The following is a 57,671-nucleotide window of genomic DNA, read 5'->3' as shown; positions in this document are numbered from 1 at the left end:
GCACTCGACGTCTCACTCGGCTAGGCGGACTCCGATGGAACCCGAGCGTCCGGCCGAACCCCAGCGTCCGGCCCAGAGTCCGACAGGGGCAGTCGAGCCCGGCAAGGGGCGGGGCGAGCCGCGGGGCGAGCTGTGGGGCTGGGTGGCGATGACCGCGCTCGGCTGCGCGCTCGTGCTGCTCGCCGCCGGCCGCGCCTGGGTGAGCATCCCGCAGAGCGGCGCGGACGCGGGGCCGCCCACGGGCGGCGGCCTCGCCCCCGTGCTGACGCCTCTCGCCCTGGCCGGCCTGGCGGGGGTGGTGGCCGTGCTGGCCACCAAGGGGGCCGGGCGCCGCATCGTCGGCGGCCTGCTCGCCCTGTGCGGGGCCGGCGCGGCGGCGGGCACGTGGACGGCGCTGAGCGGCGCCACCGTGGCCGACGCGCTGCGCGATCGCAACGTCCTGCACGGCGCCACCGACCTGCCGTGGGAGATCGTCCCCGTGTGGCCCGCCGTCGCGGCCACGGGAGCGCTCCTCGTGCTCGCCGGCGGGGTGCTCGCGATCCTGCGCGGCGGCAGGTGGGCGGGCATGTCGGGACGCTACGAGCGGGAGGCCGGCAAGCCCCGGGTGGAGGCCGGCGACGACAAGGCGCTCTGGGACGCGCTCGACAGGGGAGACGACCCGACCGATTCGCGCTGAGATCCGGGTGATGACGAAATCTCTACTGTTCTGAACCTCTGTCTCCTTGGCAAACCTTTTCTCAATAAGCTGCCGTTGCAACACGCCACGAACACTTGAGGAGCCAAGCGCATGAGCTACGGGGACCAGGGCGGTAGCGGCGGCTACGGCGCGCAGCCGCCCGGTGGAGGATACGGTCAGCAGCCGCCCAGTGGCGGCGGTTACGGCTATGGTCAGCAGCCGCAGAGCGGGGGCGGCGGCTACGGGCAGGACCCGGCGAACGGCGGCTACGGTCAGCAGCCCCCGAGCGGCGGCGGCTACGGTCAGCAGCCCCCCAGCGGCGGCGGCTACGGTTACGGCCAGCAGCCCCCCAGCTCGGGCGCGTACGGCCAGCAGCCGCCGAGCGGCGGTTACGATCAGCCGGGCTACGGTCAGCCCGGTTACGGTCAGCCCGGTTACGGCCAGCCGGGTTACGGTCAGCCGGGCTACGGCCAGTACGGCATGCCCCAGGCTCCCCGGTCGACCAACGGCATGGCGGTGGCCTCGCTCGTCCTGGGCATCATCGGCCTGATCTTCTGCGGCATCACCAGCATCCCCGGTGTGATCCTCGGGCACATCGCGCTCAACCGGATCAAGCGCACGGGTGAGGAAGGCTCGGGGATGGCCGTCGGCGGCCTCGTGACCTCGTACATCACCGTCGTGCTCTGGGTGCTGGGCTGGCTGATCTTCGGCGGCATGCTGCTCTCCCTCATCGGGCTGAGCGCGGCGGCCTCCTCTTCGTACGACTACTGACCGGTCGGTAACCTGCCCTCTACGTAGCCGGACCGTGACGACCCGCTTGCGGTCCGATTACGAATTGTCCGCAAAATGGACGTTAGTCCTCGTAGAAGATGGTTTCTCGCTAGGCTGCCGCGCGCAACTCACCTCAAAAATGACGACATGAGGGGTCATTAGTATGAGTTACGGAAACCAGGGCGACGGTGGCTACGGCTCCCAGCCGCCCGGTGGCGGCTATGGTCAGCAGCCCCCTAGCGGGGGTGGCGGTTACGGCCAGCAGCCCCCGAGTGGCGGCGGCGGTTACGGCCAGCAGCCCCCGAGCGGTGGCGGCGGTTACGGTCAGCAGCCGCCCAGCGGTGGCGGCTATGGCCAGCAGCCCCCGAGCGGTGGCGGTTACGGTGGCGGCTACGGTCAGCAGCCCCCGAGCGGTGGCGGCTACGGCGGCCCCGGCGGTTACGGCGGCGCCCCGGGCGGCGGCGGCAACCCGCCCGACAACCAGCTTGTCCCGGCCATCCTCACCACCCTGTTCTGCTGCCTCCCGCTGGGCATCGTCGCGATCGTGAAGTCGTCGCAGGTGAACTCCAAGTGGCAGGTCGGCGACTTCCAGGGCGCGATGCAGGCGGCCGAGGAAGCCAAGACGTGGTGGAAGCGCAGCCTGATCTTCGGCGGCATCGCGATCGTCCTGCTCATCATCTTCTACGTCGTGGTGTTCATCCTGCTCGCCGCCAGCGTGCCGTCCACCACGTACTAGGCCGCGGAGCACGGGGACCGGCACGTACGGGAAGGCGGATACTAGGAGCATGAGCATCGCAACCACCGGGCGGCGCGGCACTGACCGCCTCAAAGGCCTGCTCGGGCCGCTCGGTGTTGCGGCCGGCGCGGGGGCCGCGTTCGCCTTCGTCGGCATGGTCGACCCCAACCAGCCGGGGCACTATCCGACGTGCCCGTTCCTGTGGATCACGGGCCTCTACTGCCCGGGTTGCGGCACGCTGCGCACGATGCACGCGCTGGCCCACCTCGACCCGGTCGCGGCGCTGGGGCTCAACCCGCTCGCCATGGCGATGATCCCGTTCCTGCTGTTCTGGTGGGGCAGGTGGGTCCTGCGCGCCTGGCAGGGCAGGCCGAGACGCACGACGCTGGCGCATCCGGCGTGGCTCTGGGGGTTCATCGCGATCGTCATGGTCTACTGGGTCGTCCGTAATCTGCCTTTCGGAGCGTTCCTCGCTCCCTGAGGCAGTTTTACTCGGGGCCTGTGGTGAGGTGACCTCAGTGGGGCCGATACCATCGCAGGACAGGCAGAGAGCGGACGCGAAGCGAACTCTCCGCCGCCCCCACTGTCGACCGGAGGGACCCCAGCGCGTGAGTGAGCGGACGGAAGGGCCGAGTGTCCTCGACGACATCCTCGACGGGGTGCGCGCTGACCTCGCCACACGTCAGCAGGCCGTCTCCATGGACGAGCTCAAGCAGCGAGCCGAGCGGGCCCACGCGCCCAGGGACGCCATGGCCGCACTCGGGGGCGACAGGATCTCGGTGATCGCCGAGGTCAAGCGGTCCAGCCCGTCCAAGGGCGCGCTCGCCGCGATCGCCGACCCGGCCGCGCTGGCCGCCGACTACGAAGCCGGCGGCGCGCACGTCATCAGCGTGCTGACCGAGCAGCGCAAGTTCGGGGGCAGCCTCGACGACCTGGCGGCGGTTCGCGCCCGGGTCGACATCCCCATCCTGCGCAAAGACTTCATCCTCACCTCCTACCAGCTCTGGGAGGCCCGGGCCTACGGCGCCGACCTGGCGCTGCTCATGGTCGTCTGCCTGGAGCAGGAGGCGCTGGTGTCGCTGATCGAGCGGGCCGCGTCCATCGGGCTCACCCCGCTGGTCGAGGTGCACACCGAAGAGGAGCTCGAGCGGGCGGTCGCCGCCGGCGCGCGGGTCATCGGGATCAACGCCCGCAATCTGAAGACACTCGAGGTCGACCGCGACGTCTTCGCGAAGCTGGCGCCGAAGATCCCCGATAATGTGATCAAGATTGCCGAGTCGGGCGTGCGCGGCCCGCACGACCTGCTCGCCTACGCCAGGGGCGGCGCCGACGCCGTTCTGGTGGGGGAGAGCCTGGTCACCGGCAAGGACCCGCGCAAGGCAGTGGAGGCGTTGGTGACCGCCGGCGCCCATCCATCGACGCGCCCCGACCACTCAGCAGAGGGATAGCAGTGGCATACGAAGGCTCCATCCTGACCGCCGCCGACCTGGCCGGCAACGGCGCGCGCGGCGACGACCCCGACGTGCACGGCAAGTTCGGCATCTTCGGCGGCCGCTACGTGCCGGAGGCGCTCATCCCGGCGCTCGACGAGGTCGCCGCGGTCTACGAGAAGGCCAAGAACGACGCGGAGTTCCTGCGCGAGTTCGACCACCTGCTGCGCACCTACGCCGGCCGGCCCACCACGCTGACCGACGTGTCGCGCTTCAGCGAGCAGGCCGGCGGCGCGCGGATCGTGCTCAAGCGGGAAGACCTCACCCACACCGGCGCGCACAAGATCAATAATGTGCTCGGCCAGGCCCTGCTGACCAAGCGGCTGGGCAAGAAGCGGGTGATCGCCGAGACCGGCGCGGGCCAGCACGGCGTGGCCACGGCCACCGCGGCCGCCCTGCTCGGCCTGGAGTGCGTCATCTACATGGGCGCGGTCGACTGCGAGCGCCAGGCGCTCAACGTGGCCAGGATGAAGCTGCTCGGCGCCACCGTGGTGCCGGTGACCAACGGCTCGCAGACGCTGAAGGACGCCATCAACGAGGCGTTCCGCGACTGGGTGACCAATGTCGACACCACCCACTACCTGTTCGGCACGGTGGCCGGGCCGGCCCCGTTCCCCGAGATCGTGCGCGACTTCGCGCGCATCATCGGCGTCGAGGCCCGCCGCCAGATGCTGGAGCTGACCGGCGAGCTGCCCGACGCGATCTGCGCGGCGGTCGGCGGCGGCAGCAACGCCATCGGCATCTTCCACGCCTTCCTCGGCGACGAGGCCGTGCGGCTGCACGGCTACGAGGCCGCCGGGCACGGGCTCGCCAGCGGCGAGCACGCGCTGACGCTCACCGCGGGCTCGGTCGGCGTGCTGCACGGCTCGCGCACCTACGTGCTGCAGGACGACGAGGGCCAGACCATCGAGTCCCACTCGATCTCCGCCGGGCTCGACTACCCGGGCGTCGGCCCCGAGCACGCCTGGCTGAAGGACACCGGCCGCGCCACCTACCACGGGGTGACCGACGACGAGGCGATGGCCGCGTTCTCGCTGCTGGCCAGGACCGAGGGCATCATCCCCGCCATCGAGTCCTCCCACGCCCTCGCCGGCGCGCTGGAGCTGGGCCGTGAGCTCGGCCCCGAGGCGACCATCCTGGTCAACCTCTCCGGCCGCGGCGACAAGGACATGGGCACGGCCATGAAGTACTTCAACCTCTGAGACCTTCCTGGGACGACGACTGGGATCTTGGTGTTTCTGCGGGGCTGAAAGAGCGTCGGCGGCCTGCGCCGGGCCGCTCGCCGCGCGGCCCGCGCACCGCCTGCGCCCCCGTCGGCGCGGGGGATTCTGGGCGGGCGCGAGGCAGGGCATCATGGTGAGACTCGACCTTCGAAACGGATAGACATGACGACTCTTCAGACGGTTTTCGCCAAGGCGAAGGCGGACAACCGGGCCGCGCTCGTCGGCTACCTGCCCGCGGGCTTCCCCTCCAAGGGCGGCGACGTCGCCGCCGCCGCGGCCCTGGTGGCGGCCGGCTGCGACGTCATCGAGATCGGCCTCCCCTACTCCGACCCGCTCATGGACGGGCCGACGATCCAGGACGCGGTGCACAGGTCGCTGGTCAACGGCACCCGCATCGCCGACGTGATGCGCACGGTCGAGGGGGTCGCCGCGACCGGGGCCGCCACGCTCGTCATGACGTACTGGAACCCGATCGACAAGTACGGCGCCGAGCGTTTCGCCCGTGACCTGGCCAACGCGGGCGGCGTCGGCACGATCACGCCCGACCTGACCCCCGAGGAGTCGGAGCCGTGGCGCGCGGCCTCCGCGGACGCGGGCATCGACACGGTGTTCCTGGTCGCGCCGAGCTCGACGCCGGAGCGCATCAAGGCCGTCGTCGACTGCTGCACGGGCTTCGTGTACGCGGCCTCGCTGATGGGCGTCACGGGTGCCAGGGAGAGCGTCAACGTGGCGGCCGAGGGCCTGGTCGAGCGGACGCGGGCGCACACGGACCTGCCGGTGTGCGTGGGCCTGGGCGTCGGCACGGGCGCGCAGGCGGCCGAGGTCGCGTCCTACGCCGACGGGGTGATCGTGGGGTCGGCGTTCATCCGGCGCATCCTCGACGCCCCCGACGAGGCCGCGGGCCAGGCGTCGATCTCGGTGCTCGCCAAGGACATGGCGCGGGGCGTACGCCGCTGATCGGCGGTGCAAGGGCATGACACTGGGCGTACGCCGCTGATCGGCGGCGCGTCGCACGTGAAGCGCGGTTTCCTCTCGGGGGCCGCGCTTTACCGTTTATGTCAGACGATGTGACGAAATTTCGGGACAAGTGCAAATGTCTGGCGCGTAAGTCCATGGCGTGCGGTCCGGCGCGGGGTGATGATCGGGGCTCCCGAGCGGTGTGACGCATGACCCCTGGAAGGACACCTTATGCGTCCGAGTCCCGTTACCCTCGCAGCTCTCGCACTCGTGCTCACGTCGTTGTCGCCGATGACCGCCCAGGCGCACGCCGACCCCGCACCCGTACCCACACCCACGCCTGTCCCGGCGCCGACGTACGAGCTGCCCTCCCCGGAGCCGTCGCCGACCGGCACGCCGCCGCCCAGCCCCACCGCGCAGAACGTGCCGCCGAGCCCCGCCGGCGTGGCGGACCCGATCACGATCGCCTCCCCGGCGCTCACCGTGGCGCTGGACCCGGCGTTCCCCCGCATCCTGCGCTACACCGACAAGGCCACCGGCGCCTGGCTCGACGGGAGCGCCTCCGTGCCCGCCGTGGTGCTCAACGGGCAGCCGCACGCCGCGAGCGTGGCCCTGACCGGGAACGACGGCGCCACCGCCCGCTACCGGCTGACGTTCGGCGACCTGCCCGGCGTCGCGCTGACGGCGAGCGTGGGGGTGAAGGGGCGGGTGACGACGTTCAGGATCGACGCGGTGGCCGACACCGAGGCGTTCCGGGTCGGCACGATCGACCTGCCGGGACACGACCTGGTCTCGGTGTCGAGCGCGCAGCAGGGCGCGGCCACCGCCTTCACCAGGCTCGACCCGAACTCCACCCGTACCGCCGATGTCTTCGCCCCCGTCACGGCCGCCACCGCGCCGGACGCGGCCCCGGCCGGCGCGACGTACGCGATCGTCAACACCGCGCTCCTGGCCGCCGCCGTCGAGTCGAACTCGACCTACGACCGGCCCTCCGGCGTGACGGACCGGGACGCGGCCAGGCTCTGGCACCAGGCCAGGAAGGACGCGGACGGCACCGTGCGGGTGGGCGTGTGGAGCGGCCAGTGGACCCACCGCGCCGAGGGCGCGCCGTTCACCGAGGAGCCGCCCTGGGCGAAGGTCGTGCTGACGCCCGACGCCAACGGCGACGGCGCCCTGGACTGGCAGGACGGCGCGATCGCGTTCAGGAGCATCGGGGTCAAGGCGCTCGGCGCCGAGCGGACGAAGGACCGCGTGGTCGCGCACATCCCGTTCAACTTCTCCAGCCAGGCCACGCATCCGTTCCTGCGCACGCTGGACGACGTCAAGCGGATCTCCCTGGCCACCGACGGGCTCGGCCAGCTCGCGCTGCTCAAGGGCTACCAGTCGGAGGGGCACGACGCGGCGCATCCCGACTACGGCGGCAACTACAACCGCCGCGCGGGCGGCCTGAAGGACCTCAACACGCTGCTCAAGGCCGGCAAGAGCTGGAACGCCACGTTCGGGGTGCACGTCAACGCCACCGAGTCCTACCCCGAGGCGAAGAGCTTCGACGAGCAGCTCGTGAACAAGGACGCCAAGGGCTGGAACTGGCTCGACCAGGCCTACCTCATCGACCAGCGCGGCGACCTGACCAGGGGCAGCCTCGCCGGCCGCTTCGCGCGACTGCGTCAGGAGGCCGACAGGAACCTCGCGGTGCTGTACGTGGACGTGTTCAGGCCGTACGGCTGGGTCGCCGACCGCACGCTGGCCGAGCTGCGCGCCCAGGGCTGGCAGGTGACCACGGAATGGTCGGACAAGCTGGAGCGCTCGTCGCTGTGGGCGCACTGGGCCAACGACCTCAACTACGGCGGCGTCACCAACAAGGGGCTGAACTCGCAGATCATCCGCTTCATCCGCAACGACGAGAAGGACGTCTGGAACGCCCATCCCATCCTCGGCAACGCGCGGATCGTCGAGTTCGAGGGCTGGACGGCGGAGAACGACTTCACCGCGTTCTACCGCAACATCTGGGAGCACAACCTGCCGGCCAAGTTCCTGCAGCACTACAAGATCATGGACTGGAACGCCGACGAGATCGTCTTCTCCGGCGGCGTGCGCGGGACGTACCGGGACGGCAGGCGGGAGCTGTTCGCCGGCGGGCGCAAGGTGCTCGACGGGGGCACGTACCTGCTGCCGTGGCAGGGCCGGTACTACCACGTCAACCCGGCGGGCGGCGAGACCACGTGGGACGCCGACCGGCCGATGACCGTCTACAAGCTGACCGACCAGGGCCGCGTGCGGACCGGCGTCGTCACCCCGTCCGGCGGGAAGATCACCCTGAACGCCGAGGCGGGCGTGCCGTACGTGCTCTACCCGGGCCGGGCGCCCGAGCCGGCCGATCCGGGCTGGGGGCAGGGGAGCGGCGTGCGCGACCCGGGCTTCAACGACGACCGGCTCGCCGGGTGGCGCGTCACCGGGCCGGTCGGCGTCGAGCGCAACGACCTCGGGCAGCGCGTCGCGCGGCTCGGCGGCGGCGCGCAGGCGCGGCTGGAGCAGCGGCTGAGCGGGCTGCGGCCGGGCCGCACGTACACCGCCTCCGCCTTCGTCGAGGTCGAGCCGGGCAGGACGCGCGCGACCACGATCGAGGCGGCGGGCGTCACGGCGACCACGATTGCGGCGGGCGCCGCCACCACGGTGAGCCGCTCGACCGCCAGGAACTACATCGCCTCCGACGAGAAGCACGACACCTTCTTCCAGCGGGTCAAGGTGACGTTCACCGCGCCCGCCGGCGGCGTCACGCTGCGGATCACGGCCGCCCAGGCGGACGGGGACGTGCGGGTGGACGACGTGCGGGTGTTCGAGCGGGAGCCGGTGGGCGGGAAGGAGACGTTCGAGTCCGTGGAGCCGGGCTGGGGGCCGTTCGTGAAGGGGGACGCGGGCGGGTCGTTCGACGCGCGCACGCACCTGTCGGAGCGGCACGAGCCGTACACGCAGGCCGGCTGGAACGGCAAGACGATCGACGACGTGCTCAGCGGCGACTGGTCGCTGAAGGCGCACGAGGAGCGGGAGGGGCTCATCTACCGGACGCTGCCCTGGACCGCGGCCTTCGAGCCGGGGCACGCCTACGAGGTGTCGTTCGCCTATCAGAACGCGCTGGCGGACACCTACCAGTGGGTCACCGGCTATGACAAGGGCGGCGCGAGCGTGGAGACCCGGCGCACGCCCATCCCCGAGCGGCGCGCCACGGACGTCTTCACCGAGCGGGTGGTCGCCGGCTGCGGTGACGTGTGGGTCGGGCTGCGCTCGCTCAGGCCCGAGCTGGCGGGCGCGGACTTCGTCCTGGACGACTTCTCGGTCACCGACCTGGGCGCGACGCCGGAGGCGCAGGCGTGCGGGTCGCTGGCGGTCGTGCCCGCCTCCGGCGCGTTCGAGCAGGGGGCGGCCAACGAGGTGAGCACGACGTTCACGAACCTGGAGGACGTGGCGGCCGAGGACGTGCGGGTGACGCTGGACGTACCGGAGGGGTGGGCCGTCGCCGGCGACGGGACCGGAACCGTCGCGCCGGGCGCGAAGCTGACCACCGCCTGGCAGGTCACCCCGCCCGCAGACGCCCCCTACGACACCTACGAGCTCAAGGCCACGGCCGCCTACACCGCCGGCGCGACGCGGACCCTGACGGCCACGGCGAGCGTGCGGACGCTGCCGCCGCCGCCCGCGGCCGACGCCTACGCCGGCGACGTGGAGTGGGTCAGCGCGGACAACGGCTGGGGGCCGGTCGAGCGCGACCGTTCCAACGGCGACACCGGACCGGCCGACGGCGGGCCGATCGTGGTCGGCGGGCAGACGTTCGACAAGGGGCTCGGCATGCACGCGCCCGCGAAAGTGCGTTTCTTCCTGGGTGGGAGGTGTACGCGATTCACAGCCGTGGTCGGGGTTGACGACGTCCAGGCGACGCGGGGCTCGGTGCAGTTCAGCGTGGTCGCGGACGGCGTGGAGAAGGTCCGCAGCCCGGTGCTCCGGGCCGCGGACCCCGCGTACGAGCTGGACGCCGACCTGACCGGAGCCCGCTTCGTGGACCTCGTCGCGGGGGACGGGGGAGACGGCAACGGCAACGACCACGCGGACTGGGGCGCGGCCCGCTTCACGTGCGGCTGAGCCCGGCTTATCCCAGATCGGGCGCGGTGCGCACCTCCAGCGCCGCGCCCACGCGGTCGAGCTCCAGCACGACGATCTCGTTCGCTCCGGCGCGCAGCAGGGGCCAGGGAAGGTAGAGGGTCCGCTGCGGGCCCCGGTCCCAGTAGCGGCCCAGGCAGAAGCCGTTCACCCACACGTAGCCCTTGCCCCAGCCGGGCAGCGCCAGGTAGGCGTCGGCGGGCTCGGCCACCTCCAGCCCGAACCTGAAGAACGCCTGCGGCCCGGCCGCCGGCTCGTCCGTGAACGGCACCTTCGACACGTCGTCCAGCGGGATCGCCCGCGCGCTCACCCCGTTCAGGTACTGCAGGCGGTGCAGCACCCCGCCGATCAGGCCCTTGCGCTCGCCGAGCCGGGGGCCGTAGTTCGGCCGTCCCATCGACTCCACCAGCACCTCGACGGTGGCAGGCCCGGCGACGAGCACCTCCGGCGGCTCCACGGAGCGCTCGAAGACCCCGGCGGGCTCGCCGTCCACGAACACGTGCGCCCGGTCGCGCAGCTCCGGCAGGGTCAGCCGGTACGGCTCACGCGGCCCGGGAACGCTCATCCGGTACAGGACCAGGCCGTGCTCCAGCCCGAGGTCCTCGAAGGCGGGCGGGTGCGGGGAGTGCGTCTCCGGGAGGGCGATCGCGTCCAGGGCGTCGCGCAGCCGTACGGACCCGGATGGCTGGAGGGTCGCGGCCGGCAGCGTGCCGGGCAGCGGCGGCACCTCGGGCGGCGGGCCGGCATAGCGGGACAGCACCTCCCTGAACCGCCAGAACTTCTCCGTCGGCGCCCCGCGCTCGTCGATCGGCGCGTCGTAGTCGTAGGAGGTCACGGTCGCCCGGTAAGGGCCGTCCGCCAGGTCCCCGGACAGGTTGGCGCCCGCGGAGCAGCCGAAGTTGGTGCCGCCGTGCGCCATGTACAGGTTGACCGAGGCGCCCGCCGCCAGCAGCCGCTCCAGCGTGCCGGCCGCGTCCTCCGCGTCCCTGAGCACGCGCTCCTGGCCCCAGTGGTCGAACCAGCCGCACCAGAACTCCATGCAGAACAGCGGCCCGCCCGGCCGGTGCGCCCGCAGCGTCTCGAAAGCGCGCTCGGGATCGGAGCCGAAGTTCACCGTGGCCAGCACGCCGGGCAGGGTGCCGCCCGTCAGATACCAGTCGGCCGGGCCGTCCGAGGTGCACAACGGCACCTCGACGCCCCTGGCCCGCAGCCCGTCCGCGAGGTGGCGCAGGTAGGCCTGGTCGGTGCCGTAGGAGCCGTACTCGTTCTCCACCTGCACCATGATCACGTTGCCGTCCCTGGTGACCTGCCGCTCGGCGATCTGCGGGATGAGTCGGTCGAACCAGCGGTCCACGTGGGCCAGGTATTCGGGGTCGCTGGTCCTGATCCGGCCGCTCAGCCAGGCGGGCAGGCCGCCGTTGTCCCATTCCGCGCAGATGTACGGGCCCGGCCGGACGATGGCCAGCAGCCCCTCCTGGGCCGCGGCGTCCAGGAAGCCGCCCAGCTCCGGCATCCGGTGGAAGCCGCCCTGCCGGGGCTCGTGCAGGTTCCACGGCACGTACGTCTCCACCGTGTTGAGCCCCATCGCCCGCAGCATCCGCAGCCGGTGCCGCCATTGCTCGGGGCGTACCCGGAAATAGTGCAGCGCACCGGACAGCACCCGGAACTCTGCGCCGTCGAGCAGGAACGCTCCACCGTCGATCGAGAAAACGCGCATGACCTTCCTCCGATAGGATTTCGCGCCCAGCAGCCTCGCCGAGACCCCAGGCCGGCGGCCATGGACAAACCCGGGCGCCTGTTGGACTCCCAGGGAAGGGGGCCCATGTCGTTCCGCCAGTGGATGCACTACCTCACGCCGGGCCCCGCCCACCGCGGGCTCGGCCTGGTCTGCCTGGGCGTCGGGCACCAGGAGGGCAGGCTGCCCACGGTCGGGCCGCGCACCATGCAGAACCACGTCGCCGTCGTCGTCACCGAGGGCGCCGGGTGGTTCTCGCACGCCGGAGGGCCGCGCGCCCAGGTGGTGGCCCCGGCCGTGCTGTGGCTCCTGCCGGGCGTCGAGCACCACTACGCGCCGCACGATCCGGGCTGGAGCGAGTGGTTCGTCGACTTCACCGGCCCGGCCGCCGTCGCCTACCAGGAGCTCGGCTTCGTGGACGCGGCCGATCCCGTCACGCCGCTCACCACCGCGGAGCCGGCCGTCCACGCCATCGGGCGCATCGCCCAGGCGTGCCGGAGGGGGAGCCCGTACCTGGAGGTGGAGACGTCGGCCACCGTCCACGAGGTGCTGGTCGCGCTCAGGCGCAGCCGCGCCGACGAGGATCCGCACGGCGATCCCGTGCTCGCCGGGCTGGCCAGGGACGCCTGCCTGCCGCTGTCGGTCGCCGAGCACGCCGCGCGGCTCGGGATGCCGCTGGACGCGCTGCGGCAGGCCGTGCGCAGGCTCGCCGGGTGCAGCCCGAAGGACTACGTGCTGGCGATCAGGCTCAACCGGGCCAAGGATCTGCTCGCCACCACCGACCTGCCGGTCGCCGCCGTGGCCAGACGGGTGGGTTACGAGGATCCGGCCTACTTCACCCGGTTGTTCACGAGACGAGCGGGATTGCCGCCCAGCGAGTTCCGCGCACAGCAGTATCGCGGCATTCCCGCTGGTCCGTGAGCCTTAGCCCATGCTTATGCCCGGCGTGGTCAGATGAGATCCCGGTACTGTGCCATTCACCGGGCGCATGCACTGGCTCCCTTCACCGGGCCATGCGCTGCACCCTTTCCCGGCATGGAAACAGAGGAGATGACCCTTGATCGCGTCACAATCGTCACTTAGGGCGAGTACGACGATACCCTGGGTGACGACCGTCGCCCGGCTGGTTCTGGGCGTGGTGCTGATCGCGGCGGGCGCGCTCAAGATCGGCAACCTGTCCGACTCCGTCGTGGCGGTCAAGGCGTACCAGCTGCTGCCCGAGTCGATCGCCGTCATGGTGGGCTACATCCTGCCGATGCTGGAGATCGTGGTCGGCGTGCTGCTGGTCGTCGGTCTGCTGACCAGGGTGGCCGCGGTGATCGCCGGGCTGCTCATGTTCGCCTTCGTCTTCGGCATCGCCTGGGCCTGGGCGAACGGGCTGCGGATCGACTGCGGCTGCTTCGGCGGCGGCGGCCGGCTGGGGGAGGGCCAGGAGCCGACATACCTGCTCGACATCCTGCGCGACTTCGGCCTGGTGCTGCTCGGCGCCTGGACGGCGCGCTTCCCGCCGGGCCGGTTCGCGCTCGACGGGGCCCTCGGCCTGGGGGACGACACAACGGATGTTGAGGGGGACGACTGATGAGCAAGGCCCAGCGCACCAAGACGGCGTCGAAGTCGGCGCGCGAGAAGATCAGGGAACAGCAGGCCCAGGCCAGGGCGCGCGACAAGCGCAAGCGCCTGGTGACGTACGTGACCGCGGGCACGGTCGCCGTCGCCGCGCTCGGCCTCGGTGTCTGGTACGGCATCAGCAACTCGCGCTCGGAGGAGGCCATGGGCGACCTCGCACCGGTCACCGTGCAGGCCGACGGCACGGCCGTGATGGCCAAGGCGGGCGTCACCAAGCCGGTGGTCGACATCTACGAGGACTTCCAGTGCCCGGCCTGCAAGGAGCTCGAACGGGTCAGCGGCCAGACGTTCAAGAACCTCGCCGCCGAGGGCCTCGCCAAGATCGTCTACCATCCGATCACGATCTTCTCGCAGGAGCCGACCAAGTCCAACTCCGTGCGCGCGGGCAGCGCCGCCCGGTGCGTCGCGGACGGCAAGCAGTGGCTCACCTTCCACGACCTGCTCTTCAAGAACCAGCCGTCGGAGACCGTGGAGGGCTTCAAGACGGACCAGCTCATCCAGCTCGGCAAGGAGGCCGGGGTGACCGCACCGGGCTTCGAGCAGTGCGTGACCTCGGGAAAGAACACCGAGGCGCAGCTCTCGTACAGCAAGAAGATCAGCGACGCGCAGAAGCTCACCCATACGCCGACGGTGAAGTTGAACGGGACAGAAATCGACAATTCCCAGCTCTTCAGCCCGCGGCAACTTCGCGATGCGATTACGAAGGCGGCTAAGTAGGCTCGGTTCCGCTACCCTCACCTGACATGCCCCTTGCCTCGATTCCCAGCCCTTCCCAAGGGGTCTGGTATCTCGGATTCGTACCGATCCGGGCTTATGCGCTATGCATCGTGCTCGGCGTCATCGTCGCCGTCTGGCTGAGCGAGCGGCGCTGGCGCGCTCGTGGTGGCGAAGCGGGGACGATCGTCGACATCGCGGTCCCCGCCGTCATCTTCGGGCTGATCGGCGGCCGCCTCTACCACGTCATCACCGACTGGCAGACCTACTTCGGCAGCCGTGCGATCAAGGAGCCCTACCAGGCGCTGTTCATCTGGGAGGGCGGCCTCGGCATCTGGGGCGCGATCGCGCTCGGCGGCGTCGGCGTGTGGTGGTCCGTGCGCAGGCGCGGCATCTCCATGAGCGCCGTCGCCGACACGGTCGCGCCCGGCATCGCCTTCGCCCAGGCCATCGGCCGCTGGGGCAACTGGTTCAACCAGGAGCTCTACGGCGGGCCGACCACGCTGCCGTGGGGCCTGGAGATCGACGTCGACCACGGCGGCGAGCCCGGCGTCCTCTACCACCCGACCTTCCTGTACGAGTCGATCTGGGACCTGGCGCTGGGCTTCGTGCTCCTGTTCGCGGGGCGGCGCTTCGCGCTGCACTACGGGCGGCTGTTCGCGCTCTACGTCGCCGGCTACACGCTGGGCCGCTTCTGGATCGAAGGGCTGCGCATCGACCCCGTGGGCGGGGTGGATCACGCGGTGACGCTCCTCGGGCTGCGGATCAACCAGTGGACGTCGATCGTGCTCTTCCTGGGCGCCCTGGTCTATCTGTACGTGACCAGGAACAAGGACTCGGTGGAGATCGTGGTGCCGCCGACTGCCACCTACGCGGGGCCGTCGGAGTCCGGCGATTCCGAGACGGCTTCGAGCGAGGGCGACACCTCAGCCTCAGCCTCGGACCCCGACTCGGCCCCATCGGACCCATCGGACCCGGATTCTGCCTCGGACCCGGCAGCCGGCTCGGGAGCGGCGGAAGCGGCCTCGAAGAGCGGTGACGCGGCTTCTGAGGGCGGTGACGGGGCCAAGGAGACGTCGGCCGCTGCCGCCGAGACCTCCGCCGCGGACGCCGAGGCGTCCGCGGCGGCCGATGAGGATGCCGAAGCCGAGGCTCCAGGCGACGGGAAGCCTGCGGCGGTCTCGTCCGCCGCAGCGGAGACCCCTGTCGCTGAGGCCCCTGTGGCCAAGGCATCCGCAGCGGAGACCTCTGCCGCCGAGACTCCTGCCGCTGAGGACGACGGCACCCCGGCGGAGAGCGCCCGGGCAGCCGGCGACCAGCCGTCGGAGGACGTCCGCGCGTCGGACGACCCTGCGGAAAGCGCCCCTGCGGAGGACGACCGTGTGGACGCCGATCGTGCGGAGGGCGACGTGCCCGATCCTGATGCCGTGAAGAAGGAGAAGAACTCGCGATGAGCGGTCGCGCGGAGATCCACCACCAGCATCGCGACGTCACCGGAGGCTGGTTGCGGCCATCGGTGTTCGGCGCGATGGACGGCCTGGTGTCGAACTTCGCGCTCATCGCCGGTGTCGCGGGCGGCACCGCCAACACGAGGGTGATCGCCCTCGGCGGTGTCGCCGGGCTCGCCGCCGGAGCCCTGTCCATGGCGGGCGGCGAATACGTCTCAGTGGCCAGCCAGCGAGAGCTGGCCCAGGCCGAGATCGCCGTCGAAAAGCGTGAGCTGGCCCGCTATCCCGAGGACGAGCAGGCGGAGCTCGCGCAGACCTTCGTCGACAAGGGCGTGGCGCCGGAGCTGGCCGCCGAGGTGGCCAGGCAGATTTCGCAGAACCCCGACCAGGCGCTGGAGGTCCACGCCCAGAACGAACTGGGCGTCGCACCCGGTGAGCTGCCGTCGCCGTTGGTGGCCGCGGTGTCGTCGTTCCTGTCGTTCAGCGTGGGGGCGGTTCTGCCGCTCCTGCCGTACCTGTTCGGGGCCGGAGGGCTGGCCGTGTCGGCGGTGGTGTCCTGCGTGGCGCTGTTCGCGGCGGGCGCGGTGGTGTCGGCCGTCACGGCGCGCAGCTGGTGGTATTCCGGGCTGAGGCAGCTCGTGGTCGGGGCGGTGGCGGCCGCGGTCACGTTCGCGCTCGGCAACCTCATCGGGGCGGCGGGGCTGTGATGGCCCGCAGAAGAGGCCCCGCAGGCTCGAAGGGCGGCAGGCCGGGCTCGGACGGCCTTCCCGGCTCGTCCGGTGGCGGTCGCCCCTCGCCCGGTGCGGACGGCACGACCCCGGCGGGTGGCCGCCACTCGTCCTCGACCCCGGACGGCACCGTCCCGGGCCGCCACACCCCCTCGGGCACCGACCCACGCGGCGGCCGGCCCCCAGCAGACGGTTGGACGGCATCCGGCACCGACGGCGGCGGCTGGTCCGCCTCCGCCACCGACAGCACCGGCTGGGCGACATCGGGCACGCACGGCGGCGGCCACACCGCACCGGGCGCATATGGCGACGGCCAGCTCACAGGCACACACGGCGCCGGCCGCAGTGCGCCGGGCCCGGGAACGGACAGCGCCGGTTGGACAGCGTCCGGCGCTCACGGCGACGGCCGGGGCACAGGTGCGCACGGCAGTGGCCGCACTGCGCCGGGCCCGGGTACGGATGGCGCCGGTTGGGCTTCTGACCCTCTTGGCGACGGCCGAGCTGCAGGTGCGCATGGTGGTGGCCGGCTTGCGCCGGGTACGGATGGTGCTGGTTGGGCTTCTGGCGCTCATGGTGATGGCAGGGCGGCAGGTACACATGGCGGTGGCCGTACGGTGTCCGGCACGGACGACGGTGGCTGGGCCGTGTCGGGTTCGCACGGTGGCGGGCAGACCGCGTCGGGCACAGATGGCGTTGGTTGGGCCGCGTCCGGCTCCCATGGTGGTGGTCGGCCGGCGTCAGGCGCACACGGTGGTGGCCGGGCCGCGCGGGGCGATGGCCGGGCGGCGCCGGGGCTGGACAGTGCCGGTTGGGCGGCGTCCGGCGCGCATGGTGGTGGCCGGATGGTGTCGGGCACGGATGACGGCGGCTGGGCCGTATCAGGTCCGAGTCACGACGGCGGGCAGGCAGCGGGACAGGACGGTGGCAGGTCGGCGGCCGACGGAGGCGGTCGGTCCGCCTCGAAGTCCCATGGCGGCCGGGCGGCGGCGCGGGCACGCGGCCGGAGCCGGTCCGCGGACCACGCCGACAGCCGCTCCGCAGAGGCGGCCAGCGACGCGGAGTTCTGGGATGAGGGCGGCGGTAGCTGGGCCACGGAATCGGGCGGCGGTCGCCGGGCAGCAGGCACGGATGCGCAAGGCCGGGCGGCAGCGGACGGCGGCCGAGTAGCCGAGGCGCAGGGCCGGACTGCGGGTGGCGAGGCGCAGGGGCGGGCCGTGGGCCGCCGGGCCGCGGGTCCGGAGGAGCAGGGACGGGCTGCGGACGGTGGCCGGGCTGCGGCTACGGAAGCGCAGGGCCGGGCTGCGGGCGGTGGTGGCCGGGCGGCCGGTGGGGGGCGTCGTGGTCGTGGGGCGGGTCCCACGGGCGGCGGCCGATCGACCGGGCTGGTCAGCGGCGACTGGGTGGGTGACGCCGATGACGGCGGTCGCCCCGAAGGCGATGTCGACAGCCTCGGCCTCGGCGACGGCCTGGGGCGTGGCCGGGCGGCGGCGGATCCGGATGGTGGCGCCGACGGCGATGGCGGGCGGTTCGCGTCGCGTAAGCGGCGGCGTACCCCGCGCTCCGACTGGCAGTTCCCCATCCTCACCGACTGGGGTTTCCGTCCGGAGCAACAGCGGCTGTTCGTCATCATCGCCACGGTCGTGGGCGTGCTGGCGGGCGGGATCGGCCTGGTGGTCGCGGTGAACTCCATCGGCAGCTACTCATCGGAACGTCCGGCCAGCGCGGCCGTGCTCGGGCCCGACGCGACGCTCCCGACGGTCTTCCGCGGATGGGGCTCGCCGAAGCTGTTCGAGCCCCTCGCGGACCGGGCGAAGGACGGGCGCGCGCTGACCGAGAAAGAGGTGTTCGGCCAGGCTGAGCTGCCGGTCACCAAGAAACTCAAGCTCAAGCTCGTCGCCAAGCAACTCGACACCGACTGCTCGGCGGCGCTGTGGGGTGAGAACCTCCTCGAACAGGTGTCGGAGTCCGGATGCACCCAGGCCGCCCGTGGCCTGTACGCCAGCTCCGACGGCCGCTACATCGGCCAGTACACGCTACTCAATCTCAAGGACGGCCAGTCGGCCTCCGACCTGGTCCAGTCGTTGAAGACTCTTTACCGGGACGGGTGGGCGCGCCCGCTGACCTCCGCCAAGTCGTCCTTCCCCCCGGGCGGCCACTCCGAGTCGGGCGGCTACGCGCTCGGCCACTACGTCGGCCTGGTGTGGCTCGGCAGGGCCGACGGGACGGAGCCCACGCCCAAGGACGACTTCGTCTCCCTCACCCTGGCACTGCGCGGGGCCGAGAAGGCCGTCTACCGCCGCGTCGTCTCGATCACCGGACCCACCTCCTGATGTCCAGCACAGATCACGGAAGCGGTCCCTGGACGTCCGATGCCGGTGATGGAGACGTGTCCTCGATGCCTGGCACCGACCGTGGAGATGTGTCCGCGATGTCCGGGGTTGACGGTGGGGGCGGGTCCTCGGCGTACGGCACTGACCGTGGAGGCGTGCCGCGTACGTCTGACACCGACCGTGGAGGCGTGTCCCCGGTGTCCGGGATCGGCCGTGGAGGCGTGCCGCGGGCGTTCGGGTCGGGGCATGGAGGCGCTGGCCGGACGGTTGGTGCCGACGGCGGAAGGGAGTCGTGGATGTCCCGCCGGGTCGTCATCTCAGTCGTGATCGCCAACGTACTGGTCATCGCCGTGGTCGGCTGGCTGTGGTTGCGTCCCGACGACCCCCGTCCCGCCGTTTTCCACGCCGAGCCCACCTCCGCCTTCTACGCCGCCATCGACACCCGCCAGGCCGACGCCGCCCCGTTGACTTTGCAAGAGGTCTTCGCCCCGGCCACCCGAACTCTGGGCACCATGACCCTGGCCGGGACACAGCAGTTCACCGACTGCGAGGAGGTCCTCTGGGGTGCCTCGGCCGACGGTTGCACGCAGGCCCTCCAGGCCACCTATCGGGGGAGCGCGACGGTGGGCCAGTTCGTCATCTTCAACATGAGCGACGGGCGGGCGGCGGACGCGCTGGTGTCGGCACTCGGCAAGGACGGGTTCGTACGGCAGGGCATCATGTTCGACGCCGTCGGCAGCCGCGCCCAGGCTCGGGCGATGGGCCACTATGTGACCGTGAGCTGGGCCGGTGGTCAGGCCACCGCTCAGGACCTGGTCGCCACCCTGGTCGCGCTGGATGGCCTCGGCCGTGTGGTCCAGGATCGGATCGTCGCCGCCACCTGAACCGCCGGATCGGCCGATAGTTCCGCGGTCACGAAGGTCACGGATGTGCCGGACGCCTTGGCGACCTCGGCCTAGGGCTGGGACTTCGGGTCGATGCCGGGTCTTCCACCCAAGGCAGCGACTTCAGGTCGAGGCTGACGACATGGGGTCAAGGCAGGGGCTTCCGGTCGAGCTGGGTCCTTCGCCCAAGGTGGGAACTTCGGGTCAAGGCGGGGACTTCGGTCGGGCTGGGTCCTCCGCCCAAGACTGAGGCTTCAGGTCAAGGCGCTGGGATCTCGGCCTGAGGTGGGCGTGAACGTCAGTCGTCAAGGGCGGTCAGGCCGAGCCGGTGGAGGTGCTCGGGGGCGGCGTCGCGTGGGACGTGGGCGTCTCCGAGGTCCTGTGGGGACTGTCTGGGGTCAGGTGGTGCCGGTGAGGGCGGAGACGGTGGTGGAGACCGCTTCCCGGAGGCCGGACAGGCGGTGGGCGGGTGCCTCCAGCGGGGTCAGGTCCTCCGACCAAGGGGCCGTCTCGCGGATGAGTGCACGGGCCTCGTTCTTGGTCAGGCTCGTGCCCTGGGCGCGGGCAAGCGCGATGAGGGCCTCGCGCCACGTGTTGGCCAGCTTGGCGTGCCCGTTGTCCAGGATTTTGCGCAGCACCGTGGCCGCGTCGCCGTCCGGCTGCGGCACGCGTACGGCGTCCAGGGTGCCGCGCGCGGTGGTCAGCTCGTAGACGGCGGACAGGGCGTCGGGCACGGGGGGAAGGTCGGATCCGAGCACGCGGACGTGAGCCGCGCGGGTGGCCAGCAGCACGCGGGGGAGGGTGGCTTCCAGGCCCGGTGGCAGCGCGACGGCCACCCGGTCCACGGCGGCTGCGTAGGGCTTCGCGAGCCATGTCGTCAGCTTGACCCGCGGCTGGGGGAGGTCCTTGGGCCAGTCGCCCACCAGGAGGTCGGGGGTGAAGTCCGCGGCCGGCCCGCCGATGCGGAGACCGGGTCCTTCCTGAGGTGAAGGGGTGCCCTCACCAGGCCTGGTGGTGGATCCGGTGGTGGATCCGGTGGTGGTTTCAGGGGCGGGTCTGGTGGTGGAGTTCGTGGTGGGTGTGGTGGTGGCCTTGGGGGTCGGGCCGGTGGTGGATTCGATGGACTGGGGGCCCTGGGTGTAGATGGCGGTGGCCGGCTGGCGGCTGAAGAGGGCGTTCACGGCAGGGCGGGTTTTGGTGGTGGGGCGCAGGATGTACAGGTCCGCGGCGGAACCGATGGCCTCCGCCCCGAAATAGCGGTTGAAGTCGGGGTATATGGCCTCGTGGACGAGGTTCAGGTCCGACAGGGCCTGCTGGACTTTGAAGGCCAGCATCGGTGTGCGCTCGCTCGCCCCGTACGCCAGCAGTACCCGCCCGTCGTCCTTCAGCCCTTCCAGGGCGCGCGCCACGAACAGGGCCGTGCCCTCCGGCGTGTACGGCGGGTCGGTGAGCGCCAGGTCGTGGTCCCTGGCCGAGGCCGGCAGGCCCAGCCGCAGGTCGGCCCAGCGGGTGCGGATGCCGAGCTGCTGCTCGTCGATGTAGGCCAGGATGCGCTCGTCGATGTCGACCACGGTGACGTCGGCCTCGGGGTGGACCAGTTTGACGGCCAGCGAGGTCAGGTCGTGGTCGCCGACGCACAGCAGGCGCGCGCCGCCGAGCCAGTACCGGGCGCCGAGCAGCAGCGCCCGCCGCAGGACCGTCTCCGGCGTGGCCGAGACGTGGTCGAGCACGTGGCGGGCGCGTGGCCCCCCGGCGATGAGGGTGGTGAGGCGTTCGAGCGCGTGGGAGTAGTGGGGGATCAGGTGGCCCACCGGATCCTCCGGCGGCGGTGCCAGCGCGAGGAGGTCCTGGTAGGCGGGGGTGTCGGTGAGCGGGACGCGGAAGGTGCCGTCCTTGTGCTCAAGGGGGAGCTCCCGCAGCAGGGCCTCGATGGTGCGGCGGGCGGTGGCCGTCTCCCTGACCAGGTCCGCCAGCGTCCACCATTGGCCGTCGCACAGGAGCATCAGGGCGTGCCGCAACCGCCTGCTGCCGGCCCCGGCCTCGTCGAGCAGGCGCTCCACCCCGTCGCGATCCATGGGGCAACCTTATCGAGCACCTGGGACGCCTCCGGTCGGCTGCCGGGGCCGCCGGTCCCCGGCGCCGAATGACGGTGAGTGTCCGGGCCGGTTCCGTGGCCGCCGCGTCCGCCGGTCCCTATGGCGGCGAGCCCGGGCCGGTTCCGTGGTGGGCGCGTCCGCCGGCTCCCTTGTGGCACGCGTCCGCCGGCTCCCTTGTGGCACGCGTCCGCCGGCTCCCTTGTGGCACGCGGGCGCCGGCTTGTGGCACGCGGGTGCCGGCGGCGCAGCCTCCGCCCCTGCGGCGGTGGCGTAAGGGTGGGTGAGAAGTCGCTCCCTGTGCCGTATATCGCAGCTCACGATCGGGAATTTCGCACCCCAGGTCCGGGGTTTGGGATAGGGAGTTCGGATGTTGGACGGAGTCGAATGTTCGCAATGCGGACGTGGCGGGCACCATTCCGGCAGGGTGCGGTAACCTCTACCCACGATATGCAGCAGGGCCAACGTCGTCCCCGCCTGTAGCGCAGTTCAGACAGACGAAGACGACGGGAGGGATTCAATGCCTGCTGCCCACCTCGGGTTCCCCGAGCCCCAGGGCCTGTACCACCCCGCCAACGAGCATGATGCCTGCGGTGTCGCCATGGTCGCCGACGTCGCGGGACGCCGTGGGCACGAGATCGTGGTCAAGGCGCTGACGGCTCTCTGCAATCTCGATCATCGGGGGGCCAAGGGTAGCGAGCCGGACACCGGCGACGGAGCCGGGATCCTGACGCAGATCCCTGATGGGTTCTATCGCGCGAGCGTGCCCTTCGCGCTGCCCGCCGGCGGCCGCTACGCCACCGGCATCGCCTTCCTGCCGAGCGACGAGGAAGCTCGTGGCATCGCCGTCGGCCTGATCGAGGAGATCGCGGCCGAGGAAGGCCTCACCGTGCTCGGCTGGCGTGAGGTGCCCGTCGACCGCGAGCTGCCCGGCCCCAGCGCCAGGGCCGTCATGCCGCATTTCGCGCAGCTGTTCGTCGCCGCCGGGGACGGGCAGGAGGGGCTGGAGCTCGACCGGTTCGCGTTCTGCCTGCGCAAGCGTGCCGAGCACGAGGCGGACGTGTACTTCCCCTCGCTGTCGGCCAGGACGATCGTCTACAAGGGCATGCTCACGCCCGACCAGGTCGAGCCGTTCTTCCCCGACCTGAGCGACGAGCGTTACGAGACCGCGATCGCGCTGGTGCACTCGCGGTTCTCCACCAACACGTTCCCGAGCTGGCCGCTGGCCCACCCCTACCGTTACGTCGCGCACAACGGCGAGATCAACACGGTCAAGGGCAACCGCAACTGGATGCGCGCCCGCGAGGCGATGCTGGCGTCCGCGGAGATCCCGGGCGATATTTCGCGACTTTTCCCCATCTGTGACCCGGATGGCAGCGACACCGCCAGCTTCGACGAGGCCCTGGAACTGCTGCACATCGGCGGCCGGAGCCTGCCGCACGCCGTCCTGATGATGATCCCGGAGGCGTGGGAGAACCACACCGAGATGGACCCGGCCCGCCGGGCCTTCTACGAGTTCCACTCCACGCTGATGGAGGCGTGGGACGGACCGGCCTCCATCACGTTCACCGACGGCACCCTGGCCGGCGCCGTGCTCGACCGCAACGGCCTGCGCCCGGGCCGCTTCTGGGTGACCGCCGACGGCCTGGTCGTGCTCGCCTCCGAGGCCGGCGTGCTCGACTTCAAGCCCGAGGACGTGGTGCGGAAGGGCCGGCTCCAGCCGGGCCGGATGTTCCTCATCGACACCGCCCGCGGCAAGATCATCGAGGACGACGAGATCAAGGCCGAGCTGGCCGCCGAACTGCCGTACGCCGACTGGCTGCACGCCGGGCTCGTACGGTTCGAGGAGCTGCCCGCCCGGCAGCGGGAGATCCCCACGCACGAGGCGCTCGTCAAGCGGCAGCAGACCTTCGGCTACACCGAGGAAGAGCTGCGCATCATCCTGTCGCCGATGGCGAAGACCGGTGCCGAGCCGATCGGCTCCATGGGCACCGACACGCCCGTCGCCGTGCTGAGCGAGAAGCCACGGCTTCTGTTCGACTACTTCACGCAGCTGTTCGCGCAGGTCACGAACCCGCCGCTGGACGCCATCCGTGAAGAGCTGGTCACGTCGCTGGCCAGCACCATCGGTCCCGAGGGCAACCTGCTCAACCCGGGGCCGAGCTCGTGCCGTCAGCTCGTGCTGCCGTACCCGGTGCTCGACAACGACGAGCTCGCCAAGATCATTCACATCAACGACGAGCACGACCTGCCGGGCTTCCGCCCGCACGTCATCAGCGGCCTGTACGAGGTCGCCGGCGGCGGCGACGCGCTCCTGCGGCGCCTGGAGGAGATCAGGGCCGAGGCGTCCGAGGCGATCGCGAACGGCGCGCGGATCATCGTGCTGTCCGACCGCGGCTCCTCCGACGCGCTGGCGCCGATCCCGGCCCTGCTGCTGACCGGCGCGGTGCACCACCACCTGATCCAGGAGAAGACCCGGACCAAGATCGGCCTCGTGATCGAGACCGGCGAGGCCCGTGAGTGCCACCACATGGCGCTGCTCATCGGCTACGGTGCCGGCGCGGTCAACCCGTACCTCGCCATCGAGACCATCGAGGACCTGGTCGACAGCGGCGCGCTGCCGATCGACAAGCGCAAGGCCGTGCGCAACCTGATCAAGGCGTACGGCAAGGGCGTCATCAAGGTCATGTCCAAGATGGGCGTGTCCACGGTGGCCTCCTACACCGGCGCGCAGATCTTCGAGGCGCTCGGCCTGGGCCAGGACGTCATCGACGCCTGCTTCGCCGGCACCACCTCGCGGCTCGGCGGCGTCGGATTCGACGTGCTGGCGACCGAGGTCGCGCAGCGGCACCGGCACGCCTACCCGCGGGCCGAGAACGCCCATCGCGGGCTCAAGATCGGTGGCGAGTACCAGTGGCGGCGCGAGGGCGAGCCGCACCTGTTCAACCCCGACACCGTCTTCAAGCTGCAGCACGCCACCAGGACCCGCCGCTACGAGATCTTCAAGGAGTACACGAATCTCGTGGACTCCCAGGCGGAGCGGCTGATGACCCTGCGCGGCCTGTTCAGGCTGCGCAAGGGCGCCTCGATCCCCATCGAGGAGGTCGAGCCGGTCGAGAGCATCGTCAAGCGGTTCTCCACGGGCGCGATGTCGTACGGCTCGATCTCGATGGAGGCGCACGAGACGCTCGCCATCGCGATGAACCGGCTCGGCGGCAAGTCCAACACCGGCGAGGGCGGCGAGGACCCCGAGCGGCTCTACGACGCCAGCCGCCGCAGCGCCATCAAGCAGGTCGCCAGCGGCCGGTTCGGGGTCACCTCCGAATACCTGGTGAACGCGGCCGACCTGCAGATCAAGATGGCCCAGGGCGCCAAGCCCGGCGAGGGAGGCCAGCTCCCCGGCCACAAGGTCTACCCGTGGATCGCCAAGACCAGGCACTCCACGCCCGGCGTCGGCCTCATCTCGCCGCCGCCGCACCACGACATCTACTCGATCGAGGACCTGGCCCAGCTCATCCACGACCTGAAGAACTCCAACCCGGAGGCCAGGGTCCACGTGAAGCTGGTCGCCGAGGTCGGCGTCGGGACGGTCGCGGCCGGCGTGTCCAAGGCGCACGCCGACGTGGTGCTCATCTCCGGGCACGACGGCGGCACCGGCGCCTCGCCGCTGACGTCGCTCAAGCACGCGGGCGCGCCGTGGGAGCTCGGCCTGGCCGAGACCCAGCAGACCCTCCTGCTGAACGACCTGCGCGACCGCATCGTCGTCCAGGTCGACGGCCAGCTCAAGACCGGTCGTGACGTGGTCATCGCCGCGCTGCTCGGCGCCGAGGAGTACGGCTTCGCCACCGCTCCGCTGGTTGTCAGCGGCTGCGTGATGATGCGGGTCTGCCACCTGGACACCTGCCCGGTGGGCGTCGCCACGCAGAACCCCGAGCTGCGCAAGCGCTTCACCGGCAAGCCCGAGTTCGTGGTGAACTTCTTCGAGTTCATCGCCGAGGAGATCCGCGAATACCTGGCCGAGCTGGGCTTCCGTACGCTCGACGAGGCGATCGGTCATGTCGAGATGCTCGACATGACCGCGGCCGAGAACCACTGGAAGGCCAGCGGCCTCGACCTGTCGCCGATCCTGCACCAGCCGGACCTGCCCGCGGGCACGGCCAAGCGCCGCGTCGTCGAGCAGGACCACGGCCTGCAGCACGCACTGGACAACACGCTGATCCAGCTCGCCGAGGGCGCTCTCCACGAGGGCACCCCGGTCACGCTGGAGCTGCCCATCCGCAACGTGAACCGCACGGTCGGCACCATGCTCGGCTACCAGGTCACCAAGCGGTACGGCGGCCAGGGCCTGCCCGAGAACACCATCGACATCGGCCTCACCGGCTCGGCGGGCAACTCGCTCGGCGCGTTCGTGCCGCGCGGGATCACGCTGAGGCTGACCGGCGACGCGAACGACTACCTCGGCAAGGGCCTGTCCGGCGGGCGGATCACCGTCAGGCCGCACGAGGAGGCGCCGCTCGACGGCCACATCATCGCCGGGAACGTCGCCCTCTACGGCGCCACGTCCGGCGAGGTGTTCGTCCGCGGCGTCGTCGGCGAGCGGTTCTGCGTGCGCAACTCCGGCGCCACCGCGGTCGTCGAAGGCGTGGGCGACCACGGCTGCGAGTACATGACCGGCGGCAGGGTCGTCGTGCTCGGCCAGACCGGGCGCAACTTCGCGGCCGGCATGTCGGGCGGCGTGGCGTACCTGCTGGATCTCAAGCCCGAGCGGGTCAACCGCGACATGGTGGCCATCGAGGCGCTGAGCGAGCAGGACGCCGAGTTCCTCAAGGAGACGGTCGAGAAGCACTTCGCGGAGACCGGCTCGCCGGTCGCCAAGCAGCTGCTCGCCGACTGGGACGCGGCGCTCGGCCGGTTCGGCAAGATCATGCCGACCGACTACAAGAGGGTGCTGGCGGCCGTCGAGGCCGCCCGCATCGAAGGCAGGGACATCGACGAGGCGGTCATGGCCGCCGCGGTTCAGGGCTAAGGGAGGCGTACCGATGGCTGACCCCAAGGGTTTTCTCACGCACGACCGGGAGCTGCCCGCGCGCCGCCCCGTGGACGTCCGCATCAGTGACTGGCGCGAGGTCTACCAGGACTTCTCGCAGGAGAAGCTGACCAAGCAGGCGGCCCGGTGCATGGACTGCGGCATCCCCTTCTGCCACAACGGCTGCCCGCTCGGGAACCTCATCCCCGAGTGGAACGACCTGGTCTACCGCACCGACTGGCGCGAGGCGATCGAGCGGCTGCACGCCACGAACAACTTCCCGGAGTTCACCGGCAGGCTCTGCCCGGCTCCGTGTGAGGCGGCGTGCGTGCTCGGCATCAACTCCGACCCCGTGGCGATCAAGCGGGTCGAGGTCGAGATCATCGACCGCGCGTTCGCCGAGGGCTGGGTCACCCCGCAGCCCCCGGCGACCAAGACCGGCAAGCGGGTCGCGGTCGTCGGCTCGGGCCCCGCGGGCCTGGCCGCCGCCCAGCAGCTCACCAGGGCCGGGCACGACGTGGTGGTGTTCGAACGGGCCGACCGCATCGGTGGTCTGCTGCGTTACGGCATCCCCGAGTTCAAGATGGAGAAGCGCCACATCGAGCGGCGCCTGGAGCAGATGCGGGCCGAGGGCACCGAGTTTCGCACCAGCGTCAACGTCGGCGTCGACGTCACCGCCGCCGAGCTGCGCGAGCAGTTCGACGCCGTGGTGCTGTCGGGCGGCGCCACCCAGTGGCGCGACCTGCCGGCGACCGGGCGCGAGCTCAAGGGCGTCTACCAGGCGATGGAATACCTGCCGCTGTCCAACAAGGTCCAGGAGGGCGACTACGACACCGCGCCCATCTCGGCCGAGGGCAAGCACGTGGTGGTGATCGGCGGCGGCGACACCGGCGCCGACTGCATCGGCACCGCGATCAGGCAGGGCGCCGCGTCCGTCACCCAGCTCGAGATCATGCCGCAGCCGCCCGGGTCCAGGCCCGGCAGCCAGCCGTGGCCGACGTTCCCCATCCTGTTCAAGATGGAGAGCGCGCACGAGGAGCTGGCGGACGGCGGCGGGGAGCGCGTCTACGCGGTCTCCACCACCGAGTTCGTCGGCGACGCCGACGGCAACGTGCGAGCGCTGCGGCTGGTCGAGGTCGAAGGGCCGCAGAACGGCTTCAAGCCGATCCCCGGCACCGAGCGGGAGATCCCGGCCGAGCTGGTCACGCTGTCCATGGGCTTCCTGGGCCCGGAGAAGGGCGCGCTGCTGCAGGACCTGGCCGAGGTCGCCGGAGACGGCTTCTACGACGCCAGGGGCAACGTCTCGCGTGACAAGACGTACATGTCCAAGGTGGACGGCGTCTTCGTGGCCGGCGACATAGGCCGCGGGCAGTCGCTCATCGTGTGGGCCATCGCCGAGGGGCGGGCCGCCGCCTCCGGCGTGGACCGGTTCCTGGTCGGGGAGACGGCACTGCCGTACCCGATCCTGCCGACCGCGCGGCCCCTGGTCTGACGTGGTGTGACCGTCCGGCCCGGCCGGACGGTCACGCGAAAAGCGCCCGCCATCATGGCGGGCGCTATTTTGCTTTTTGCACTCTCTGCAAGACTTGCAGAGAGTGCACTATATGCGTAGAGTGCAATGTATGGAGAGCCCGCAGCAGCGTCGGGACCGGCGCCGAGCAGAGCGGCGGCAGGCCATCAGGAAGGCCGCCGTGCGGCTCGCACTCGACGAAGGGCTCGAGGCCGCGACCGTGGAGGCGATCAGCGCGGCGGCCGACATCTCGCCGCGCACGTTCTTCAACTACTTCGCCACCAAGGAGGAGGCGCTCGTCCTGGGACCGATCTGGCAGCCGGAGGAGCTCGTCGACCTGCTGGCGAGCCGGCCGGCCGACGAGCCGGTCTTCCTGTCGATGCAACAGGTGATGCGCGAGCTCGCCGAACGGATGCGGCCCGTGTTCGCGGACATGCAGCCGTTCATGGAGCTGCGCGCCCGTCATCCCGAGCTCGCGGCCAGGGCCAGGGCGGCGGACGAGTCGAAGATCATGGAAACGATCATCGGCGCCGTCGGCAGCCGTCCCGGCGTCGTCAGCGGGATGCACGCGCGGATGCTCGTCATCGCGTCGTTCGGCGCGGCCATGTCGGCCATCCACGAGTCGCTGGAAGGGGGCGGCTCGGTGCAGGACCTGCTCGACGAGGCGTTCACGCTGCTCGAAAACGGGCTCTGACTCATTCAAGGAGAAAGCGGCGACCGGGGTGGCACCCCCGATCGCCGCGGAATCTTCCTGCCCTCGCGAAAGAAGCAAGGAGACAACTCAATGCTATCCACCATGGCCCCCGAGGCCCCAACTCGGCGCGGGCTCTGGGTGAGCCTGGGCTCGCTCATGCTCACCATGTTCCTGGCCGCCATCGACCAGACGGTCGTGGCGACCGCCATGCCGACCATCGTGGGCGAGCTGCACGGCCTGGAGAGCCTGTCGTGGCTGGTCACGGCGTTCGCCCTGACCTCCGGCATCGCCACGCCCCTCTACGGCAAGCTCAGCGACATGTACGGCCGCAAGAACCTCTATCTGTCGGCCATCGTGCTGTTCGTCATCGGCTCGGCCCTGTGCGGGCTCGCCCAGTCGATGGCCCAGCTCATCGCCTTCCGCGCCTTCCAGGGCATCGGCGCGGGCGGCCTCATGGTGCTGACCATGACCATCGTCGCCGACCTGGCGACCCCCCGCGAACGGGCCAAGCTCCAGGGCATCTTCGGCGCGGTCTTCGGGCTGGCCTCGATCGCCGGGCCGATCATCGGCGGCTACCTGACCGAGCACGTCTCCTGGCGCTGGATCTTCTACATCAACCTGCCGCTCGGTACGATCGCGCTGGCCGTGGCGTTCGCCGTGCTGAAGCTGCCCCGGCGCAACTCGCCGCACCGGATCGACTGGCTCGGCGCCGTGCTGATCTCCGGGCTGCTGACGTGCCTGACGCTGCTGGCCTCCTGGGGCGGCACCGTCCACGCCTGGTCCTCGCCGGTCATCGTCGGGCTCGGGGCGGGCGCGGTCGTGCTGACCGTGCTGTTCGTGCTGGTGGAGCGGGCGGCGGCCGAGCCGGTGCTGCCGCTGCGCCTCTTCCGCGACAGCACGTTCGCGATCCCGGTGGCCACCATGGTGCTGCTGGCCACCGCGATGCTGGGGGCGGCCACGTTCCTGCCGATGTTCCTGCAGCTCGCCACGGGGGCGGGGGCGGCGGACTCGGGGCTGCTGCTGCTTCCGCTGATGGGCGGCATGATCGTGTCGTCGGCGCTGGTGGGGCAGCTCGTGCACCGGTTCGGCCGGTTCAAGTGGTTCCTGGTGGCGGGCAGCGCGACGGCCGGGGTGGCCGGGCTGCTGCTGTCGACGATGGATCTGGGGACGAGCGCGTTCGTGTCGGGCTCGTACATGGTGCTGTTCGGGCTCGGGCTGGGCATGGTGATGCAGAACCTGCTGCTCGCTGTGCAGACCACCACGCCCGAGGGGGACAGGGGGGCGGCGACCTCGGCCGTCACGTTCGCCAGGGGCGTCGGCGGCGCGGTGGGCGTGGCCGTGCTGGGCGGGGTCTTCAGCGGCCGGCTCGCGCTGGGGCAGGCGGCGCTCACACCCGAGGCGATCCAGGCGCTGCCGGAGGCGGCGCGGCACGCCACGCAGCTCGCCTTCTCGGGGGCGATCACGGGGGTGTTCGCGTGGGTGGGGCCGATCCTGCTCGTCGGGGCCGCGCTGCTGTGCTGCCTGAAGGATGTACGGCTGACGCACCAGAGCTGATCCCGGCCGTCGCCCGGAACTGATCCCGGTCGGCGCGTTGCGGTCCGCTTCGGCCATCCATTGACCGAAATTTCACCACTAAGTTGCATCACTCGTCCTGTGTCGGGAAGATGCAGGTTCTGCGGCAGTCGGTGGATGGGGGAAGCATGCGGCGGGTCGCCTCTGGATTGATGGCGGTCGCCGTCGTGGCCGCGATCGCCGCCTGCTCGCCGGCCACCTCGCGGCAGCAGACCGCCACGCGGTCCCCCGGCCAGCCCGAATACCTCGTCTTCTACGCCCCGGGCCGCCAGCACGAGGCCCAGGACGCGGTCAAGCGGGCCGGCGGGACCACGGTGGGGGAGGACGCCCGGCTCGGCTACCTGCTGGCCACGGGGCGCGGCGACGCGTTCGTGGAGGGAGTGGGGGCGGACCAGGCCATCGTGGGCGTTTCCCCCGACCGGTCCATCGGCTTCGCCACGGCCCACACGGCCGGCCCCCAGGCCGCCGGCGCCGGCCGTACCGGGTCCCAGGACGCAAGCCGTACGGGATCCCAGGACGCCCGCGCCGAGTCGCAGGACGCCCGCAGCGCGTCGGGGGCCTTCCCCGACGCGTCGGCGTTCACCAAGGCCCGCGCGGGAGACCCGCTCGCAGGCCGGCAGTGGGACATGCGGATGATCGGCGCGGACCGGGCCCACGCCAAGGCCCCCGGCACCAAGCAGGTGCTGGTCGGCATCATCGACACCGGCGTGGACGGCAAGCACCCCGACATCGCCCCCAACTTCAACCGCGAGCTCAGCCGCAACTTCGTCACCGACAAGCCCAAGGACGAGTACGGCGAGAAGCTCGACGGCACCTGCGAGACCAGCGGCTGCAAGGACCCCGTGGACGTGGACGACGACGGCCACGGGACCCACGTGGCCAGCACGATCGCCTCCCCGATCAACGGCATCGGCATCGCGGGCGTCGCCCCCGGCGTCCAGATCGTGAACATCCGGGCAGGGCAGGACTCCGGCTTCTTCTTCCTCAAGCCCAGCCTCGACGCCCTCGCCTACGCCGGCGACATCGGCGTGGACGTCGTGAACATGAGCTACTTCGTCGACCCGTGGCTGTTCAACTGCGCCGCCAACAAGTCCGACACCAAGAAGCAACAGCTCGAACAGCGCGCCATCATCACCGGCATGCAGCGCGCCCTCGACTACGCCCGCAAGAAGGGCGTCACGCTCATCACCGCCCTCGGGAACGGCTCCAGCGACCTCGGCCACCCCACGCTCGACAAGCAGAGCCCCGGCTACCCGCAGGGCGACCAGAAGGAGCGCCAGGTCGACAACTCGTGCATCAACGTGCCCGCGGAGTCCGGCGGCGTCATCTCCGTCGCTGCCGTCGGCCCCTCCGGCCGCAAGGCGATCTACAGCGACTACGGCGTCGAGCAGACCGACCTGTCGGCCCCCGGCGGCGACGTGCTGGACGGTAAGGGCGCCAAGGCCACCAGGTCGATCCTGGCCGCCGCGCCCGAGCACGTGCTGCGCGCCGCGGGGCGGATCGACGCCAAGGGCAACCCCAAGGGCGTGGACGTCGTCAAGGACTGCAAGGCCGGCGCCTGCTCCTGGTACCAGTACCTGGACGGCACGTCCATGGCCGCGCCGCACGCCACCGGCGTCGCCGCCATCCTCATCAGCCGCTTCGGCAAGCCGGGCCCCGGCGGGCTGGTGCTCGACCCCGCCACCGTGGAGAAGATGCTGTTCGAGACGGCGACGCGGCGGACCTGCCCGTCGCCGCGTGCATACGTCTACAACGCGTATGGTGAGAAGGAGACGCACCAGTGCGAAGGTGCGCAATCGCGTAACGGTTTCTACGGTCGCGGCATCGTGGACGCCTGGAAGGCGGCTACCTTCGAACCATGATGTATCGCCTGGTCGCGGATGCCGCGATGGTGGTGCATTTCGTCTTTCTCGGCTACATGGCCGTCGGCGGATTCGCGGCGTGGCGGTGGCGGCGTACGATCTGGGCGCACCTCGCCGTCGTAGTCTGGGGGGTGATCTCGATCGTCACCGGCGTCGAGTGCCCGTTGACCCTCGCAGAAGACTGGGGACGCCGAAACGCCGGGCTGGCAGGGCTCCCTGCCAGCGGATTCATCGACCACTACATCGAGGGCGTGATCTACCCGGAGGAGTACACGAACTTGGCGCGTCTGGGGGTCGCCGTTCTCGTTCTGTTCTCCTACGCCGGGTACGTTCTCCGTCGTCATTGACTGCCAAGTGGTCTGTACCAATTAAGGTAGGACTCGTGACTCGTCGCGCGAAAATCGTCTGCACCCTAGGCCCCGCCACATCGTCCAAAGAACGCCTCCGCGAGCTGATCGCCGCCGGCATGGACGTGGCACGGTTCAACCTCAGCCATGGCAACCATGACCTGCACAGAGAGGTTTATGACCGGGTCAGGGAGGTGGCGGCCGACCTCGGCCGCGGTGTAGGCGTGCTCGCAGACCTGCAGGGCCCCAAGATCCGTGTCGGCACATTCGAAGAGGGTCCCGTCAGGCTGGCCTTCGGCGACGTCTTCACCATCACCACAGAAGACGTGCCAGGCGACCGCGAGCAGGTCTCCACCACCTACAAGGGGCTGCCCAACGACGTCCGCCCCGGTGACACGATCCTGGTCGACGACGGCCGCCTCGTCCTGGAGGCGACCCGCGTCGACAGCGAGCGCATCGTCACCCGCGTCGTCATCGGCGGCATGATCTCCGACAACAAGGGCCTCAACCTGCCCGGCGTCAACGTCAGCGCGCCCGCGCTGACCGACAAGGACGAGGCCGACCTGCGCTGGGCGCTGCGCACCGGCGTCGACATGATCGCCCTGTCCTTCGTCCGCCGCCCGTCCGACGCCGACGTGGTGCGCAACATCATGGAGCAGGAGGCCGTTCGCCTGCCGCTGCTCGCCAAGATCGAGAAGCCGCAGGCCGTCGACCGCCTGCCCGAGATCGTCGAGGCCTTCGACGGCATCATGGTGGCCCGCGGCGACCTCGGTGTCGAGCTGCCGCTGGAGCAGGTGCCGATCGTGCAGCGGCGCATCATCGAGCTCTGCCGCGAGAAGGCCCGCCCGGTCATCGTCGCCACGCAGATGCTCGACTCGATGATGAACGCCCCGCGCCCCACCCGCGCCGAGGCCTCCGACGTGGCCTACGCGGTCATGGACGGCGCCGACGCCGTCATGCTGTCGGGTGAGACCTCGGTGGGCAGCTACCCGATCGAGTCCGTCTCGACGATGGACCGCATCGCCTGCGCCGCCGAGAAGTCGTGGCTGCACGCCACGCACACGCTGGACCGCATGCCGGAGACCACCGGCGGCGCGATCGCGCGGGCGGCGGCCGAGGTGGGCGCCATCGTGGGGGCGAAGGCGCTGGTGGCGTTCACGATGTCGGGGGAGACGGCGCGGCGGCTGGCCCGCTACCGGTCGCCGATCCCGCTGCTGGCCTTCAGCTCCGCGGCGCACGTGCGGGGGCAGCTGTCGCTGACGTGGGGGGTGGAGACCTACCACGTGCCGTTCGTGCACCACACGGATGACATGGTGCGGCAGGTGGAGGCTTCGCTGCTGTCGTCGGGGCGGCTGGAGAAGGGCGACAAGGTGGTCATCGTGGCGGGCTCGCCTCCCGGCACCCCGGGCTCCACCAACGCCCTCCGCGTCCACACCATCGGCTCGGCGGTGTCCCACGCCCATTGAGGATTAAAGGCCTCATCTTTGGTCGGTTTGAGCCCCGCCGTCGTCGGCTGGGCCCTCCAATCAAGGACCCCATCTTGTACGGCTTCGCACGGTTGAGCCACCCGCCGTAACCGGCTGAGGGCCCTCCAGGAAACGGCCGCTGACCCGTCAGCGGCCGGTCGCCGTTACGAGCCGCCCTGTGGGCCCTGACCGTGGCCCCGGCGGACCGGGACACGACCAGGGAGCAGCCGTGAGCCACCCGCGTCACACTCGCCGGTGGCCCGGTCGGTGAGCGCCGCCTGGGGAAGGGACGCTCACCTTCTAAGCGTGGCCCGCCCGGTCAGTTGGCGTGGAGGGCGGCGTTGAGCTCGATGGTGCCGCCCTGGCGTGGGATGGCCTCCACCGCGCCCGACTGCGAGTTGCGGCGCAGCAGGATGCCGTTCGAGCCCGACAGCTCGGCCGCCTTGACCACCGTCCCGTCCGGCAGGGCGACCCTCGTGCCCGCCGTCACGTACAGGCCGGCCTCCACCACGCAGTCGTCGCCCAGCGAGATGCCGATGCCCGCGTTCGCGCCCAGCAGGCAGCGCTCGCCGATCGAGATGACCTGCTTGCCGCCGCCTGACAGCGTGCCCATGATCGAGGCGCCGCCGCCCACGTCGGAGCCGTCGCCGACCACCACGCCGGCCGACACGCGGCCCTCGATCATCGAGGCGCCCAAGGTGCCGGCGTTGAAGTTCACGAAGCCCTCGTGCATGACCGTGGTGCCGCCGGCCAGGTGGGCGCCGAGCCGTACCCGGTCGGCGTCGGCGATCCGCACGCCCGCGGGCAGCACGTAGTCCACCATCCGCGGGAACTTGTCCACCCCGTACACCGTCACCGCGCCCCTGGCCCGCAGCCGCAGGCGCGTGCGCTCGAAGTCCGGCACGGGGCAGGGGCCGAAGCTGGTCCACACGACGTTGGCGAGCAGGCCGAAGATGCCGTCCAGGTTCGCGCCGTGCGGCTTGACGAGGCGGGAGGACAGCAGGTGCAGCCGCAGGTAGACGTCGTGGGCGTCCGCGGGCGGCTCCGAGAGCTTGGAGATGCCGGTGCGCACCGCCACCACCTCCACGCCCCGCGCCGCGTCGGGGCCCGCCAGCCCGGCCAGTTCCCCGGCCGCGTCGGCGGAGAGCCGCTCGGTGCCCGTGAGGGGCGCGTCGCCCAGCTCGGGAGAGGGGAACCAGGTGTCGAGTACGGTGCCGTCGCCGGCGATGGTCGCGAGGCCGACGCCGAACGCGCCGGTGGAAGTGGGATCGATAGCAGTCACGGGCCAAAAATACCGTTTCGAGGGACGACTGAGGGCGAGCGGCTCCGCCGAAGCCGCATGGCCAGGAGCCTGGCTTGTCTCTGGCGGTGTCAGCCGGAGGGCGATCGGGCCGCATCTCCGGCGGTGTCAGCCGGGGGTGCCGTGGCCGGGCGCCTGGCGGCGCTCTGGCCGGGTCAGTCGAGGGCGCCCAGGTCGGCCGAGAGCCAGTGGTCCGGCCGCATGCGGAACGTCACCAGCACGTTCAGGTCCGAGCCCTGCACGTAACCCGACACGGCGTCGGGCGGCAGATAGCGCGACGAGATGCGGGTGAGGTCGTCCAGGGTCGTCGGGCCCGAGCGCACCACGGGCCCCTCCACGGACACGTACCGGTAGGTCGGGCTCGTCCGCTGGACCAGGATCGAGAACCGGCCCGCCTTGGCGATCAGCTTGGCCTTGATCGAGTCGCCGTCGGTCAGGAAGCGGATCTCACCGCCGGGGGTGTAGTCGTACCAGACGGGCACGTTCAGGGGCGCCCGGCCCTCGCCCGACTCGACGGCCAGGCTCGCGATGCGCGCCTCCGCCAGAAACGCCTCCCGAATCGAAACGCTCAACGGCATCCCGCCCCACCCCCGTCTGCACCGATCGTGAAACGGTCATTCCCGGTGGGAGCGTTCCCGAAAGCTTCCTCCTGCCGCTTTATGGCTGATCGTCGGCGTAAAAGGGACGGCGTTCGGCGAGCGCCGCCGCCGTGCGGACGAACGCCGCCAGCGCCCGCGACCGCGTCCGCTCCGGCCACGCCAGCACCACGGTGGTCGGCGGGGCGTCGAGCACGGGCACGCACGCCAGATCCCGCCGCAGCTGCTCCCTGACCGACTCCGGCGCCACCACGATCAACCGCCCCAGCGCGGAGAGCTGCATCAGCGTCGCCGGATCGGTGATCTCGGGATGCCGGGCCGGCCAGCAGGGCGTCGGATCGCCGTCCAGGTCTGCCTGGCGCACGAAGGCCCGATCGGCCAGCGGGTGCCCGGACCGCATGATCGCCACGCCGCCCTCCACCCGGAGCGGCTCGCTGTCGAACCCCGTCAGGTCCTCGTACGGGGAATGCAGGAACGCCACGTCGGCCCGCCCGTCGCGGAGCATCCGCGCCCGCTCCGCCACCGCGCACAGGACCAGCTCCACCTCGACGGCGTCGGGATCGGCGCGGTAGGCGTCGAGCAAAGCGGGCAGCAGGCCGCCGTCGCCGCCCGGCTTGAGCGCCACGACGAGCCGCGGCGCGGCCCGCCCCGCCCGCCGCGTGCGCTCCGTCGCCGCGGCTAGCGCGTCGAGGACCTTGGCCGCCTCCTCCGCCAGCACCTCACCCGCGGGCGTCAGCGCGATCGTGCGCCCGGAACGGTCGATGAGCGTGACCCCGAGCCGCCGCTCCAGCTTCTGGATGGCCCGGGACAGCGGCGGCTGCGCCATCCCCAGCCGTTCGGCCGCCCGCCCGAAGTGCAGCTCCTCCGCGACGGCGGCGAAGTAGGCCAGCTCGCGCGTCTCCATACCGTCAGGGTATGGGCTGAGACCCAGCCGGTGTTGGCCGCGCGCCTGCGAGCGATGGTGTGCTTCCGGCATGACGGAAAGCACTCCAGCAGAGGCCACGACGGAAAGCGCTCCAGCAGCGACCATCAAGGACAGCGCGGGGAAGACGACCGCTCTGGTGACCGGGGCGAACAAGGGGATCGGCTTCGAGGTCGCGGCGGCGCTCGCGGCCAGGGGCATGACGGTGCTGCTCGGCTCGCGCGACCGCGCGAGGGGCGAGCAGGCGGCGGCCCGGCTGCGCGCGGCGGGTGGCGACGTGCGCCCGATCGTGCTCGACGTCACCGACCCGGCCACGATCGCGGCCGCCGCCGCCGCGATCGAGGCCGCGCCGGGCCGCCTCGACGTGCTGGTCAACAACGCGGGCGTGGCCGGCCCGGTGGGCGACCCGCCCAGCGCCACCGGCCCGGCCACCGTGCGGGAGGTGCTGGAGACGAACGTCATCGGCGTCCTCATGGTCACCAACGCCCTGCTGCCCCTGCTCAGACGCTCGCCGGCGGCCCGCATCGTGAACGTCTCCAGCGGCGTCGGCTCGCTCGCGCACCACACCGATCCCGCGCACTACATGTCCGGGCTGCCGGCCTCCGCGACGTATCCGGTGTCGAAGACCGCGCTCAACCAGCTCACCGTCCAATACGCCAAGGAGCTGCGCAAGGACGGCATCCTGGTCAACGCCGCCGCTCCCGGCGCCTGCGCCACCGACTTCACCAAGGATCTGCCGTTCACGATCACGCGCAGCGCCGCGGACGGCGCGGCGATCATCGTCGAGCTCGCCACTCTCGCCCCGGGCGGCCCGACGGGCGGGTTCTTCGACGACGAGGGGATCGTGCGCTGGTGATCGGCGAGCAAAGGGCGGGAAAAGCGCAACCGCCCGGTCCGTGCTGGGCCCGGGCGGTTGGTAGGTGCCCCGGGTGGGATTCGAACCCACACTGTGCGGGTTTTGAGTCCGCCTTCTCTGCCAATTGGAATACCGGGGCAGGATCGGACTTCTCGGGATCCGTCCTCATCGCAGGGCCAAGCGTAGACCAACTCAATGGTCGGCTCGCACCGGCGTGGATCTAATCTACCGGACGTCTGTACTCTTCTGCTCGTGAGTACGCAGCGGCGAGTAGTGATCGCGGAAGACGAGGCCCTGATCCGCCTCGACCTCAAGGAGATGCTCCAGGAGGACGGCTACGTCGTCGTGGGCGAGGCCGGGGACGGCGAGCAGGCGATCCAGCTGGCCGCCGACCTGAGGCCGGACCTGGTCATCCTGGACGTGAAGATGCCCGTGCTCGACGGCATCTCCGCCGCCGAGCGCATCGTGTCCGAGCGCATCGCCCCCTGCCTCATCCTGACCGCCTTCTCCCAGCGTGACCTGGTGGAGCGGGCCAGGGACGCGGGGGCGATGGCCTACCTGGTCAAGCCGTTCACGAAGGCGGACCTGGTGCCGGCCATCGAGATGGCGGTGAGCAGGCACGAGGAGATGGTGGCGCTGGCCGCCGAGGTGTCGAGCCTGTCGGAGCGGCTGGAGACCAGGAAGCTGGTGGAGCGGGCCAAGGGTCAGCTGATGACGCAGCACGGCTGGAGCGAGCCGCAGGCGTTCAGGTGGATCCAGAAGGCGTCGATGGACCGCCGGCTGAGCATGCGCGAGGTTGCCCAGATCGTTATAGACGACCCCGGCGAGCGGACGTGAGAAAACGCATTATCAGGTGATTCGGCGCGATGGGTTGTGGTGCGGTCACGACTGGGCATCCAACCGGCTTCGGCTCCTATCGCGGCAGGCGTCCCGGCGCGTAACTGATGGGCGGACGGAAGGTCCGCTCATCTCGAACGGAGACGCTTTCGATGATCCGCATTTTCCGCGCGCCGGCCGTGTCCGCGGTCGCGGCCTGCCTCGCGCTGGCGGCGTGCTCGTCCGGCAACACGACCGCCAGACCCGACACCGCCGGGTCCGCCTCGGTTCAGCCCTCCTCGGCCGCAAAGGGGGACGGCACGCTGACCATCGGCACGGTGCTGCCGCAGACGGGTTCGCTGGCGTATCTGGGGCCGCCCGAGTTCGCCGGCGTGGACCTGGCGCTCAAGGAGATCAACGAGGCCGGGGGCGTGCTCGGCAAGCCGGTCGCGAAGTCCGACACGGACTCCGGCGACACCACCACGAACATCGCCTCGCAGTCGGTGGACAAGCTGCTGACCCAGAAGGTGGACGCGATCATCGGCGCGGCCTCCTCCTCGGTGTCGGAGTCGATCATCGACAAGATCACGCGAGCGGGTGTGGTGCAGTTCTCGCCCGCGAACACCTCGGACGGCTTCACCACGATCAACGACAAGGGGCTGTACTTCCGCACCGCGCCGCCGGACAAGCTTCAGGGGCGGGTCCTGGGTGACCTGGTGGTCGCCGATGGCAGTGACACCATCGGGATCCTGGCCATGCAGGACTCTTACGGTTCCGGACTGGCCGATCAGGTGACCGAGACCGCGCAGGCGGCCGGGGCCACGATCGTGGAGCGGGTGGACTACGACCCGAAGGCGGCGGACTTCTCCGCCGACGTGGCCAAGATCAAGGCGAAGAACCCGAAGGCGATCGTGCTGATCGGCTTCGACGAGACGGCGAAGGTCGTCAACGAGCTGGTCAAGCAGGGGCTGACGGCCGACAAGCACAAGTGGTACATGGTGGACGGCAACATGTCGAACACCAACTTCGTCAAGGCCCCCAAGGGCACGCTGGAGGGCGTCAAGGGCACGCTGCCCGGCGCGGCGGCCCCCGAGGCGTTCCAGAAGCGGCTGCTGGCCGTCAACGCCAAGCTCACCGAGTACACCTACGCCGCCGAGTCGTACGACGCGGCGAACCTGATCGCGCTGGCCGCCGAGGCCGCCAAGAGCGACGCGGGCGCCGACATCGCGGCCAAGCTGGTCGAGGTCAGCAAGACCGGCGACAAGTGCGAGAGCTTCAAGGAGTGCGCCGACCTGCTGAAGGCCGGCAAGGACATCGACTACGACGGCGTCAGCGGCCCGGTCGACTTCAACGACGTGGGCGACCCCTCGGTCGCGACGATCGGCGTCTACCAGTACGGCGCGGACAACAAGTTCGACGCGGGCAAGGCGCTCGAATATCGCAAAGGCGCCATCGCCGGCTGAGGCTCGTTCCGGCTCACCGAACCCATGACTATCGCTGGACCCATAGATTCCCCCACGCAACAGACATTCCGGTCCTGATCCTGAAATATCAGTCAGGGCCGGTTTGTTGTTGGGGTGACCGTAACTCTGGTGAAACATCCCATTACTATGGGTGTTTGGGACATTACGAATCTGTATAAAAGCCGCGTAAGAACTCCTCACCGTCTGGTCTTGCAGGCATGCTGAGCTCGGAAAACCCAGCGAAGGTGATCGTTCCTTCGTTGAGATAGGGGGAGTCTCTTTATGATCCGCATTGCTCCAGCAGGACGCGTCCTGGCCGTCGCGGCCGCGGCGAGCCTGGCCTTGACGGCCTGTGGCGGCGGCAGTGGCGACACCTCCGCCCAGCAGTCCGAGTCGGGGGCGCCGTCCGCGGCGGCCTCCTCGGCTCCTGCGAAGGGCGACGGCACGCTGACGCTCGGCACGGTGCTGCCGCAGACCGGTTCGCTGGCGTTCCTCGGACCGCCCGAGTTCGCCGGTGTCGACCAGGCTGTCAAGGAGATCAACGAGGCCGGGGGCGTGCTCGGCAAGCCGATCAACAAGGTCCACACGGACTCCGGCGACACGACCACGAACATCGCCTCGCAGTCGGTGGACAAGCTGCTGGCCCAGAAGGTGGACGCGATCATCGGCGCGGCCTCCTCGTCGGTGTCGGAGTCGATCATCGACAAGATCACCGGCTCGGGCGTGGTGCAGTTCTCGCCGGCCAACACCTCGGACAAGTTCTCCACGATCAGCGACAACGGCCTGTACTTCCGCACCGCGCCGCCGGACAAGCTCCAGGGCCGCGTGCTCGGTGACCTGATCGCCGCCGACGGCAACGACACCATCGGCATCCTCGCCATGCAGGACTCCTACGGCTCCGGCCTGGCGGACCAGATCAAGACGACGGCCGAGGGCGCCGGGGCCACCGTCGTCGAGCGCGTGGACTACGACCCGAAGGCGCCGGAGTTCTCCGCCGACGTGTCCAAGATCAAGGCGAAGAACCCGAAGGCGATCGTGCTGATCGGCTTCGAGGAGGGCGCCAAGGTCGTGGCCGAGCTGGTCAAGCAGGGGCTGACGACCGACAAGGTCAAGTGGTACATGGTGGACGGCAACATGTCGAACACCAACTACCTGAAGATGCCGAAGGGCACGCTCAAGGGCGTCAAGGGCACCATCCCCGGCGCCGAGGCCCCCGAGGACTTCAGGAAGAAGCTCCAGGCGATCAACGCCGGCCTCAAGGACTACACCTACGCCGCCGAGTCGTACGACGCGGCGAACCTGATCGCCCTGGCCGCCGAGGCCGCCAAGGACGACACGGGCAAGTCCATCGCGGCCAAGCTGCCCGAGGTCAGCAAGGGCGGCGAGAAGTGCAAGAGCTTCAAGGAGTGCGCTGACCTGCTGAAGGCCGGCAAGGACATCGACTACGACGGCGTCAGCGGCCCGATCGAGTTCAACGACGCCGGTGACCCGGCCGTGGCCACGATCGGCGTCTACGAGTACGGCGACGACAACAAGTACCCCGGCAAGGCGCTGGAGTATCGTACCGGCAAGATCGAGGGCTGAGCCGGAGCGCCGGCCGCGGCTCGGCCGTGGCGGCGCTCACTCCGGATCGTCAGCCGCCCAGGCCGCACGCCTTGAGCGCGTACGCGATGAGGCGGTCCTGCAGCGGCTTGGGCGGCACGACGATCACCACCCGCTCCTCGCCCCCGTCGATGCTGGCCCGCACGGGGAACTGGAAGGCCTTCTTGGCCTCCGCGAACGCGTGCGGGTCACACCGGCCGGGAGTGAGCGCGATCGGCGCTCTCAGCCCCTTCTCAGCGGCCTTGAGCACGCCCAGGGGCCGGTGCCCGGGGGTGACGATGAAGTGGGTGGTGCCGTTCATGTCGTTCAGCGTCACCGCGCCGGCGCCGCGCCGGGTGACGACCAGCTCGCCCCGCATGGCCTTGCCCGACTGCTTCCACCCGGGGCCGAACTCGATGCTCGCCGCCTGCTTGATCAGGAACTCGGAGCATTCGTCCCGCAGCAGCCTGGTCAGCAGCGGATCAGGGTGTGGCACGTCGAAGACCACCTCACGCAGCGGCCCTGAACCGGTGCTCACGTGGGCCACGACGGTCGCGGGGCGCAGCTCCGGCAGGCCCTGAGGGGAGCAGTTGGCGGCGCCGAAGGGGATCGGCAGGTCCGTGCGCTCGGTCTTCTTGATGGTGGCGTCGGCCTTCTTCGCCGGCAGCGTCTGGAACGAGGGCGTGACCAACTGCAGGTCGGCGAAATAGACCGGTGTGTCGCTGGTATTTCGGACGGCGACCTGGAGCGCGTGCACGGGCTCGTCGGAACGCCACTGCGCCAGCGAGACGGACACGCCTCCGGGCGGTCCTGAAGGCGATCCACTGGACGATGCGGCGGGCGGAGAGGAGGATTGCCCGGAGGAGCCGCAGCCGGCGAGGAGGAGCACGAGAAGGATGGGGAGCGTTTTGCGCTTCACCCGTCGCACATTAAGCGTCCTTGCGCAGGTCCCGTAAGTTGAGGACTGATTACGACTCCGCATCCAAGTGCCGACAGTTCCCCGGCGGATCTGTCGAAGCATCCTGCGGTTTTATACGTTTCCGTCATTCGATCGGGAACGCTCGGCGGTGCTGACGGATCCCGGCCTGGAATGAAGGAGACACTTCATGATCCGCATTGCTCCCGCAGGACGGGTGCTGGCTGTCGTGGCTGCCACCAGCCTGGCCCTGACAGCCTGCGGCGGTGGCGGCAGCAACACCGCCACCCAGACCTCCCCAAGTGCCGCGCAATCCTCGGCGGCCCCTGCGGCAAAGGGGGACGGCACCCTCACCCTGGGTACGCTGCTGCCCCAGACCGGCTCGCTCGCCTTCCTCGGCCCGCCCGAGTTCGCGGGCGTCGACCTCGCTCTCAAGGAGATCAACGAGGCCGGAGGAGTGCTCGGCAAGCCGGTCACCAAGATCGACACGGACTCGGGCGACACGACGACCAACATCGCCTCGCAGTCGGTGGACAAGTTGCTGGCGCAGAAGGCGGACGCCATCATCGGCGCGGCCTCCTCGTCGGTGTCGGAGTCGGTGATCGACAAGATCACGGGTGCGGGCGTCATCCACTTCTCGCCCGCCAACACCTCCGACAAGTTCACCACCATCAGTGACAAGGGCCTGTACTTCCGCACCTCGCCGCCGGACAAGCTGCAGGGCCGTGTGCTCGGTGACCTGATCGTGGCCGACGGCAACGACACGGTCGGCATCCTGGCCATGCAGGACTCCTACGGCACCGGCCTGGCCGACCAGGTGCAGAAGACCGTCACGGACGGCGGCGCCGAAGTGGTCGAGCGCGTCGACTACGACCCGAAGGCCGCCGACTTCTCCGCCGAGGTCGCCAAGATCAAGACGAAGAGCCCCAAGGGCATCGTCCTGATCGGCTTCGACGAGACCGCCAAGGTCGTCAACGAGCTGGTCAAGCAGGGCCTGCCGGCCACCAAGCACAAGTGGTACATGGTGGACGGCAACACCTCCAACACCAACTACCTGAAGATGCCCAAGGGCACGCTGGACGGCGTCAAGGGCACCATCCCCGGCGCGGCGGCTCCCGAGGACTTCCAGAAGAAGCTGGTCGGAGTCAACGCCGACCTCAAGGACTTCAGCTACGCCCCTGAGTCCTACGACGCGGCGAACCTGATCGCGCTGGCCGCCGAGGCCGCCAAGAGCGACGCGGGCGTCGACGTCGCGGCCAAGCTGATCGAGGTCAGCAAGGGCGGCGAGAAGTGCAAGAGCTTCAAGGAGTGCGTCGACCTGCTGAAGGCCGGCAAGGACATCGACTACGAGGGCGTCAGCGGCCCGGTCGAGTTCAACGACGCCGGTGACCCGGCCGTCGCGACCATCGGCATCTACCAGTACGGCGGCGACAACAAGTACGCCACCAAGGCGCTCGAGTACCGCACCGGCAACATCGCCGGCTAGTCGTCAGGCCGTGGGAGCGGCAGTCACGTAGCGAGAAGGGCCCGGCCACCACGGCCGGGCCCTTCTGTCATTCGCACCCCGCCACGATCGCGTCGGCGGCGACCCGGTACTGCTTCAGCAGCGTCACCTGCCGCGCCCGCGGCACGTCGTTCCTGGACAGGCCCGCGGTCGTCGTCTTGACGGTCTCCACGGCCCCCTGGAGCGACTGCGGCAGCCGGCCGCCGAACTGCAGGGTGATCCCGCGCACCTCCGCCAGGCGGCCGATCACGGCGTCCTCGAAGTACTGCCGGTCCTCCTGGCCCTTCGGCTTCAGCATGAGGCCGGCGTACCCGATGGAGGAGACCACGCGAGCGCACGGGCTGTCGGTGGCGTCGCCGCCGGTGCTGTATTTCTCGGCGGAGGAGGCGTCGTCCTGGCAGCCGACGAGCAGGACGGGAAGCATGAGCGCGATTGTCGCCAGACGTTTCACATCGCTCATTAAAGAACGGAGAAGGGGCCCCGGGGGAGCCCCTTCTCCGTTCGGATCGAGCTACGCCTTGGCCAGCGTGCCGAGGTACAGCTCGATGACCTTGGGGTCGTTGGCGAGCTGCCGCCCGGTGCCGGTGTAGGCGTTGCGGCCCTGGTCGAGGACGTAGCCGCGGTGGCAGATCTGCAGGCAGCGCCGCGCGTTCTGCTCCACCATGATCACCGTCACGCCCGCCTTGTTGATCTGCTGGGCCTGGATGAACACCAGGTCCTGCAGCTTCGGCGACAGGCCGGCCGACGGCTCGTCCAGCAGCAGCACCGAGGGCTCGGTCATGAGAGCCCTGGCCATCGCCACCATCTGCCGCTCACCGCCGGACAGGGAGCCGGCGCGCTGCTTGCGCCGCTCCTTGAGCGCGGGGAACAGCTCGGCCACGAACTCGAAGCGCTCCTTGAACTTCCCCGGCACCTGGAAGGCGCCCATCTCGAGGTTCTCCTCGATGGTGAGGCTGGGGAAGACGTTGTTGGTCTGCGGGACGTAGCCGACGCCGCGCGAGACCAGCGAGTGGGCCTTCATGTTCGTGATGTTCTCACCCTTGAGCAGCACCGTGCCGCTGCGGATGTTGACCAGCCCGAACATGGCCTTGAGCAGCGTCGACTTCCCCGCGCCGTTGGGGCCGATGATGCCGATGAGCTCGCCTTCGCCGACGTAGAGGTCGGAGCCGTTGAGGATGTTGACGCCCGGCAGGTAACCGGCGATCAGCTCGTCGCACCGCAGCACGGCGCTCTCGGCGCCGGCCAGGTGGGCGCTGCGGTCGGTGACGGCCTGCTGCGAATCTGGGCCGGCGTTCACTTCTGCGTCTCCTCCTCGATCTCGGCCTCGAGCGCGGCCTCGGCCTCGTGCAGCTGGGCCTCCAGCTCGCCTTCGGACAGCGGCGCGTCGTGGTGGGCGCCCAGGTAGGCGTCGATCACGCGCTCGTCGGACATGATCGTCGAGGGGGGTCCCTCGGCGATGACCGTGCCCTGGGCCATGACGATCACCCAGTCGCTGATGTCGCGGACCATGTCCATGTCGTGCTCCACGAACAGCACCGTCATGCCCTGGTCGCGCAGGTCCTTGACGTGGCCGAGCAGCGACTGCGTCAGCGCCGGGTTCACCCCGGCCATCGGCTCGTCCAGCATGACGAGCTCAGGCTGGACCATGAGCGCGCGGGCCATCTCCAGCAGCTTGCGCTGGCCGCCGGACAGCGATCCGGCGAAGTCGTCCCGCTTGGTGTCGAGCTTGAACCGGGCCAGCAGCTCCTCGGCCCGCTCGGTGATCTCGTCCTCCTGGCCGCGCCAGAAGCTGGGCACGAGGGCTCGCCAGAAGGTCTCGCCCCGCTGCTTCTGGGCGCCCAGGCGCATGTTCTCCAGCACCGTCAGGCGCGAGAGCGCCTTGGTGAGCTGGAAGGTGCGCACCATGCCGGAGCGTGCCACCCGGTGGGCGGGCACGCCGTTCATCGCGCGCCCGTTGAACGTCCACGAGCCCGAGTCGGCGGTGTCGAACCCGGTGAGCTGGTTGAAGAACGTGGTCTTGCCCGCCCCGTTGGGCCCGATCAGCGCGGTGATGGAGCCCCGCTGGACCTCGACGTGCTGCACCTCGACGGCGGTCAGGCCGCCGAAGCGGCGCACCACGTTGTCCGCCACCAGGATGGGGTCGGGCTTGGGCACGCCGGGGTCGCGGGCCAGGTCCTTGAACGCCGCCAGGGCCGCGGCCTTGTGCTCGGTGAGAGCGGTTTCAGCGTGCATCGATTGCTATCTCCCTCTTATCACCGAAGATGCCCTGTGGTCGGAAGACGAGCAAGGCGATGAGGCCGACACCTACGATGATGTAACGGAACGCGCCCACCTGGTTCGTGGTCATGAAGGTGACATACCCGGCGGCGACCGCCTCGCTGAGGACACCGTAGATCAGCACCAGCAGCACCCAGAAGAGCGCGGCGCCGACCACCGGGCCGAGCACGCGGGCCGCGCCGCCGAGGATGACCATCGTGTAGAGGTAGAAGGTGGTCTCGGTGCCGAAGACGTCCGGCTGCACCGAGCCGTAGGCCAGGCCGTACATGAAGCCGCCCAGGGCGCCGATGACGCCGCCCAGGATGAGCGACTGCATCTTGTACGAGAAGACGTTCTTGCCGAGGCTGCGCACGGCGTCCTCGTCCTCGCGGATGGCCTTGAGCACGCGGCCCCACGGGCTCTTCATGAGCAGGTAGACGATGACGCAGCACAGGGCGATCAGCGTCCAGCCGACGACCAGCACCCAGAGCACCCGGTTGTTGTAGAAGAGCGGGACGGGGCCGAGGTTGAAGCCGTACTCCCCTTCGGGGAAGGGGTTGAGCGCGTAGAAGCCGTCGGAGAAGCCGCGCCGCCCGTCGGAGCCGCCGAAGACGTCCTTGAACGTCACCGAGCGGAAGATGAGCCGGATGATCTCGGCCACCGCGATCGTGACGATGGCCAGGTAGTCGGCGCGCAGCTGCAGCGTCGGAATGCCCATCAGCAGCGCCAGGAGCACCGCTCCGGCCAGGCCGGCCGCGATGCCGACCCAGAAGGGCAGGCCCACGACGGTGACGGTGACGGCGAGGCCGTAGCCCGCCATGGCCATGAACGCGGCCTGCCCGAAGTTGAGCAGGCCGGTGTAGCCGAAGTGGATGTTGATGCCGATGGCCGCGAGGCCGTAGATCACCGTCTCGACGTTGACTGACGCCTTGAGGGTGGTGCTGATGATCGTGATCCAGTCCATTCTGATCCTCCCCCGATCAGCCGACCCGCTCGCGGCGGCCCAGGATGCCCTGCGGCCGGACGAGGAGCACGATGATGAGCACGGCAAGCGCACCGACGGACTTGAGCTCCGGTGGCACCCACAGGGTCGAGACCTGGATGAACAGACCCACGACGAGGGAGCCGACCAGCGCGCCGAACGCGGTGCCCAGCCCGCCGAGCGTCACGCCGGCGAAGATGAGCAGCAGGATGTCCTGGCCCATGGTGTATTTCAGGTTCTGCGAGACGCCGAGCATGATGCCCGCCAGCGCGGCGATGGCGCCGCCCAGCGTCCAGATGATCCGGATGACGCGGTCGACGTTGATGCCGGACGAGGCCGCGAGCGCGGGGTTGTCGGCCACGGCGCGGGCCGCCTTGCCGGTACGGGTGCGCAGCAGCGCGAGGCCGACGACGATCAGGACCGCGAGCTCGATGCCCATGGCGACGAAGTTCTTCGGCGCGGCGGAGATCGGCCCGAACTCGATGCCGGGTTGCGCGGTGTACTGGGCGAAGGACTCGTTCTCACCGCCGAAGAAGATCAGGAACACGTAGCGCAGGAAGAGCGCCACGCCGATCGAGATGATCATCATGGCGATCGTGCCCGTGCCGCGCCTGCGGAGCTGGCCCCAGAACAGGCGGTCCTGGAAATAGCCCAGGCCGCCCGCCACGATCACGGCGATCACCGCCGCCGGTATGAGATGCAGCCCGAAGCCCACGTTGAACCCGTAGGCCAGGAGCGCGCCGAGCGTGACCAGCTCGCCGTGGGCGAAGTTGGTCAGGCCGGTCGTGCCGTAGATGAGCGACAGACCGAGCGCGGCCAGGGCGATGATCAGGCCCAGGTTGAGGCCCTCGAACGTGAGCTGTGCGGCCCTCGTCCAGAACGAGCTGCCGCCGTCGTCCTCCGGCTGAGCCTGGCCGGGCGCGGCCTTGGGCTGGAGCGCGAACAGGACCGTGGAGCAGTTTCCCTCGTACACGGTCGGCGTGCGGACATGGGTGCCGCCACGGACCTCGCTGTTCGGAGGAAGCGAGCCGACATCGAGCGTTACCTGATATTTACCCGGTTTGTCGACCTGAACGTCCCACGTGCCCTGGGCGTTGCTCGTGACCTCCTTGACGGGTTGTCCGCCCTCGGTGGTCACGGAGATTTTGGCGCCGTTCACTGGCTGGCCTTGGAGTTTGAGTGTTCCCTTCAATCCCTGGCAATCGGCCGGGCCCGCGTATGCGGGACTGGCCAGCAGGAAGACGAGTCCACCCAGGAAGGCCGTGAACGCGATCACGGCTCTGCGCAATGGTGCTCCCTCAAGTAGGTCAAGGTGGGGTTGTGCCCCTCCATCTCGACACGCGGGCATCGCAGGCACAACTGGGATGCTGTGGCGGGAGCTTATTCGGGCGACGCCCGGTTCAGTATCGTTCGTCACCAATTAGTGACACGTGCGTGTCACTCATGTGAGGAAACAACAAGCCAGGTCAGGGGCTAAATGAGGGAAGACGCCTGGCGCTTCGCGGGAACGAATCGATAACGATCGTCCGGCGGAAGGGAAGAAGCCCGCGGGGCGGCCTTTGGGGCCATGCAGGGCTTCCCCGGCCGCACACGTTTTCTACTGAGCCTCCCCGCGGGCTTTGTCCTGGTAACCGTAGCGACCCGCGGGGGCGGTGCGCAAAGGGTCGCGAGAAGTGGCAGGCGGGTCAGCGGTCGCGCAGCATGCAGGTGAGGCGCGAGGTGCACACGCGTCGTCCCTGCTCGTCGGTGATCTCGATGTCGTACGTCGCCAGCGTGCGGCCCCCGTGCAACCGGGTCGCGACCCCCGTCACATACCCGGATCGCGCCGAGCGATGGTGGGTGGCGTTGATCTCGATCCCCACGGCGATGCGGTCGGGCCCCGCGTGGATGGCCGCGGCCACCGAGCCGAGCGTCTCCGCCAGCACCGCCGAGGCCCCGCCGTGCAGCAGCCCGTACGGCTGGGTGTTGCCCTCGACCGGCATCCGGCCCACGACCCGCTCGGGCCCGGCCTCGACGAACTCGATGCCCATCCGCTCGGCGAGAGTGCCCTCGTGCATGCCGCTGAGCACCTCCAGGCCCGCCGGGACGAGGTTTGAGGGGTTGGACTGCGTCAAAGGGTTGTCTCCACTCTTCCGAGCTCAGGTTTTCTGTCGGAGACGCAGACTAGGCTGCGTACGTGCCGAAGAGTGAAGTGACCCCCAGCCGCCCGTGTCTCTTGCTGCTTGACGGGCATTCCCTGGCCTATCGCGCGTTCTACGCGCTCAAGGACGCCAACCTGATGACCACCGACGGTCAGCACACCGAGGCGGTCTACGGGTTCACCTCGATGCTGACCAACATCCTGCGCGACGAGCAGCCGACCCACGTGGCGGTCGCGTTCGACAGGTCGGAGCCGACCTTCCGGCACGAGGAATACGCCGAGTACAAAGCCAACAGGAGCGAGACGCCCGAAGACTTCCGCGGTCAGATGCAGCTCATCTACGAGCTGCTCGACACGCTGCGCATCCCGCACACCTCCAAGGCGGGCTTCGAGGCCGACGACGTGATCGCCACCCTGGCCACCCGCGCGTCCGCCGAGGGGATGAGCGTCCTGATCGTCACCGGCGACCGCGACGCGCTGCAGCTCGTCAACGAGCACGTCACGGTCCTGATGACGCGGCGCGGCATCAGCGACATGACCAGGTTCACGCCCGAGGCGGTCGAGGAGAAATACGGCCTCACCCCGGCGCAGTACCCCGACTTCGCGGCGCTGCGCGGCGACCCCAGCGACAACCTGCTGAGCATCCCCAGCGTGGGCGAGAAGACCGCGGCCAAGTGGGTGCGCGAGTTCGGCTCGCTGACCGCGCTCGTCGACCGGGTCGACGAGGTCAAGGGCAAGGTCGGCGACAAGCTGCGCGAGCACGTCGCCCAGGTGCTGCTCAACCGGCGGCTGACCGAGCTGCTCCGCGACGTCCCGCTCGACGTCGAGCTCGGCGACCTCACGCAGGGCGCCTGGGAGCGCGAGGAGATCAACAAGCTGTTCGACACCCTGCAGATCCGCGGGGAGCTGCGCGAGCGCGTGTTCAAGGTGCTCGGCACCGCCGAGCAGGAGCCCGAGCAGGGCTTCGAGGTCGAGACCGTGATCCTCGGCCCCGACCGGGTCGCCGGCTGGCTGGCCGCGCTGCCCCAGGGCCGCGCCGGGCTCGCCTTCAAGGGCGTCTACGGCAGCGGCACCGGGCGCGTCGAGGGCATCGCCATCGCCTCGCCCGACGGCACCGCCGCCCACATCGACCCCGTCAAGCTCACCGAGGCCGACGAGGCGGCCCTGCGGGCCTGGCTGGGCGACGACACCAAGCCCAAGGCCGTCCACGACGCCAAGGGCCCCATCCTGGCCCTCTGGGCGCAGGGCATGGAGCTGCGCGGCCTGAGCTGCGACACCGCCCTGGCCGCCTACCTCGCCATGCCGGGCCAGCGCACGTTCGCGCTCGAAGACCTGGCCAGGCGCTACCTCAACCGCGACCTGCGGGCCGAGGAGGAGTCGAGCGGGCAGGCCGCGCTGTTCGGCGACGACGAGGACGCCCCCGCCAAGGACCTCGCGCTGCGCGCCCACGCCGTGCTCGAGCTGGCCGGCTCCCTGGAGACCTTCCTGGCCGGGCGGGGCGGCACCCAGCTGCTGGCCGACGTGGAGCTGCCGCTGCTGGCCGTCCTGGCCGAGATGGAGCGCGCGGGCATCGCGGTCGACGGCGAATACTTCGCGGGCCTGGAGGCCGAGTTCGGCGCCGCGGTCAAGCACGCGGTGGAGGAGGCGCACCGGTCGGTCGGCGAGCAGTTCAACCTCGGCTCGCCCAAGCAGCTCCAGGAGATCCTCTTCACCCGGCTCAGCCTGCCCAAGACGAAGAAGATCAAGACCGGCTTCAGCACCGACGCCGACCAGCTCGCCTGGCTGACCACGCAGACCGAGCACGAGCTGCCGACGATCATGCTGCGGCACCGCGACCAGCAGAAGCTGCGCACCACCGTCGAAGGGCTGATCAAGGAGATCTCCGACGACGGCCGCATCCACACCACCTTCAACCAGATCATCGCCGCCACCGGCCGCCTGTCGTCGGAGAAGCCCAACCTCCAGAACATCCCGATCCGCACCGCCGAGGGCCGCCGCATCCGGCAGGGCTTCGTGGTCGGCGCGGGCTACGAGACGCTGCTGACGGCCGACTACAGCCAGATCGAGCTGCGCATCATGGCCCACCTGTCGGGCGACGAGTCGCTGATCGAGGCGTTCGCGTCCGGCCACGACTTCCACCAGGCCACCGCGGCCCGGGTGTTCGACCTGCCGCCCGAGCAGATCGACGGCGAGCTGCGCGCCCGCATCAAGGCGATGAACTACGGGCTGGCCTACGGCCTGTCCGACTTCGGGCTGTCCGGGCAGCTCAACATCCCGGTGGCCGAGGCGCGGGCGCTGAAGGAGGAATACTTCACCGAGTTCGGCGGCGTGCGCGACTTCCTGCAGGCGATCGTCCAGCAGGCGCGCACCGACGGCTACACCGAGACGATCATGGGCCGCCGCCGCTACCTGCCCGACCTCACCAGCGACAACCGCCAGCGCCGCGAGATGGCCGAGCGGATGGCGCTCAACGCCCCGATCCAGGGCTCGGCCGCCGACATCATCAAGGTCGCCATGCTCAACGTCCGCCAGGCCATGGTGACGGAGGAGCTGGGCTCCAGGATGCTGCTGCAGGTGCACGACGAGCTCGTGTTCGAGGTGGCGCCAGGGGAGCTGGACAGGCTCACGGCGCTCGTGCGCGATCAGATGAACGCCGCCTACCATCTGCGGGTCCCGCTGGAGGTCTCGGTGGGCGTCGGGCGCACGTGGGAGGACGCCGGCCACTGACCCTCAGGGCGGGTGCCCGGGGGGTTCTGCACTACCCTGGACGCTTCGTCTCACCGAGCGGCCGGGAGTTCTGTGCGGTTATCAGCGTCTCTCACGCGGATCATCGGCATCGCGAACGTGGCTGTGGTGACGGTCGCCGTCATCGGGCTGAGCCTCATGCCACCCGGCAACGTGCCGCACGCCAAGCCGAAGGACGTGGCCAAGGTCGAGGGCAGCGCCGCACCGCCGACGACTACCCCGGTCGGCCAGCCGCCGGGGGTGGTCTCCACACCCGGGTTCGCCCGGCAGGTGCACGCCAACGAGGCCGGGCTCGTGCCCGTGCTGATGTACCACCGGATCCTCGCCAAGCGGATCGCCTCGATCGACAGGACTCCCGGCCAGCTCAGGAAAGAGCTGGAGAAGCTGGCCGGGCAGGGCTACGTGCCGATCACCGCCAGGGAGTTCGCCACCGGCGACATCCGGGTGCCGGCGGGGAAGTTCCCGGTCGTGCTGACGTTCGACGACGGGCATCCGAGCCACTTCGCCCTGGACGCCGGCGGCAACCCCGCACCTGACACGGCCGTGGGCGTGATCCAGGAGGTGGCCAGGAAGTTCCCGTCCTTTCGGCCGGTCGCCACGTTCTGGATCAACAGGGAGCCGTTCGGGATGCGCGACAGGGAGTCCCAGGCGGCCGCCGTCCGGTGGCTGGTCGATCACGGCTACGAGGTGGCCAACCACACCTGGAACCACCCCAACCTGCGCGCGCTGAAGCGGAAGAAGGTCAGCGAGCAGATCGTCCGGGTCGAACGCCTGCTCAAGAAACTCGGCGTGCCGCCGTCCAGGACCATGGCTTTGCCGTACGGCTCCCTACCCAGGACCAAGAAGGCGGCCCGGGCGGGCGCATGGGACGGCACCAGGTATGATTTCGCGGGCGTGTTCCTCGCCGGAGCCGAGCCTTCCCTTTCGCCCTACGCGAAGAAATTCGATCGTGGCGCGATCCAGCGGATCCAGAGCAACGGCAAAAAGGGCGAGTGCCGCAAGTGGTGCTCGCAATACTGGCTCGAATGGCTGCATAAGCACCCTGGTGAGCGCTATGTGTCGGACGGCGACCCCGACCGGATCTCCATCCCGGAGACTCTGCGAGGTAATATCGTCGCCAAGCGAGGGCTCCAGGTCATCGCCTACTGATCCGGCCCCGGATTGACCTCGTGGCGAAGGTCTCGTATGCTGATCGCTGCGCTGTGGGTTCGCGCGCGCCTCAGACGGAGCGGGCTCGCGCTCGGTCACGTCGATGTCGTAATTGCTCGGCTTGATGCGGAAGAGGGCCTGCCGCGCATCGCCACATCGACATCTGTCCGCGTTCGGAGCAATTCCACACATGACGTCCAGCACTGAGGCCACCTCGAGCACCCCGCAGGTAGCGGTCAACGACATCGGGTCCGAGGAAGAATTCCTCGCAGCGATCGATCTGACCATCAAATACTTCAACGACGGCGACATCGTCGAGGGCACCGTCGTCAAGGTCGATCGAGACGAGGTTCTTCTCGACATCGGCTACAAGACCGAGGGCGTCATTCCCTCGCGTGAGCTTTCGATCAAGCACGATGTCGACCCTGCTGACGTCGTGGAGGTCGGTGAGCACGTCGAGGCCCTGGTTCTCCAGAAGGAGGACAAAGAAGGCCGCCTGATCCTGTCCAAGAAGCGCGCGCAGTACGAGCGCGCCTGGGGCACGATCGAGAAGATCAAGGACGAGGACGGCATCGTCACCGGCACCGTCATCGAGGTCGTCAAGGGTGGACTCATCCTCGACATCGGCCTCCGTGGCTTCCTCCCGGCGTCCTTGGTCGAGATGCGCCGTGTCCGCGACCTGCAGCCGTACGTCGGCCGCGAGCTCGAGGCGAAGATCATAGAGCTCGACAAGAACCGCAACAACGTGGTTCTGTCGCGCCGCGCCTGGCTCGAGCAGACACAGTCGGAGGTTCGCCAGACGTTCCTCAACACCCTCCAGAAGGGCCAGGTCCGCAAGGGCGTCGTCTCCTCGATCGTCAACTTCGGTGCGTTCGTGGACCTCGGCGGCGTCGACGGTCTGGTGCACGTGTCCGAGCTGTCCTGGAAGCACATCGATCACCCGTCCGAGGTGGTCGAGGTCGGCCAGGAGGTCACGGTCGAGGTCCTCGACGTCGACATGGAGCGCGAGCGCGTCTCCCTGTCGCTCAAGGCCACTCAGGAAGACCCGTGGCAGCAGTTCGCCCGCACCCACCAGATCGGCCAGGTCGTTCCGGGCCGCGTCACCAAGCTGGTGCCGTTCGGCGCGTTCGTCCGGGTCGAGGAGGGCATCGAGGGCCTGGTCCACATCTCCGAGCTGGCCGAGCGCCACGTGGAGATTCCGGAGCAGGTCGTCCAGGTCGGCGACGAGATCTTCGTGAAGATCATCGACATCGACCTCGACCGTCGCCGCATCAGCCTGTCGCTGAAGCAGGCCAACGAGGGCGTCGGGACCGAGGTCGAGTTCGACCCGACCCTCTACGGCATGGCGGCGACCTACGACGACCAGGGCAACTACATCTACCCGGAGGGTTTCGACTCGGAGACCGGGGAGTGGCTCGACGGCTTCGACAAGCAGCGCGAGGAGTGGGAGCGGCAGTACGCCGAGGCCCAGACTCGCTTCGAGGCCCACAAGAAGCAGATCGAAGAGGCCCGCAAGGCCGAGGCGGAGGCCGGAGAGGCCGCTCCCTCGTCCTACAGCGGTGAGACGCAGCCCCAGGCGGGCAGCAGCTCTTCCTCCTCGTCGGCTCCGGCCAGTGGTGCGCTCGCCTCTGACGAGGCGCTCGCGGCTCTGCGTGAGAAGCTCGCCGGCGGTCAGAGCTGAGGCCCTAGGTCCTCGTCTCTGGTCTGAGGCATAGCGTTCACCGGAAGGCCCCGCACGGATCCTCGTGCGGGGCCTTCCGCGTGTCCGGGGAACGGGTTCGTGGTGGCACGGCTCATGCGGAACGAACCTTGCCGCATTCGTTCCTAGGGTTCTGGCCATGGACGAGATCACGCCTTTTCGCATCGATATTCCGCAGGCCGACCTGGACGATCTGAAGGAGCGGCTGCGGCGTACCAGGTGGGCCGGGCAGTTGCCGGGCGGGTGGGACAGGGGCGTACCCGTGCGCTACCTGCGCGAGCTGGCCGGTTACTGGGGCGCCGCGTTCGACTGGCGGGCCCAGGAGGCCAGGCTCAACGCGTTCCCGCAGTACACCACCGTCATCGACGGGCAGGTGATCCACTTCCTGCACGTGCGCTCGCCCGAGCCGGACGCGCTGCCGCTGATCCTCACGCACAGCTGGCCCAGCACCGTCGCCGAGTTCCTGGACGTCATCGGGCCGCTCGCCGACCCGCGCGGGCACGGGCTCGACCCCGGCACGGCCTTCCACGTGGTGGCGCCCTCGCTGCCCGGGTTCGCGTTCTCACCGTTCCCCGAGCCCGCCGACGAGCGGCCGTGGAGCATCGACCGGGTGGCGCTCACGTGGGCCGAGCTGATGCGCCGCCTCGGCTACCGGCGCTACGGGGCGCAGGGCAACGACGCGGGCGCGCTCGTCACCCCGCGGCTGGCCGCGCTGGACTCCGGGCACGTGGCCGGATCGCTCATCACGGCCGGGCTCGGCATCCCGACGGGGGATCCCGCCGAGCTCGAAGGGGCGAGCGAGGAGGAGCTGGCCGGGCTGGCCGGGCTGACCGACTGGATGGGCCAGGGCAGCGGGTACGGGCCCTATCTGGCGGCCAGGCCGCAGACGCTCGCGCACGGGTTCGCGGACTCGCCGGTGGCGCAGCTCGCCTACCTGGTGGAGCGGTTCAAGGAGTTCGACGGGTGGTCCTCACCGGAGAGCGAGCCGATCGGCCGTGACCTGGTGCTCACCAACGCCAGCCTGTACTGGCTGACGGGGACCGGCGGGTCGTCGTCGTGGACGTACTACGAGGGGGCGGCGGGGCTGCCCGTCGCCCAGCGCAAGGTGCCGACCGGCGTGTCGCACGGCGGGCCCGCCCTGATGCGGCGGATCGCCGAGCGCGAGAACGACATCGTGTACTGGGGGAACGAGCACAGCCCCAGCCACCTGGTGGGGCTGGCGGCGCCGGGCTCGCTGGTGGCGGGCATTCGCGCCTTTTTCCGGATGATTCGCTGAGCGGGGCGGAGATTTTACCCGGGGGTCCTCGTAACCCCGTCGCCCGCACGGTATGGCGGCTGACAGACTGACGTGCGCCGGTTACATGGAGTCACGGGGGCGGGCGTGGTGGGCATCGTGGTTCAGCGGATGATCCGGATGACGGTCGTGCTGGTGGTCGCCGCGGCCGCCTGTCTCACCCCGCCACCGGGCCTCGGCGCGCTGGCGTCCCCGGCCGAGCCGGCCGCCGGTCCGATCTCCCTGGCCGATCCGGCCCCCAGCTCGGCGGATGCGCCGGGCTCCGGTGGCGCCGCAGGCGTGCTGCCGGACCGTGCGGCGGTGCGGGGAGGCGACGCGAGCGCGGGCATGCTGCCGGACCGTGCGGCGGTGCGGGGAGGCGACGCGAGCGCGGGCGTGCTGCCGGACCGTGGGGCAGGTGAGCGGGGATCCGGCGGGAGCGGCGTGCTGCCGGATCCTGCGGCGGTGCCGGGATCCGGCGGGCGCGCGGGCGCGTGGCCGGACGAGGCGGGGGTCCCGGCGAGGGACGGGCTGTCGTGGTGGGACTGCGGTGACCGGCTGCAGTGCGCCAAGCTGTCCGTGCCCGTCGACTGGGCGCGCCCGCGCGGGTCGCGTACCGAGATCGATGTGGCGCGGATGCCGGCGCAGGACCCGCTGCGGCGGCTCGGCGCGCTGGTGGTGAACACCGGGTCCGGCTCGACCGTCCAGGGCGTGCGCGCCCGTCCCGACACGGTCAGCGAGCTGACCCGGTGGTTCGACGTGGTGCTCGTCGAGCCGCGCGGCCTCGGAGACGTGGAGAGCGCCGCCATGGTGCGGTGCTCGGTCGCGCAGCCCGACCCCGTGCGGCTCCAGCTCGCCCCAGGAGCGGCTGTGTGGCGCGCCTACGCCCGCGACAACGCCGCCTATGACAGGAGTTGCCGCATCGCCGCCGGGCCCGCCTACGCGGGCCTCACGTCCTGGCAGGTGGCCCACGACCTCGACGCCCTGCGCGCCGCGCTGGGCGAGCCGCGGCTGCGGTACTTCGGCAACGCCTACGGGGCCGTGTACGGGCAGGCGTACCTGGAGCTGTTCCCGCGCCGGGCCGGGCGGATGTACCTGGAAGGCGTGCCCGACCACACCGAGACCAGTCTCGGACGGCGGCTGATCAGCCACGCGCGGGCCACGGAGCGGCAGCTGCTCGCGTTCCGCGACTGGTGCGGGACCGGCCTGGGCTGCCCGCTGGGCGACGACGACGCGGTGGCGGTGTTCGACGACCTGATCGAGCGCGCGCCCCTTCCCGCCGGGCCGGGACGCACGGTGGACGCCCGCAGGATCGCCGCCGCCGTCGCGGCCGGGCTCTCCTCCTCCCGCTGGCCCGAGCTGGCGCGGGCCATGTCGGCGGCCAGGGCGGCCGACGCGGCCGGGCGGGCGGCGCTGGCCGCCGCGGCGGCGGG

At 70.3% G+C, this 57,671-nt stretch carries 44 protein-coding genes, 1 tRNA gene and 1 pseudogene (1 of these 46 running past the window's edge); 33 read left to right on the top strand and 13 right to left on the bottom strand.

All coding sequences use genetic code 11. From position 1 onward, the window contains the following. From hisI to ABEA43_RS54125, 9 genes are all read left to right on the top strand, one after another. Nucleotides 1-24 carry the end of a phosphoribosyl-AMP cyclohydrolase gene (gene hisI, locus ABEA43_RS54165; RefSeq protein ID WP_425570605.1) on the top strand. 324 nt of this gene lie to the left of the window's left edge, so the window shows 24 of its 348 coding nt (coding positions 325-348); its start codon lies beyond the left edge, outside the window; the stop codon is at nt 22-24. A gap of 10 nt (nt 25-34) precedes the next feature. Further along, nucleotides 35-676, top strand: coding sequence for a Trp biosynthesis-associated membrane protein (locus tag ABEA43_RS54160; protein ID WP_345574748.1), 642 nt, complete (start codon nt 35-37; stop codon nt 674-676). Nucleotides 677-787: 111 nt separating this feature from the next. Beyond that, a complete protein-coding gene (locus ABEA43_RS54155) occupies nt 788-1,447 on the top strand; it encodes a DUF4190 domain-containing protein (RefSeq protein WP_345574746.1) in 660 nt (219 codons plus the stop codon). Between the two features lie 163 nt (nt 1,448-1,610). Further along, nucleotides 1,611-2,183: a CD225/dispanin family protein gene (locus tag ABEA43_RS54150; protein ID WP_345574744.1), complete on the top strand. Its 573-nt coding sequence runs from the start codon at nt 1,611-1,613 to the stop codon at nt 2,181-2,183. Nucleotides 2,184-2,232: 49 nt separating this feature from the next. Further along, nucleotides 2,233-2,664, top strand: coding sequence for a DUF2752 domain-containing protein (locus tag ABEA43_RS54145; protein WP_345574742.1), 432 nt, complete (start codon nt 2,233-2,235; stop codon nt 2,662-2,664). 127 nt (nt 2,665-2,791) lie between these two features. Beyond that, nucleotides 2,792-3,631, top strand: a complete 840-nt coding sequence (trpC, locus tag ABEA43_RS54140) for an indole-3-glycerol phosphate synthase TrpC (RefSeq protein ID WP_345574740.1) — start codon at nt 2,792-2,794, stop codon at nt 3,629-3,631. Nucleotides 3,632-3,651: 20 nt separating this feature from the next. Beyond that, a complete protein-coding gene (gene trpB / locus ABEA43_RS54135) occupies nt 3,652-4,875 on the top strand; it encodes a tryptophan synthase subunit beta (protein WP_425570608.1) in 1,224 nt (407 codons plus the stop codon). 183 nt (nt 4,876-5,058) lie between these two features. Beyond that, a complete protein-coding gene (gene trpA, locus ABEA43_RS54130) occupies nt 5,059-5,853 on the top strand; it encodes a tryptophan synthase subunit alpha (RefSeq protein ID WP_345574738.1) in 795 nt (264 codons plus the stop codon). Nucleotides 5,854-6,123: 270 nt separating this feature from the next. Then, on the top strand, nt 6,124-9,987 hold the full coding sequence (locus ABEA43_RS54125) for an endo-alpha-N-acetylgalactosaminidase family protein (RefSeq protein WP_345574736.1): 3,864 nt from the start codon (nt 6,124-6,126) through the stop codon (nt 9,985-9,987). Between the two features lie 7 nt (nt 9,988-9,994). On the opposite strand, the gene ABEA43_RS54120 is transcribed toward ABEA43_RS54125, so the two are convergent. Beyond that, complete coding sequence (locus tag ABEA43_RS54120; RefSeq protein ID WP_345574734.1) at nt 9,995-11,722, bottom strand: glycoside hydrolase family 35 protein; 1,728 nt, start codon at nt 11,720-11,722, stop codon at nt 9,995-9,997. Between the two features lie 105 nt (nt 11,723-11,827). Between ABEA43_RS54120 and ABEA43_RS54115 the strand changes: the two genes are divergently transcribed. From ABEA43_RS54115 to ABEA43_RS54085, 7 genes are all read left to right on the top strand, one after another. Continuing rightward, nucleotides 11,828-12,661 carry a helix-turn-helix transcriptional regulator gene (locus ABEA43_RS54115; RefSeq protein ID WP_345574732.1) on the top strand — a complete coding sequence of 278 codons (834 nt, stop codon included), beginning with the start codon at nt 11,828-11,830 and terminating at the stop codon, nt 12,659-12,661. Between the two features lie 184 nt (nt 12,662-12,845). After that, nucleotides 12,846-13,319: a MauE/DoxX family redox-associated membrane protein gene (locus ABEA43_RS54110; RefSeq protein ID WP_345574730.1), complete on the top strand. Its 474-nt coding sequence runs from the start codon at nt 12,846-12,848 to the stop codon at nt 13,317-13,319. Next, nucleotides 13,319-14,083 (top strand): DsbA family protein, encoded by a 765-nt coding sequence (locus ABEA43_RS54105; protein WP_345574728.1) that lies wholly within the window; start codon nt 13,319-13,321, stop codon nt 14,081-14,083. The genes ABEA43_RS54110 and ABEA43_RS54105 overlap by 1 nt, the downstream gene beginning before the upstream one ends. 26 nt (nt 14,084-14,109) lie before the next feature. Beyond that, nucleotides 14,110-15,534, top strand: a complete 1,425-nt coding sequence (gene lgt / locus ABEA43_RS54100; protein WP_345574726.1) for a prolipoprotein diacylglyceryl transferase — start codon at nt 14,110-14,112, stop codon at nt 15,532-15,534. Continuing rightward, nucleotides 15,531-16,235, top strand: coding sequence for a VIT1/CCC1 transporter family protein (locus tag ABEA43_RS54095; protein WP_345574724.1), 705 nt, complete (start codon nt 15,531-15,533; stop codon nt 16,233-16,235). The genes lgt and ABEA43_RS54095 overlap by 4 nt, the downstream gene beginning before the upstream one ends. Nucleotides 16,236-17,656: 1,421 nt before the next feature. Next, the gene (locus ABEA43_RS54090; RefSeq protein ID WP_345574722.1) at nt 17,657-18,586 is read left to right on the top strand and encodes a hypothetical protein; all 930 of its coding nucleotides are present in this window, start codon (nt 17,657-17,659) and stop codon (nt 18,584-18,586) included. 296 nt (nt 18,587-18,882) lie between these two features. Next, nucleotides 18,883-19,470 (top strand): hypothetical protein, encoded by a 588-nt coding sequence (locus ABEA43_RS54085; RefSeq protein WP_345574720.1) that lies wholly within the window; start codon nt 18,883-18,885, stop codon nt 19,468-19,470. Nucleotides 19,471-19,868: 398 nt separating this feature from the next. Here ABEA43_RS54085 and ABEA43_RS54080 read toward each other — a convergent pair whose 3' ends face one another. Then, the gene (locus ABEA43_RS54080) at nt 19,869-21,545 is read right to left on the bottom strand and encodes a bis-aminopropyl spermidine synthase family protein (protein ID WP_345574718.1); all 1,677 of its coding nucleotides are present in this window, start codon (nt 21,543-21,545) and stop codon (nt 19,869-19,871) included. Between the two features lie 538 nt (nt 21,546-22,083). On the opposite strand from ABEA43_RS54080, the gene gltB reads away from it, so the two are divergent. The 7 genes from gltB to pyk all read left to right on the top strand — a co-directional run bounded on the left by gltB (nt 22,084) and on the right by pyk (nt 34,040). Next, nucleotides 22,084-26,589, top strand: a complete 4,506-nt coding sequence (gene gltB / locus ABEA43_RS54075) for a glutamate synthase large subunit (RefSeq protein WP_345574716.1) — start codon at nt 22,084-22,086, stop codon at nt 26,587-26,589. A 13-nt stretch (nt 26,590-26,602) separates the two neighbouring features. After that, entirely contained in the window at nt 26,603-28,081 is a 1,479-nt protein-coding gene (locus ABEA43_RS54070; protein WP_345574714.1) for a glutamate synthase subunit beta, read from the top strand. A 130-nt stretch (nt 28,082-28,211) separates the two neighbouring features. Next, on the top strand, nt 28,212-28,793 hold the full coding sequence (locus ABEA43_RS54065) for a TetR/AcrR family transcriptional regulator (protein ID WP_345574712.1): 582 nt from the start codon (nt 28,212-28,214) through the stop codon (nt 28,791-28,793). A gap of 90 nt (nt 28,794-28,883) precedes the next feature. Beyond that, nucleotides 28,884-30,347: an MDR family MFS transporter gene (locus tag ABEA43_RS54060; protein WP_345574710.1), complete on the top strand. Its 1,464-nt coding sequence runs from the start codon at nt 28,884-28,886 to the stop codon at nt 30,345-30,347. 146 nt (nt 30,348-30,493) lie between these two features. Beyond that, nucleotides 30,494-32,227, top strand: a complete 1,734-nt coding sequence (locus ABEA43_RS54055; RefSeq protein ID WP_345574708.1) for a S8 family peptidase — start codon at nt 30,494-30,496, stop codon at nt 32,225-32,227. Next, complete coding sequence (locus ABEA43_RS54050; protein ID WP_345574706.1) at nt 32,224-32,574, top strand: DUF2784 domain-containing protein; 351 nt, start codon at nt 32,224-32,226, stop codon at nt 32,572-32,574. Before ABEA43_RS54055 ends, ABEA43_RS54050 begins: the two co-directional genes overlap by 4 nt. Before the next feature lie 35 nt (nt 32,575-32,609). Next, nucleotides 32,610-34,040 carry a pyruvate kinase gene (gene pyk, locus ABEA43_RS54045; RefSeq protein WP_345574704.1) on the top strand — a complete coding sequence of 477 codons (1,431 nt, stop codon included), beginning with the start codon at nt 32,610-32,612 and terminating at the stop codon, nt 34,038-34,040. Between the two features lie 319 nt (nt 34,041-34,359). Here the strand turns inward: pyk and dapD are convergent, their stop codons facing one another. The 3 genes from dapD to ABEA43_RS54030 form a co-directional block, all read right to left on the bottom strand. Then, entirely contained in the window at nt 34,360-35,322 is a 963-nt protein-coding gene (gene dapD, locus ABEA43_RS54040) for a 2,3,4,5-tetrahydropyridine-2,6-dicarboxylate N-succinyltransferase (protein WP_345574702.1), read from the bottom strand. A gap of 173 nt (nt 35,323-35,495) precedes the next feature. Beyond that, nucleotides 35,496-35,918: a pyridoxamine 5'-phosphate oxidase family protein gene (locus tag ABEA43_RS54035; RefSeq protein ID WP_345574698.1), complete on the bottom strand. Its 423-nt coding sequence runs from the start codon at nt 35,916-35,918 to the stop codon at nt 35,496-35,498. Between the two features lie 79 nt (nt 35,919-35,997). After that, nucleotides 35,998-36,840, bottom strand: a complete 843-nt coding sequence (locus ABEA43_RS54030) for a LysR family transcriptional regulator (RefSeq protein WP_345574696.1) — start codon at nt 36,838-36,840, stop codon at nt 35,998-36,000. Between the two features lie 70 nt (nt 36,841-36,910). Here ABEA43_RS54030 and ABEA43_RS54025 point away from each other — a divergent pair, with 70 nt between their 5' ends. Next, nucleotides 36,911-37,714 (top strand): SDR family NAD(P)-dependent oxidoreductase, encoded by an 804-nt coding sequence (locus ABEA43_RS54025; RefSeq protein ID WP_345574694.1) that lies wholly within the window; start codon nt 36,911-36,913, stop codon nt 37,712-37,714. A gap of 65 nt (nt 37,715-37,779) precedes the next feature. Here ABEA43_RS54025 and ABEA43_RS54020 read toward each other — a convergent pair. Continuing rightward, nucleotides 37,780-37,853: transfer RNA gene (locus ABEA43_RS54020), tRNA-Leu, on the bottom strand. A 113-nt stretch (nt 37,854-37,966) separates the two neighbouring features. Here ABEA43_RS54020 and ABEA43_RS54015 point away from each other — a divergent pair. The 3 genes from ABEA43_RS54015 (at nt 37,967) to ABEA43_RS54005 (ending at nt 41,577) form a co-directional block, all read left to right on the top strand. Continuing rightward, complete coding sequence (locus ABEA43_RS54015; RefSeq protein WP_425570604.1) at nt 37,967-38,551, top strand: ANTAR domain-containing response regulator; 585 nt, start codon at nt 37,967-37,969, stop codon at nt 38,549-38,551. 152 nt (nt 38,552-38,703) lie between these two features. Next, nucleotides 38,704-39,993: an ABC transporter substrate-binding protein gene (locus ABEA43_RS54010; RefSeq protein WP_345574690.1), complete on the top strand. Its 1,290-nt coding sequence runs from the start codon at nt 38,704-38,706 to the stop codon at nt 39,991-39,993. A gap of 282 nt (nt 39,994-40,275) precedes the next feature. Next, nucleotides 40,276-41,577 (top strand): ABC transporter substrate-binding protein, encoded by a 1,302-nt coding sequence (locus ABEA43_RS54005; RefSeq protein ID WP_345574688.1) that lies wholly within the window; start codon nt 40,276-40,278, stop codon nt 41,575-41,577. Between the two features lie 49 nt (nt 41,578-41,626). On the opposite strand, the gene ABEA43_RS54000 is transcribed toward ABEA43_RS54005, so the two are convergent. Beyond that, nucleotides 41,627-42,370, bottom strand: a complete 744-nt coding sequence (locus ABEA43_RS54000) for a hypothetical protein (protein WP_345574686.1) — start codon at nt 42,368-42,370, stop codon at nt 41,627-41,629. A gap of 310 nt (nt 42,371-42,680) precedes the next feature. Between ABEA43_RS54000 and ABEA43_RS53995 the strand changes: the two genes are divergently transcribed. Further along, nucleotides 42,681-43,976 carry an ABC transporter substrate-binding protein gene (locus ABEA43_RS53995; RefSeq protein ID WP_345574683.1) on the top strand — a complete coding sequence of 432 codons (1,296 nt, stop codon included), beginning with the start codon at nt 42,681-42,683 and terminating at the stop codon, nt 43,974-43,976. Nucleotides 43,977-44,043: 67 nt separating this feature from the next. Here the strand turns inward: ABEA43_RS53995 and ABEA43_RS53990 are convergent, their stop codons facing one another. The 6 genes from ABEA43_RS53990 to ABEA43_RS53965 form a co-directional block, all read right to left on the bottom strand. Beyond that, nucleotides 44,044-44,418: a hypothetical protein gene (locus tag ABEA43_RS53990; protein ID WP_345574681.1), complete on the bottom strand. Its 375-nt coding sequence runs from the start codon at nt 44,416-44,418 to the stop codon at nt 44,044-44,046. Between the two features lie 87 nt (nt 44,419-44,505). Continuing rightward, nucleotides 44,506-45,240 carry an ABC transporter ATP-binding protein gene (locus ABEA43_RS53985; protein ID WP_345574874.1) on the bottom strand — a complete coding sequence of 245 codons (735 nt, stop codon included), beginning with the start codon at nt 45,238-45,240 and terminating at the stop codon, nt 44,506-44,508. Nucleotides 45,241-45,287: 47 nt separating this feature from the next. Further along, nucleotides 45,288-46,226, bottom strand: a complete 939-nt coding sequence (locus ABEA43_RS53980) for an ABC transporter ATP-binding protein (protein ID WP_345574679.1) — start codon at nt 46,224-46,226, stop codon at nt 45,288-45,290. Continuing rightward, the gene (locus tag ABEA43_RS53975) at nt 46,216-47,214 is read right to left on the bottom strand and encodes a branched-chain amino acid ABC transporter permease (protein WP_345574677.1); all 999 of its coding nucleotides are present in this window, start codon (nt 47,212-47,214) and stop codon (nt 46,216-46,218) included. The genes ABEA43_RS53980 and ABEA43_RS53975 overlap by 11 nt, the downstream gene beginning before the upstream one ends. Before the next feature lie 16 nt (nt 47,215-47,230). After that, nucleotides 47,231-48,391: a branched-chain amino acid ABC transporter permease gene (locus tag ABEA43_RS53970; RefSeq protein WP_345574675.1), complete on the bottom strand. Its 1,161-nt coding sequence runs from the start codon at nt 48,389-48,391 to the stop codon at nt 47,231-47,233. Between the two features lie 526 nt (nt 48,392-48,917). Next, nucleotides 48,918-49,289, bottom strand: coding sequence for a PaaI family thioesterase (locus tag ABEA43_RS53965; RefSeq protein WP_345574872.1), 372 nt, complete (start codon nt 49,287-49,289; stop codon nt 48,918-48,920). A gap of 119 nt (nt 49,290-49,408) precedes the next feature. Between ABEA43_RS53965 and polA the strand changes: the two genes are divergently transcribed. The 5 genes and pseudogenes from polA to ABEA43_RS53940 form a co-directional block, all read left to right on the top strand. After that, nucleotides 49,409-52,099 carry a DNA polymerase I gene (polA, locus tag ABEA43_RS53960; RefSeq protein ID WP_345574672.1) on the top strand — a complete coding sequence of 897 codons (2,691 nt, stop codon included), beginning with the start codon at nt 49,409-49,411 and terminating at the stop codon, nt 52,097-52,099. Nucleotides 52,100-52,216: 117 nt separating this feature from the next. Further along, entirely contained in the window at nt 52,217-53,266 is a 1,050-nt protein-coding gene (locus ABEA43_RS53955) for a polysaccharide deacetylase family protein (RefSeq protein WP_345574668.1), read from the top strand. Nucleotides 53,267-53,456: 190 nt separating this feature from the next. Continuing rightward, nucleotides 53,457-54,947 carry a 30S ribosomal protein S1 gene (gene rpsA, locus ABEA43_RS53950; RefSeq protein WP_345574665.1) on the top strand — a complete coding sequence of 497 codons (1,491 nt, stop codon included), beginning with the start codon at nt 53,457-53,459 and terminating at the stop codon, nt 54,945-54,947. 157 nt (nt 54,948-55,104) lie between these two features. Then, nucleotides 55,105-56,241 (top strand): epoxide hydrolase family protein, encoded by a 1,137-nt coding sequence (locus ABEA43_RS53945; protein WP_345574663.1) that lies wholly within the window; start codon nt 55,105-55,107, stop codon nt 56,239-56,241. A gap of 105 nt (nt 56,242-56,346) precedes the next feature. Then, nucleotides 56,347-57,671 (top strand): annotated as a pseudogene (locus ABEA43_RS53940) (hypothetical protein); the annotation flags it as partial.

Source organism: Nonomuraea rosea (genome assembly GCF_039539705.1).
GTDB lineage: Bacteria > Actinomycetota > Actinomycetes > Streptosporangiales > Streptosporangiaceae > Nonomuraea > Nonomuraea rosea.
The sequence above is the reverse complement of the archived record's forward strand: the minus strand, read 5'-3'. Positions and strand labels throughout refer to the sequence as shown.

Excerpts from the sequence above, each read along its gene's own strand:
- ABEA43_RS54160 (WP_345574748.1), top strand. The coding sequence starts at position 35 with ATGGAACCCGAGCGTCCGGCCGAACCCCAGCGTCCGGCCCAGAGTCCG.
- ABEA43_RS54155 (WP_345574746.1), top strand. The coding sequence starts at position 788 with ATGAGCTACGGGGACCAGGGCGGTAGCGGCGGCTACGGCGCGCAGCCG.
- ABEA43_RS54150 (WP_345574744.1), top strand. The coding sequence starts at position 1,611 with ATGAGTTACGGAAACCAGGGCGACGGTGGCTACGGCTCCCAGCCGCCC.
- ABEA43_RS54145 (WP_345574742.1), top strand. The coding sequence starts at position 2,233 with ATGAGCATCGCAACCACCGGGCGGCGCGGCACTGACCGCCTCAAAGGC.
- trpA (WP_345574738.1), top strand. The coding sequence starts at position 5,059 with ATGACGACTCTTCAGACGGTTTTCGCCAAGGCGAAGGCGGACAACCGG.
- ABEA43_RS54120 (WP_345574734.1), bottom strand. The coding sequence starts at position 11,722 with ATGCGCGTTTTCTCGATCGACGGTGGAGCGTTCCTGCTCGACGGCGCA.
- ABEA43_RS54115 (WP_345574732.1), top strand. The coding sequence starts at position 11,828 with ATGTCGTTCCGCCAGTGGATGCACTACCTCACGCCGGGCCCCGCCCAC.
- ABEA43_RS54105 (WP_345574728.1), top strand. The coding sequence starts at position 13,319 with ATGAGCAAGGCCCAGCGCACCAAGACGGCGTCGAAGTCGGCGCGCGAG.
- lgt (WP_345574726.1), top strand. The coding sequence starts at position 14,110 with ATGCCCCTTGCCTCGATTCCCAGCCCTTCCCAAGGGGTCTGGTATCTC.
- ABEA43_RS54095 (WP_345574724.1), top strand. The coding sequence starts at position 15,531 with ATGAGCGGTCGCGCGGAGATCCACCACCAGCATCGCGACGTCACCGGA.
- ABEA43_RS54085 (WP_345574720.1), top strand. The coding sequence starts at position 18,883 with ATGTCCCGCCGGGTCGTCATCTCAGTCGTGATCGCCAACGTACTGGTC.
- ABEA43_RS54080 (WP_345574718.1), bottom strand. The coding sequence starts at position 21,545 with ATGGATCGCGACGGGGTGGAGCGCCTGCTCGACGAGGCCGGGGCCGGC.
- gltB (WP_345574716.1), top strand. The coding sequence starts at position 22,084 with ATGCCTGCTGCCCACCTCGGGTTCCCCGAGCCCCAGGGCCTGTACCAC.
- ABEA43_RS54070 (WP_345574714.1), top strand. The coding sequence starts at position 26,603 with ATGGCTGACCCCAAGGGTTTTCTCACGCACGACCGGGAGCTGCCCGCG.
- ABEA43_RS54065 (WP_345574712.1), top strand. The coding sequence starts at position 28,212 with ATGGAGAGCCCGCAGCAGCGTCGGGACCGGCGCCGAGCAGAGCGGCGG.
- ABEA43_RS54060 (WP_345574710.1), top strand. The coding sequence starts at position 28,884 with ATGCTATCCACCATGGCCCCCGAGGCCCCAACTCGGCGCGGGCTCTGG.
- ABEA43_RS54055 (WP_345574708.1), top strand. The coding sequence starts at position 30,494 with ATGCGGCGGGTCGCCTCTGGATTGATGGCGGTCGCCGTCGTGGCCGCG.
- ABEA43_RS54050 (WP_345574706.1), top strand. The coding sequence starts at position 32,224 with ATGATGTATCGCCTGGTCGCGGATGCCGCGATGGTGGTGCATTTCGTC.
- ABEA43_RS54035 (WP_345574698.1), bottom strand. The coding sequence starts at position 35,918 with ATGCCGTTGAGCGTTTCGATTCGGGAGGCGTTTCTGGCGGAGGCGCGC.
- ABEA43_RS54030 (WP_345574696.1), bottom strand. The coding sequence starts at position 36,840 with ATGGAGACGCGCGAGCTGGCCTACTTCGCCGCCGTCGCGGAGGAGCTG.
- ABEA43_RS54025 (WP_345574694.1), top strand. The coding sequence starts at position 36,911 with ATGACGGAAAGCACTCCAGCAGAGGCCACGACGGAAAGCGCTCCAGCA.
- ABEA43_RS54010 (WP_345574690.1), top strand. The coding sequence starts at position 38,704 with ATGATCCGCATTTTCCGCGCGCCGGCCGTGTCCGCGGTCGCGGCCTGC.
- ABEA43_RS54005 (WP_345574688.1), top strand. The coding sequence starts at position 40,276 with ATGATCCGCATTGCTCCAGCAGGACGCGTCCTGGCCGTCGCGGCCGCG.
- ABEA43_RS53995 (WP_345574683.1), top strand. The coding sequence starts at position 42,681 with ATGATCCGCATTGCTCCCGCAGGACGGGTGCTGGCTGTCGTGGCTGCC.
- ABEA43_RS53990 (WP_345574681.1), bottom strand. The coding sequence starts at position 44,418 with ATGCTTCCCGTCCTGCTCGTCGGCTGCCAGGACGACGCCTCCTCCGCC.
- ABEA43_RS53980 (WP_345574679.1), bottom strand. The coding sequence starts at position 46,226 with ATGCACGCTGAAACCGCTCTCACCGAGCACAAGGCCGCGGCCCTGGCG.
- ABEA43_RS53975 (WP_345574677.1), bottom strand. The coding sequence starts at position 47,214 with ATGGACTGGATCACGATCATCAGCACCACCCTCAAGGCGTCAGTCAAC.
- ABEA43_RS53965 (WP_345574872.1), bottom strand. The coding sequence starts at position 49,289 with ATGCACGAGGGCACTCTCGCCGAGCGGATGGGCATCGAGTTCGTCGAG.
- rpsA (WP_345574665.1), top strand. The coding sequence starts at position 53,457 with ATGACGTCCAGCACTGAGGCCACCTCGAGCACCCCGCAGGTAGCGGTC.
- ABEA43_RS53945 (WP_345574663.1), top strand. The coding sequence starts at position 55,105 with ATGGACGAGATCACGCCTTTTCGCATCGATATTCCGCAGGCCGACCTG.